Genomic DNA, 56,913 nt, shown 5'->3' on the forward strand with positions numbered 1-56,913 from the left:
CCAGGCGCAGGCGGTGGCATTGCTGGCATTGGTGACCGGCCAGGATGTGGAACCGGCACCAGGTTCTGATGGCACCGACGGACGCTGGCGCATCGCGCCCCGGACCGCCCCGGACCGGGTGATCTCCACCGTCGATACCGACACCCGCCACGCCCACAAAACCCGGGCACGCCAGCAGGACGGGTTCAAGGGCCACATCGTCAATGAACCGGAGACCGGGTTRGTCACCGCGATCGAGATGACCAAAGCCGCTGGTCCGGRCACTTCCGACGGAGCAGTCGGGGCACGGTTGTTGCTGAGCGATCCGACCGTCGCCGACGACGCCGACGATCGTGAGGTGCTGGGTGATTCAGCGTATGCCTCCGGTGACATGCTGGCCACGCTGGCGCGGACACGATGGAACGCGGTGATCAAACCCAAGCCACACATGCCGGCGGTTGCTGGTGGTTTCGTCATCGACGATTTCACCTTCGACGCCGACTCGAACACATTGACCTGCCCCAACAACCTGACCCGACCGGTCAGCGCGAAAGGCCACGTCACCTACGGTGCGGCCTGCCACGACTGCCCACTTCGGGCACAGTGCACCACCGCGGTTCGTGGACGCAAAATCAGTTTCGGCGAACACCACCAACTCCAGCGCGAACACCGACAACACTTCTCTGACAACACTATTGCCGACACCTACCGCCAGCATCGACCCATGGTCGAACGGACGATTGCCTGGCTCACCCGCGGTAACCGGCGGGTKCCCTACCGTGGAATCGAACGCAACAACAACTGGCTGCACCACCGCGCCGCCGCGATCAACCTACGCCGCCTGATCACCCTCGGACTGACTACCACCAACGGCACCTGGACACTGGCCACCGCCTGAACCGCGGCACCGCCGCCCCACCTAGATCGATCACCACGACCACACCCCGGAACCGACACATCCCCGCAGCAGGAACCTCAACCCAGGCTGGACCCTAATTCAGCAGGCTCCTAGGGTGGGAGGATGCCTCCGCCCGGGGCACCAGGGCACCAGCGGCACCGGAGTACGACAGCTAACGAGGAGGACCACCGACCCATGTGCGGAATCTGCGGCGAGATCCGGTTCGACGGGACGGCTCCGGATGTCTCGGCGGTCGACGCCATGACCTGCGAGATGACGCGTCGCGGCCCTGACGGCTCGGGCGTCTTCTCGAAAGGCGCTGTGGCGCTCGGTCATCGGCGCCTGAAGATCATCGACCTGACCGAAAAGGGCAGTCAGCCGATGATCGACCCGGCACTCGGCCTGGCGTTGGTCTTCAACGGGTGCATCTACAACCACCACGAACTGCGCGCCGAACTCGAGGGCAAGGGCTACACGTTCTTCTCCCACGCCGACAGCGAGGTCATCCTCAAGGCGTTCCATGCCTGGGGCCCCGACTGCGTCGACCATTTCATGGGCATGTTCGCGTTCGCCGTCGTCGACACCGACACCGGCGTGGTCACCCTCGGACGGGACCGGCTCGGCATCAAACCGCTCTACCTCGCCGACACCCCCGGTCGACTCCGGTTCGCCTCGTCGGTGCAGGCGCTCCTGCGCGCCGGCGACGTCGACACCTCGATCGACCGGGTGGCGTTGCACCACTACTTCAGCTTCCATGCCGTCGTCCCGGCACCCCACACCATCTACAACGGCATCCGGAAGCTGCCGCCGGCCACCGTCATGACCATCCAGCCCGACGGACGCCGCACCGAACGCCGTTACTGGGAACCGGCTTTCGAACCGCATCCCGACCGCCGGGACTGGGACGAGAAGCGATGGCAGCACGAGCTGCTCGACTCGCTGCGGACGTCCGTGCGCCGGCGCATGGTCGCCGACGTCCCGGTCGGCGTGCTGCTGTCCGGGGGCGTCGACTCCTCGCTGGTGGTCGCGCTGCTCGCCGAGCAGGGTCAGACCGACCTCGCGACCTTCAGCATCGGATTCGATTCCGCGGCCGGGGAATCGGGGGACGAGTACGCCTACTCCGACCTCATCGCCGACACCTTCGGTACCGACCACCACAAGATCCACATCGGGACCGACCGGTTGCTGCCCGCTATCCCGGACACGGTCGCGGCGATGGGCGAACCGATGGTCAGTCACGACTGCGTCGCGTTCTATCTCCTGTCGCAGGAGGTCAGCAAGTCCATCAAGGTGGTCCAGTCCGGTCAGGGCGCCGACGAGATCCTCGGCGGGTACAGCTGGTATCCCCCGCTGCTGGACGTGACCCGGGAGAAGACGACGCGCGCGTACGCCGACGTGTTCTTCGACCGCGACGATGTCGACATCCGCGGCATCCTCGCCGACGACTACCTCACCGAGGCCGGTTACGACCCCAGCTTCGAATTCGCCTGGGCCCACCAGTCCGCACCGGGTGCGGCCACCGCCGTCGACGCCGCCCTCCGCCTGGACACGACCGTCATGCTCGTCGACGACCCGGTCAAACGCGTCGACACCATGACGATGGCCTGGGGCCTGGAGGCCCGCGTCCCGTTCCTCGACCACGAGTTCGTCGAACTGGCCGCCACGTGTCCCCCCGATCTCAAACTCGCGCATGGCGGCAAGGGCGTCCTCAAGGAGGCGAGCCGGGCGCTGCTGCCGTCGGCGGTCATCGATCGCACGAAGGGGTACTTCCCGGTGCCGGGTATCCGCCATCTGACCGGCGGTGTCCTCGATCTCGTGTCGGACACCCTGCGGTCGAAGGCGGCCCGCGATCGCGGCCTGTACCGTCCCGCGGCCCTCGACCGACTGTTCGCCGACCCCAACGGAATCCGCACGAGACTCGACGGCAACGAGCTGTGGCAGGTCGCCCTGCTGGAGATGTGGTTGCAGACGATGGAAGCGAACGCTCGACGGTGACCGCTCTGCGTTTCGACGACCGCGGCTGGAAGACCTACGGCGCCTCGCTCTCCCCCGACGGGAGTGCCTTCGCCTACATCGTCGACGAGGGCACCGGTTATCCGCGGGCCGCGCAGCGATCGCTCTCGCGGGACGGCGTCGGCGAGTTGCGCTGGGTGCAGCTCCGATCCACCGGTCCGGTCCGAAAGGTGGTGCACTCCACGGACGGTCGCTGGCTGGCGGTCGAGATCGCGCCGAGCGGCGGTGAGCACCACCAGGTGTGGGTCGTCACCACCGATCCCGACGACGACACCGCCCATCGCATCGCCGCGACGCGCCCCGACGGGCGATCGTTCGGCACGGTGGGCCTGGTCGGCTGGGACACCGACTGGGTCCTGATCACCGCCATCGATCAGGACGGCACCTCCCACGCGCTCCGCGTGCATCCGGGGACCGGGACGACGCTCACCCTCGATCAGCGCGTCGGCAGCGTGCTGATCGACTCGTGGAAGGGTGCCACCCTCGTCCGGGTGGGCCCGCGCGGGTATCACGACATGTTGCTGCTGCGCCGCCGCCCCGAATCGGGTGACGACGAGATCACGATGACCCCGCTGCTGCCGCAGGATCCGGGCGCGATCACCGATCAGGGTTATCTCCTCGACCAGGGTTTCGATCACTCATCCCTGGTGTTCGTCCCCGCCCCGAACGAACCGGCCCGCGACCTCGACAGTGTCCAGGCGCTGGTGCGCAGCGATTTCGACGCCAAGTTCCCTCGGCTTCTGGGAGTCGAGGTCAGCAAGTTCGGCGTGCGCTTCCGGGTGATGGCCCAGCGCGTCGACATCGGGCTCGACGAGTTCGCGGTCAGCCACGACCAGTCGACCGTCGCCCTGCTGTGGAATGTGCGGGGCTGCAGCGAGTTGCAGATCCTGACTCTGCCCGATCAGACCCTGCACCCGCCCATCGACCTGCCCGGCGAGGTGGCCTCCGACCTGTCCATCAGTGCCGCGGGGTCGGTCGTGACGGTGACGGTGTCGAGCCCGCAGCACTCCCCCCTCGTCCATCTCGTGGATGTCGCCAACCGGCAGGTGTTCCCGGTCCGCGACGACGTCGTCGCCGGCGAGGGTCCCTCGTGTCTGCTCCGGCCCGAACTGACGGAGTTCTCGGCGCGCGACGGTATGCCGTTGTCCGGCTTCCTGTTCCGCGCCAAGCGGGCCGCGGGCACGGCCGTGCCCGGCCCCACGCTGCTCTACTTCCACGGCGGACCGGAGGGACAGTCGCGCCCGGACTACCAGTTCCTGTTCGGTCCCCTCGTCGACGCCGGGATCACGGTCTTCGCCGCGAACGTCCGCGGGTCGTCGGGATACGGCCGGTTGTTCTCGCACGCCGACGACCGATACGGACGGTATGCCGGGATCGACGACGCCGCGGACTGTGCCGAGTTCCTGTGTCGACAGGGCATTGCCGACCCCGACGCGGTCTACTGCTCCGGCCGCTCATACGGCGGATATCTGACCCTGGCATGCCTGACCTTCCATCCCGACCTGTTCGCCGCCGGGATCGCCATCTGCGGCATGAGCGACCTGGAGTCGTTCTTCCGCAACACCGAACCGTGGATCGCGGTGGCGGCCTACACCAAGTACGGACATCCCGAGTTCGACCGTGAACTCCTCGCCGACCTGTCGCCGATCCACCGGATCGACGCGGTGCGCGCGCCGCTGCTCGTCGTCCACGGAGCGCACGACACCAACGTGCCGGTGAGCGAGTCGCAACAGATCGTCGCCGAACTCCAGGCACGCGGCGCCGTGGCCGAGATGCTGATGTTCGACGACGAGGGTCACGAGATCGTCAAGCGGCACAATCAACATCGGCTCACCGAGGCGGTCGCCGACTGGATCGCGCGTCACCCGTCCCGGACCCGGTCATCTCGATGAACAGGCGGATGACCGACCGCCTGCTCGCCCAGCTCGCCGAGACGCGTTCGCCCAACACACGTGCGAATGTGCTCGAGGAACTACGTCGACTGATCCTGTCCGGTGGCGCGCCCCCGGGGACCCAACTCCCGCCGGGCGAGATCGCCGACGCCTTCGACGTGAGTCCGATCCCGGTCCGCGAAGCCCTGAAGACACTGGTCGGCGAAGGCCTGGTGGTGCACCGCCCCGGAGCGGGGTACCGGGTGAGTCAGCTGTCCACCGAGGAGCTACGCGAGATCTACTTCGTCCGAGGCACTCTCGAACAAGCAGCACTCGCCCGGTCGGTCGGCCTGATCGACGAGTCCTCGCTGGAGACCGCACGCGCACGCCACATCGAGCTGCTCACGGCGGTGAAGTACAACGACGGCAAGGCTTTTCACGACATCTCCCGCGAGTTCCATCGCGCTCTCACCGAGCCGTGCGCGATGCCGCGCCTGCTCAACATGTTCGAGGCGACCTGGAATCTCACCGAGCCGTTCCAGGTGATGAGATCGGTGACCGCCGAGACCCAGCAGGCACTCAACAACGACCACGCCGACCTGCTCGCGGCGTTCGGCGACCGAGACACCGCATCGGTCCTCGACGTCGCACACCGTCACCACCAGCGCCTCGAGAGCGCCGTCATCGAGACCGCCGCACTCCTCGACGTCCGCCACGACTGAGCCCCGGCGAAGTATATCTGCCCGTTCATCGCGGGGTAACAATCCGTTCTTACATTTCTCCCATCAGCGTGCGCCCCGTATGACTTCCGACCCCGGCCGCTGACCAGGACCAGGAGAACGCCAATGTCCACACCACCCTCCGGGACGCCCGGACCGCAGGTACCCGCGGCCACGTCCCACACCGGCGCCGCCGGTGAGAGCGTCATCAAGTCCACCTACGACGATCGGCTCACCAACACCGATCTCGCGCCACTGAAGGAACAGAAGTGGACGTGGTACAACATCTTCGCCTTCTGGATGTCCGACGTGCACAGCGTCGGCGGCTACGTGTTCGCGGGCAGCCTCTTCGCGCTGGGCATCGCGGCCTGGCAGGTGCTGGTGGCGCTCGTGGTGGGCATCGTGGCCGTCAACATCCTGTGCAATCTGGTCGCGAAGCCCTCCCAGATGGCGGGCGTCCCCTACCCGGTGACGACCCGGGTCTCCTTCGGCGTCAAGGGCGCCAACATCCCGGCCATCATCCGCGGCGTGATCGCGGTCGTCTGGTACGGCATCCAGACCTACCTCGCCTCAGTCGCTTTCGGCCTCCTGGCGCTGAAGTTCTGGCCCGGACTCGAGCCCTGGGGCGATGTCGAACAGCATGGTTTCCTCGGCTTGTCCGCGCTCGGCTGGGCGGGTTTCATCCTGATGTGGATCCTGCAGGCGTTCGTGTTCTGGAACGGGATGGAGACCATCCGGAAGTTCATCGACTTCTGCGGTCCCGCAGTGTATGTCGTCATGATCGCGCTGGCGGCCTACCTGGTCGTCGAGGCCGGTTGGGACAACGTCAGTCTCGACCTGTCGGTCGGCGACGGACTCTCGGGATGGTCGTCGTTCACGATGATGATCAGCGCGATCGCACTCGTGATCTCCTATTTCTCCGGTCCGATGCTCAACTTCGGTGACTTCTCGCGGTACGGGCGCACTTTCGGCGAGGTCAAGAAGGGCAACTTCTGGGGCCTGCCGGTCAACTTCCTCTTCTTCTCACTCCTCGTGGTGTGCACGGTCTCCGCGGCGGTCACGGTCATCGGCACCGACGAGGACGGCAACATCATCACCGATCCGGTGCACATCGTCGATCGCATCGACAACACGACCGCCGCGGTGCTGGGCGTGCTCACCTTCGCCATCGCCACGATCGGGATCAACATCGTCGCGAACTTCGTCTCGCCGGCGTTCGACTTCTCGAATGTCGCGCCCACCAAGATCAGCTGGCGAACCGGCGGCATGATCGCGGCGGTCGGCTCGGTGCTCATCACGCCGTGGAACCTCTTCAACAATCCGACCGCGATCCACTACACGATGGACACCCTCGGCGCGGTCATCGGTCCGCTGTTCGGCATCCTGATCGCCGATTTCTACCTCGTCAAGAAGCAGAAGATCGAGGTGGACGAGCTCTTCACCATGAGGCCCGAGGGCGCCTACTGGTACCGCAACGGCTGGAACCCGGTTGCCGTCGGCGCCACCGCCATCGCGTCGATCCTCCCGATCGGTGTCGTCATCTTCGGCACCGTGTATCAGGCCAGCTTCACGTGGTTCATCGGCGCGGGCATGGGCATGCTCCTCTACTGGCTCGGGATGAAGTTCGTGCCGACCCGCCTGATCTACGGACCCGCGGCGCTCGCTCGCATGACCGCTGACATCGAAGTGATGTCGGCGGAGCCCGAGACCGCGGGAACGCCGACCACAGAAGCCGCGTCCACCGTGCCCGGGGGCAGCACCCGGAACTGACGGGCGGTGAACCACGGGCCGCGCGAGCATCTCGCGCGGCCCGGTCTGCTGTGTGTGCGGCTCCCGAACCCACCGCCCACCCCTGACGCATCCATTGTGCCATTGACAAATGGCACGGTTGCTGATGGTGTGAGTTGATGCACACCAGCACGACTCCGACCCCGCTGCCGACCCGCGCGTCGGCACGGGCCACCGTGACCGCCCATGCGACGAGGTGGGGGCTCGGCACGTTCACCGGCGCGATTCCACTGAATCCGCTGGGCATCCGACTCTCGCGCGGTCTCATCGCCGCGATCATGCGCACGCTCGGACGTACGCCATCCGGAACAACCGTGTATCCGGTCCGCGAGAACGGCATTCGCGGCGAGTGGGTTCTCGGACCGGATGTCCGACGGGGGCGCCGCGCGATCTACTACGTCCACGGCAGCGCGTACAGCATCTGCTCGGCTCGCACACATCGGTCGCTGGCCGCGCGGCTCTCTTTCGCGACCGGGATACCGGTGTTCGTCGTCGACTACCGTCTGGCGCCCGAGCACCGATTCCCCACCGCCGCCGAGGACGTCGCCGACGGCTTCGACTGGCTGCTTCGCCAGGGCTTCCTTCCTGCCGACATCGTGGTCGCCGGCGACTCCGCCGGCGGTCATCTGGCCTGCGATCTGACCCTCCGGCGCGCGGACGGCGGCGCCGCCCAACCCGCCGCGGTCGTCCTGTTCTCCCCGCTCATCGACCTCACCTTCGAGCTGGCGCGCACCCAGGAACGCATCCGGCGCGACCCGGCGATCACGGCTGCGGCTGCCGCCCGCCTGGTGGCGCTCTACACCCGCGACGTTGCCGCCGACGACCCGCGTCTCGCGCTGGATTTCGCGGCGGCACGGGATCTTCCACCGTTCCTCATCCAGGCGGGCGGCGCCGAGATGCTCAGCGCCGACGCCCGCCACCTGCACGAGCAACTCAGCGCGCACGGCGGTGACAGCCGGCTGGAGATCTGGCCGGGCCTGATGCACGTCTTCCAGGCCCTCCCCCGGCTCGGCCCAGAAGCCGACGCCGCACTGCGCCGGGTGGCCGAGTTCCTGGGCGACCGGGCGGCGGACCGGCCGTCTCCGGCGACGGCCCCGGCCTCACTCACCGAGGCGGACGCGTCATGATCACCGCGGTCGACGGAATACGGCGTCGGTTCCTCCGGAATCCGGTGTCGCAGAACGCTCGCGCGCTCGTCACCGGTGCCGGGAGCGGGATCGGCCGTGCGTTCGCGCTCGAACTCGGCCGGCGCGGCGGCGAGGTGATCTGCGCCGACATCGACGAGACACGCGCCGACGAGACCGCGTCGCTGGTCACCTCCCGGACCGGGCGGGTGGCCCATGCGTTCACCTGCGATGTCGCCGACCGGGCCGCGATGGCCTCGCTCGCGGCGTTCACCCGCGACACCTTCGACGGTCCACCGACCCTCGTCGTCAACAACGCCGGAGTCGGCATCGGGGGCCGCCCGGTCGGCGACATCGGGTTCGACGACTGGGACTGGACGCTCGGGATCAACCTCTGGGGTGTGGTGCACGGGTGCGAACTCTTCGCACCGATGCTGCGCGAAGCGGGCCGCGGCGGGATCATCAACGTCGCGTCGGCCGCGGGTTTCGCCGCGGCGCCGGTGATGGCGCCCTACAACGTGTCGAAGGCCGGCGTGGTCTCGCTGAGCGAGACACTCGCCGCCGAGCTGGCCTCCGCCGGCGTCGGTGTCACGGTTCTGTGCCCCACGTTCGTCAAGACCAACGTGGCTCACGACGGTCGGATCACCTCGGACGCACAGGATCTCGCCGGGACGCTGATGCGCTGGACCGGGGTGTCCCCGGCCGGCGTGGCCGCATCGACACTCGACGCCCACGATCTGGGACGTCTCTACGTCCTGCCGCAACTGGACGCGCGCGTGATCTGGCATCTCAAACGACACTTCCCGGCGTCCTACGTCCGCGGACTCGGACTCCTCAACCGCCTCCTGCCGTCGTCCTGACCCGGCGACCTCAGCCCACCGACCACTCGAAAGGACCACTCTCATGGCCATCGACCTCGACAACATGCTGCAGAAGATCAAGGACCGTCAATGGGCCCTGATCGACATCGATTGGGACGCACCGGGCGCCGAGCTCATCGACCCCGACCTCCACGCCAAGCTCAAACCTTTCATGAGTGACCTGATGTGGATCGAGAACGTCGGCGCACGGGGCTTCGCGGCCATGGCCAAGAAGGCGCCGACCCCGACGCTGAAGAGCATCTACGAACATTTCCACGCCGAGGAACAGAAGCATGCCAATGCCGAACTGGCACTGATGCGCAGGTGGGGCATGCTCGGCGGCGCCGGGAGCGGAGCGAGCGGGCCGAACGCAACAGGCGACGAGATCCCGTCACCGAATGTCAACGTGCAGCTGGTGATCAACTGGCTCGACCGACACTCCGACGACATGTCCCTGTCCTTTCTGGGAACCGTGATCCCGATGCTCGAGGTCGCGCTCGACGGCGCGCTGATCAAGTTCATCACCGACGAGGTCAAGGACCCGGTGGCCCAGGAGGTGTTCAGACGGATCAACTCCGATGAATCGCGGCACCTCGCAGTCGACTTCGAGGTGATGGAAATCCTCGGACATGCGGGGTTGCGAAAACGGACGATCGATTTCGTCGGCGGGTGGGTCAAGCCGACCTTCCTGATCGGGGCTCTCAGTTATGTTCCGCTCCTGAACAAGATGCGCGACAACATCGTCGCTATGGGGGTCGACGAGGAACGGTTGTACAGCGCGATGAAGCGCTACCGGGCGGTGGGAGATCGAAGTGAGTACGTGCGGCGCCTGCCCATGTTCCAGGTGGTCGCGTACCACGGTGCGGCGGTGATCAATCGAGGCAACGTGCCCTACCACCTGTTCGCCGACTCGATGGTGAAGCTCACCGATCGCATCCCGTTCGGCCTCATTCACCGAACACCCACGTGGTCGCAGGAACTCACCTACGAGCCGACGGCCTGAGGGGGTGGTGATGCACACCTCGGTGGCCATCATCGGCGCCGGATTCGCCGGCATCGGTGCGGCGATCCGTCTCCGGGAGCGCGGAATCGACGACCTCGCGATCTTCGAACGCGACGACCGGGTCGGCGGCACGTGGCGCGACAACACCTATCCGGGTGCCGCGTGCGACATCCCGTCGCGCCTGTACTCCTACAGCTTCGCGCCCAACCCGGACTGGTCGCACACCTACTCGCGCAGTGCCGAGATCCTCGACTACATCCGGTCGATGGTCGACGACTCCGGGATCGGACCGCACATCCGGTTCGGCCACACGGTGACCGGGATGGAGTACAACGCCGACGACGGTCTGTGGACCATCACCTTCGACGAAGGGCACGAACCGGTACGGGCGCGCGCCGTCGTCCTGGCCTCGGGTCCGCTCGCGAACGCCTCCTTCCCCGACATCCCCGGCATCGAGGACTACGAGGGGCACAAGATCCACAGCGCACGTTGGGATCACGACTACGACTTCACCGGCAAGAAGGTCGCTGTCGTGGGCACCGGGGCGAGCGCGGTCCAGATCGTGCCGGAGCTGGTCGAGACCGCCGCGTCGGTGAAGGTCTTCCAGCGCACGCCCGGCTGGGTCCTGCCCCGCGCGAACGTGCGGACCCGTGCGACGACCAAGCGGCTCTATCGGGCGGTGCCCGGCACCCAGCGACTGGCGCGTTCACTCTGGTTCTGGGGTCACGAGACGGTGGCGCTGGGCGTCGTCTGGAACACTCCCCTGACCCGCGTCGTCGAGGCGGCCAGCAAAATGCACCTGCGGTCGCAGGTCGACGACCCGTGGCTGCGCCGACAGCTCACCCCCGACTTCGCCGCGGGATGCAAACGACTGCTCATGACCAGTGACTACTACCCCGCGCTCCAGCGACCGAACTGCACACTGGTGACCTGGCCGATCGCCCGCATCGCCGAACGCGGCATCCGCACCGTCGAAGGTGTTGAGCACCAGTTCGATTGCATCGTGTTCGCGACCGGATTCGACGTGTCCAAGACCGGGACGCCGATCCCGATCACCGGCCTCGACGGCCGCGACCTCGCGTCCGAGTGGGGCCGGGGCGCGTTCGCGTACCGCAGCGTCGCCGTGTCCGGCTATCCCAATCTGTTCTTCACGTTCGGACCCAACTCCGGCCCGGGCCACAGCTCCGCGCTGGTCTACATGGAGGCCCAGATCGACTACATCACCGAAGCGGTCACCCAGCTGCTCGAGAACGACTGGAAGGCTCTCGACGTGCGCGCCGAGGCGCAGGAGCGATACAACCAGGACATCCAGCGTCGACTGACCTCGACCACCTGGAACTCCGGATGCCAGAGCTGGTACCTCACCGACGACGGGTTCAACGCGACGATGTACCCCGGCTTCGCGACCCAGTACGTCAATCAGCTGCGCCGCGTCGAACTGCGCGACTACCGGATCCTCGTTCACCAGGACGCTCGGACTCCGGCCACCGCAGCGTTACAGTGAGGGGATGACCGAGTACCGGATCGACGACCTGGCGCGCGTGTCCGGAACCACGACCCGGAACATCCGCGGCTATCAGGAACGCGGGCTGCTCCCCCAGCCGCTGCGGCGCGGACGCGTCGCGATCTACACCGAGAAGCACCTGCGTAACCTCCGGGCCATCAACAAACTGCTCGGGAGCGGGTTCACCCTCAAGCACATCGCCACCTTCATGACGAACCCCGGCGCCCGCATCGGGGATGCGTTGGAGCTCAACGAGATCCTCGACGAGCACTGGTCGAGCACGTCACGCCCGGAGATCACCCGCGACGAGCTCGACGAGAGATTCGGTCCGCTGGACGATGCCCAGGTCGCGGCTCTCGTGCGAGCCGGTGTGATCTCCGAGACCCCGCGCGATGGGGTGTACGAGGCCATCGACCCGCGCATCATCGGAAACCTGGCGAAGCTCGTGCGACGGGGCGTGCAGATCACCGCGCTGGCAGATGTCCACGAACGGTTCACCGCAAAGATCAACGAGGCCGCCGAGATCCTGCTGGCTGCCGCGCATGACGAGGTGGACCGACGCAAGGGCCCGGGCTGGCTGCCGGAGAACGACGACGACGTCGCCTGGGCGGTGAACCTCCTGGGGATGATGCGCCGCGTCGGAACCGAGAACGCCCACGCCGCACTCGACCGCGCCCTCGACACGGCGCTGGACCGGGAACTCTCGGCCCACCAGAGCGCCGTCGACGAGCGTGCGGACGCCGACGCGCCGCAGCCCGGCCGGGAATCCGTCGAGCCCTCAGCCGGACCCGTTGTGCCGCTTCGGCAGAACGACCGATGAGGCGAGGAAGAAGCAGACCGCTCCCACGAACGTACCGGCCGTCGCGGCCACCGCGTCGGCGGTGACGCCACCCTTGGTCACGAACGCTCCGACGGCCGACACCCCGAATGCGACACACCCGATCCAGTTGATCAGCACCGACCACCAGTCGCGATCGCGGACATCCCACCGGCGTCCGGTGGCGCGGGTGTAGCCGGCGAAGGCGACCGCGCCACTGATGAGGAAGGCGATGGACCCGCCCGCGTCCGGGGTCCAGACCAGGTGCCGGTCCCCCCAGATCGTATGCGCGACCAGAGCTCCCGTGGTCGACACGTTGAACAGGATCGTACCCACCGATTGCGTGGCTGCTGTGAGCCATTCGGCACGGATGACCGAACCGGGCGCCGACGACCGCAGTTCGGCCACGGTACCGCTGCGGATCAGCTGGATGAATCCGGCGGCGGTGAAGAACCAGGCGCCGACGAAGTAGCAGCTGTTGGCGAACCCGGCGCCCATCACATGTGCCAGCCCGGGGGCCGACCCCAGCGCGAACAGCGCCGACCCGATCATGAACCCCCAGCACTGCTTGGGCAGCGTCGGCGTCAGGAACGCATGTGTGCGGTCATGCAGTGACATCAAGGCTCGCGATGACCTTGCTCGGCTCGATCCAGATCCCCAGCTCGCCGGTGACCCCGTTGCGGGCTCCGAACTCCTCGGCCCGCTCGGCACCCATGTATCGCGCCCCGCACATCGTCGCGATGCGACGCACCTCGTCGAGGTCGTCGGTGACCCGCGCGATGCCTTGCACCTGCACGAACCCGAACGGCGGTTCGGGCAGGTCGACCGCCATCACGACACGTGGATCACGCAACAGCGCACGGCCTTTGGCAGTCGTGGCCCCGGTGTTGAACGCGATCCGGTCGCCGTCGAGGACGAACCACACCGGGACGACGAGCGGTCGACCGTCGGCGGCGGTGTATCCGAGGTGCCCGGTCTTCGTGCCGCTGGTGAGGAAGTCGCGGATGGCCGGATCGGACAGCGTGGGCTCAGACATGCCTCTCACCCTAGAGAGACCCGGCCGCAACCGCGAGGTGTTCGGACTCGACCGCCTCACCGTTGCGCGAGTACATCACCGATCCGGCACGCCATCATCATGATCGTCGCGTGCGGGCCACTGCGCCCGCTGGTGGGCAGAATGGACCCGTCGACGATCCGGAGTCCGCGAACCCCGTGCACCCCGCCGAGCCAATCGGTCCGGACGCCCATCGGCATCGTCCCCCACGCGTGCTGGGAGAACCCCGCCCGATCGGCGATCCGCACACTCCCCGGGACGACGACGTCGGCGAACTCGGGCGCCCGCAGCATCTCCGCGACTCCCGCGGTCGCCGTCCGCAACGCGATGGCGGTAGCCGGGTCGGGTTCGTCGAACTCAATCCGTACTGCGGCGCCGTCGGCGACGATCCGTACCGCCGAATGCCTCATCGCGGTCACCTCGACGATTGGACCCCACGCGCGCAGACCACGAATGTACGAGGCGAAATCATCTCGATAACAACGTATTTCGAGACCGCTGTCGGTGTGCACCACGGTCGGCAACACCATGCCCCGCCCCGCCGGTGTCCGCCTGGCGTACGACACCGCCAGGCCTCGATGCTCCCCGGCACCCAGCGAACGGGCATCCGTACGACCCCCGATGTCGAGTGCGGGCAACTCCGAACGCAACAGGATCCCCGCGGTGCCGAGGGTGCCCGCGGCGAGGATCACCTCGCCCGCGCCGACCGTGAGCGAGCCCGCGTGCACGCCCGTCACCGTCGTACCCCCGGCCGACGCCACACGGTCCACCGTGCAACCGGTCACGACCCGGAGGTTGGGTCGCGACAGCGCCGGGACGAGGTACGCGTCGGCCGCCGAGCGGCGCGCGAGCCCGCTCCGATTGATCGGCACCCGGTTGAGCCCGACCACCGGCCACCGCAGCGCGAGCGGACGGACCGGTACCCGCGCCGTCCAGTAGCGCTCGAAAGCGGTTCCGGCGTCGCCGAGTTCGTTGTCGGCGACGGGTTCGACACCCATGGTGCCGCCGGGCGCGTCCAGTTCGTCGTACGCATCGGCGATGGCGTCAAGCCCCCACCCGGCCGGCCACGTTCCGAAGTCGTCGCGATGCCACCTGAGGAAGTACCCGCCGTTCACCGCCGACGAACCGCCGAGAGCCGACCCGCGGGCCGCCGACACCCCGAGGTTCGTGTCGTGGCGGACCGCATGCGGGGCGGCGTCGTCGATCGGTAGCCGAGACAGCTCGAGGTCCGCGGGGGCCGGCAGGCCTCCCGGACCGCGTTCCAGCAGCACGACCGCACGGTCGGGGTTCCGCGAGAGCCGCTCGGCGAGCACGCATCCGGCGCTGCCGGCGCCGACGATGACGACGTCAGCGGTGAGCGACCGGTCGGTCGTCGTCATCGAGAGATGACCGGGCGCAACGCTTCCGGGTCTCGGTGGGTGATGACGCCTTGCCACAGGCCCGCACCGTAGGCCAGGTCGTCGAGCCGGTGCATGAGGATGTAGCGCAGCGGGCCGAGCGTGGGCGGACTGGTCGGATCGGCGAGCAGATCCCGGACCCAGGACACCACCCCCTCGACGATCGCCACCTGCACGGCGAGGGTGCGGAAACGCTTGGACACAAGGGCGAGCAACACCGCCACCGGCCAATAGTGACGGCAGATGGCGTCCGCGGCCTGTAGCAGTCCGAACCCGGCCGCTCGTCCGGTCATCTGCGCCGACACCAGCGGGGCCGACGGCAGGTCGCCCAGCCGCCGCCGCATCCGAACCGCCAGATGGGTGAGGATGATCATCGCCAGGGCGGCACCGCACCGCGTCCGCGACAGCAACGCCACCACCGCGGCGGCCATCGGAACCGACATCTTCACCGGCGCTGCTCGGTCACCGTGCCGGGAGGCCAGGTGTGCGGCGCCGGTGCCGTAGAAACAGCGACGCGAGAGCACCGAGCGCAGGTCAGCGCGGTGCTCATGGGCCACACGAGCCACCGGGTCGTAACGGATCCGCCACCCCTCCGCGTGTATCCGCCAGCACGCGTCGACATCCTCGGCCACCCGCAGCGACTCGTCGAAACCGCAGAAAGCGCTGCGCCGCACCACCATCGCGGCGCTGGGCACATACGGGGTCCGGGTCGAGGGCGCCACCGCGGACTCCTCGGGCCCCATGTCCAGGGAGGACCACCCGTTCTCGTAACGTTCGGCCAGCGATGACGCCACCGACGGGTCGGACTGCAATCCGACGATGCGCGGTGCGACGAGCCCGACCGTGGGGTCGGAGAAGTGCGTCAGCAGGATGGTGAGCCAATCCGGGTCCGGCACGACGTCGGAGTCGAGGAATGCGACGAAGTCGGTCGTCGCGGCCTCCGCACCCGCGTTGCGCGCCGCGGACGGACCACGGTTGTCGTCGAAGCGCAGGACCCGCGCCGTGGGCCGGTCCACCACGATCGGGGTGGCGGAGCCGTCGTCCACGACGATGACCGTCAGCCCGTCGAGGGCGTCGAGCAGGCGATCGATGCCAACCTGGTTGTCCCGGACCGGGACGACCACGGTCACGTCCTGCGGCTGCGGTCCGAACATCGGCCGGGGATTGGCGATCCCCGCGTCCAGCAGTGCGCGCGCCAATCGTCGGGTCACGTTGTCGCACACCTCGATCCGACCGTCCTCGGAGGTCATCCCGAGTGCGGTGTCGGACATGCGCAGCAGCCGCGTCGGCGAACCGCCGACCAGATACCGGAAGTCGCCAGCCTTGGCACAGCGCAGGTCGATCTGCACCTGGAAGCCGACGGGCAGATCGGTCCCCGGAGGCGCGTCGGCGTCCGAGTGCGCTCCGGGTTCGACGGACTCCGAGTCGTCCCGGGCGGAGGCGTCGTCCGCGTCCTGGTTCCCGGCCCAGCGTCGTGGGGCCGAGTCGTCGAGGGCCGTCATCCCAGGCGCCCCAGATCGTCGATCTGCCACGACTCCAGGGCGGCCCACAGGCGGTCGGTCACCCCGTCGACCAGACCCGCCCCCGTCTCGGCGCTCGCGCCCTCCGGGTCGCCGAGGACACCGTTGGGACTCACGGCGGCGACACCGCCCGACCGCATCGCCCCCATCAAAGCCCCCACCGGCTCCCGGTTGCCCGCCACGGCACGGTCGGGATCCACGACGGACGGCGAAACATGCAGCAGCACAGATGTTTCGGTGAATCCCGCGTGGGCGTCGGCGCCTTCGAAAGCGCACGGGAACCAGGCGACGTCCCGGCCCTCGTAGCGGAGTCGGGTCACCGCCTCGATCAGCGTCCGGGTGTTCCCGCCATGTCCGTTGACGAACACCACGCGCGCCGCCCATCGGCACGCACTGCGGCCGTACTCGACGAGGAGGCCGCGCAACGCCTCGTGTCCGATCGAGATGGTCCCGGCGAAGCCCTCGTGTTCACCGCTGGCGCCGTAGTTCAGGTCCGGTGCGCACAGGAGCCCGGAGGCCTTCGATCGCCCGCAGACGCGCTCGGCGATCGCCGACGCGATACGCGTGTCGGTGTCGAGCGGGAGGTGGGGCCCGTGCTGCTCGACCGAACCGAGGGGCACCAGCAGAGTGATCACCTGCCCATCGAGGTCTGGCCAGTTGCACTGCCCCAACGCCGATGGCACCGTCATTCGACCAATGCTAGCGACGGTGCCTGCGAGTGTGTCGGTCTCGCCCGAAAAACGGAGCGAAAAACGCGTCCAGATGTCGCGAACCACCACTCTGACGAGCGTTCGATCGGTTGTGGAATGCTGAGAACATCCAGTGACACCTGACACAGTGCGCGAACAACGATCGGGAGGACGACACCCATGAGCAGTGCCACACCACACGACAGCGGCAAGCCCGGCCCGCTGAGTTCGATCCGGGTCATCGAGTTCGCCGGTATCGGCCCCGGTCCGCATGCCGCCATGCTGCTGGCCGATCTCGGCGCCGACGTCGTGCGCGTTCAGCGCCCGGGGTCGCTGCCCAAGCCCGGCCGCAACGCCGATGCTCTGCTCCGCGGCCGACGCGTCGTCGAGGCCAACCTCAAGGACGACAACGACCGGGAGACCATTCTCGGCCTCGTCGCCAAGGCCGATGTGATCCTCGAGGGTTTCCGTCCCGGCGTGATGGAACGGCTCGGACTCGGACCCGACGACCTCGAGAAGGTCAATCCCGGCCTCGTCTACGGGCGCATGACCGGCTGGGGACAGGACGGACCCCGTGCCAACCTCGCCGGCCACGACATCAACTACATCTCGCTCACGGGCATGCTGCACGCCATCGGACGCAAGGACGATCGTCCCGTGCCCCCGCTCAACCTGGCCGGTGACTTCGGCGGCGGTTCGATGTTCCTCGTCGTCGGTGTGCTCGCGGCACTGCTCGAGCGCGGGGTGTCCGGCCGGGGGCAGGTCGTCGACGCGGCCATGGTCGACGGCGCTTCCGTTCTGGGACAGATGATGTGGGCGTTCCGCGGCACCGGACTGTGGAGCGACACCCGGGGTGTGAACATGCTCGACACCGGCGCTCCGTACTACGAGGTCTACGAGACCTCGGACGGCAAGTACATGGCGGTCGGCGCGATCGAGCCGCAGTTCTACGCCGAGCTGCTCAAGGGCCTCGAACTCACCGACGCCGACCTGCCGGACCAGAACGACATCGCCCAGTGGGGGAAGCTGAAGGAGATCTTCACCGAGACCTTCAAGTCGCGTACCCGCGACGAATGGGCCGCGGTCTTCGAGGGCACCGACGCCTGCACCTCGCCGGTCCTCACCTTCGCCGAGGCACCCGCCGACGCCCACATGGCCGCCCGCGCCAACCTCGTCGACATCGACGGCGTGACCCAGGCCCAGGTGGCACCGCGCTTCTCGCGCACCAAGCCGGAGACCCCCACGGGCCCGACCACCGAGGCGACCGATCCGTCGACGCTCTGGGCCGACTGAGGGTCCCGCCACCGCTTCTCCGTGCGGGAGAAGCGGTGGCGACCCGCCCATTGCTCCCCGAGGTTCCAGGAGCGAAAGCCGCCGGGCCGAGCAAGCGACGAAGGAGCGCGTCGAGGTCGACGAGCCACGAAGGGCGACAACTCACGTCGCCCTTCGTGGCTCGCTTCGCTCGCACCTCAGGGAGCAGATGAATCGGCCACTCGCCCTCGAACGCAAGGGTTCTTCCGCGGCCGCGCGGCGTCAGACCTTCGAATGCCCCATGTCGATCTGGAACTCGGCCGCGGTGATCCCCTTGGCACTGTCGGACGCGAGGTAGAGGACGGCGTCGGAGATCTCGTCGAGCGCGGCGACCGGATGGTAGTCGAGGATCGACGTGAAATGCGGGTTGACCCAGGGGATTCCGAAGATCCGGTGCGCCTCGGTGTCAGCCACACCCATCGGGGTGTCGACCGCGTACGGGTGCACGCTGTTCACCCGGATGCGATGGTGACCGAGCTCTTTCGCGGTCGTCTGGGTCAGTCCGACGAGTCCGTACTTCGACGCCGAGTACGACGCCTGCAGCGGCATCGCCTTCAGCCCCGCGACGGAACTGATGACGGTGATCGAGCCCCCGTTGCCCGCCTCGAGCATCGCCGGAATGGTGGCCTTCAGCGTCTTCCACGCGCCGACGAGGTTGATGTCGACGACGTCGGTGAACTGCTCTTCGCTGAGCTCCCAGACCTTGCCCCAGGTCAGCACCCCGGCGTTGGCGACGACGTGGTCGAGCCGACCGAACTGCTCGACGGCGTCGGCCACGAGCTGCTGCTGGAAAGCAAGATCGCGCGTATCTCCCTGCCGTGCAAGGATCTTGCCGCCGACGCCCTCGACGAGACGAATCGTCTCGGCGAGGTCGTCGGCCGTGGCCGCGGGGTAGGTCGCGTGGTCGATGATCGGACCCGCGATGTCCAGGCCGACGATCGCGGCCCCCTCACGGGCGAACCGGATCGCATGATTGCGACCTTGACCTCGGGCGATGCCGGTGATGTAGACGACCTTGCCGTCGAACTGTCCCATGGCAGAACTGTAACACGTTCTAGTTCTGCTCCCCAGTGTTCGCCGGGGCCCGACGAACGGTTCAGGCGTGCCCGAACGCGCGGGTGAAGCCGTCGGGTACGACGAGGTCGGCGGCCGAGAGCTCGTGCACGCTCTTGTGGCCGAGACCCATCAGCACGCCGTCGAGTCCCATGCGCATGAGGTCTAGCACGTTCTCCACACCGGCCTGGCCGTTGGCCGCGAGACCCCAGAGGTACGCACGGCCGATCATGACCGCGCGGGCACCGAGTGCGAGCGCTTTGGCGACGTCACTGCCGCGACGGATACCGCCGTCGAGCAGGACCTCGATGTCGTTGCCGACCGCCGCCGCGATGTCGGGGAGAAGGCGGATCGTGGCAGGCGTGCCGTCGAGATTGTTACCGCCGTGATTGGAGACCGAGAGCGCCGACGCACCGATGTCGACGGCTCGCTTGGCATCGTCGAGACGGGTGATGCCCTTGACCATGAACGGCCCATCCCACTGCTCGCGCAACCACTTCAGGTCCTCCCAGGTGGGCGGCGGGGTGCTCATCCAAGACCCGTAGGCGCCGAAGAAGGTGGGCCCGGGCACACCCTGCGGTGTGAGGTTGGGTGCGGTCAGGTCGGGAATGTTGATCTTGCCGCCCTTGACCCAGTCGAGCGCGTACCGCGGCTTGACCGCGATCTCGGGTCCCAGCCGCAGCAGCGCCTTGAAATCGACCTTCTCCGGGATCTCCGGGCTACCCCAATCGCGACCGACGTTGAAGACCCAATCTGTCGTGACTATCAGGCCTTTCGCGCCTGCCGCCTTCGCGCGCTCGGCTCGCGCGAGGATCTCCTCGCGGCTGCCCAGCCAGTAGATCTGGAAGAACACCTTGTCATTGACCGCGGTGACCTCTTCGACCGCGTGCGAGGCGAAGCTCGACAGTCCCATCGCGGTGCCACGGGCGGCCGCCGCGCGGGCCACGGCCACCTCGCCCTCCGGGTCGACGGCCTGCACACCCGTCGGCGAGATCATCACCGGGAACGAGATCTCCTCTCCCATCACCGTTGTCGTCATCTCGCGGTCGGACTGCGCACCGACGACGTGCGGCGCCCAGCCCAGTTCGGAGAACGCGCGGACGTTGTCGTCGACGGTGACACCGGCCTGCGTACCGGCGACCAGCGACGAGTACACCGATTTGGGCAGCCGCTTCTTGGCCCGGCGCTGCGCCTCGGTGACGGTCTCGAACCAGGGATTTCGGGCCCAGGGGTTGGCAGACATGTTCTTCCTACTCATTGATCCATCCATGGAGACCGGTTGGCTCTCATGGAGACGGGGCGCCGGTTCTGACGACGGCGCGCCCCGTGGTGTACCGCGGGCGATCTACCGCGCGGCGGGGGTGAACCCGGCGAGCGGGTTCTCGTCACAGGACTTGGTGGGACGCGAGGCCACCGGGGTCAGGTCGCCGTCGGGGCGCCGGGTCATCAGGGTCAGCGGCGTACCGCGTGAATGGTCCTTGTTGGCGGTCGGTTTCGTGCGGTCGCCGGCGAGGAGTTCCTCACCGTAACCCTGCACGCACTCCGGGTCGGGGCCGGCGAGCGGGAGGCCGGTGAAGAACTTCGCGGCCATGCAGCCGCCGCGGCAGGCGTCGAAATGCGCGCACTTGGTGCAGGCGCCGGCGTTCTGCGGTTCGCGCAATTCGGTGAACAGGTCCGACCGCTGCCAGATCTCCTGGAAGCCGCCGTCGGAGAGGATGTTCCCGGCGAGGAAGTTCTCGTGGATCGCGAACGGGCATGCATACACGTCGCCGACCGGGTCGATGAGACAGACCACGCGTCCCGCACCACACAGATTGAGGCCGGGGAGGCCGCCGCCGGAATCGGAACCGAACGCCGACAGATGGAAGAACGAGTCACCGGTCAGCACTCGATCACCGTGTGCGACAAGCCAGTCGTAGAGTTCTCGCTGCTGGTGCGGCAACGGATGCAGGTCATCCCACACGTCGGCGCCCCGGCCGGAGGGACGCAACCGGGTGATGCGTAGCGTGGCGTTGTAGCGGTCGGCGAGCGCCTTGAACTCGTCGAGTTGCGCGACGTTCTGTCGTGTCATGACGACGCTGATCTTGGCGTCGGCGAAACCCGCCTCGGCCAGGTTCTCCAGCGCACGGACGGCCATGTCGAACGAACCCGGACCGCGGACCGCGTCGTTGACCTCCGCGGTCGCCCCGTCCAGCGAGATCTGGACGTCGACATAATCCGACGCCGCGAGTCTCGCGGCCACCTTCTTGTCGATGCGCAGGCCGTTGGTGGAGAACTTCACCCCCACCTGATGGCTGGTGGCGTAATCGACGAGCTCCCAGAAGTCCGGGCGAACGGTCGGTTCGCCGCCGCCGATGTTGACGTAGAAGACCTGCATCCGCTGCAGCTCGTCGATGATCGCCTTGCACTGTTCGGTGGACAGCTCACGGGGATCGCGTTTGCCCGACGACGACAGGCAGTGCACGCACGCGAGGTTGCACGCATAGGTCAGTTCCCAGGTGAGGCAGATGGGCGCGTCGAGACCCTTCTCGAACTGGTCGACGAGCCGGCCGACCTTCGGAACCTCGCCGGAGGTCGGTGCGGGCGCCCGGAGTGCACTCGCGAATTCGGTTGCTGTGGGCGGCATCTCGATGGTCGTCATCGTTGAGGTCCTTGCATTCGGGGCTGGCGGTTCGGGACTGGGACGTCCGGGCCGGGACGTCGGGCCTGATCGCTCAGGAGCGGGGCACGATCATGCCGCTGTCGGCGAGCGCGGTGAGCGCCTGCAGGTACAGGGGACGTTGGGCGGGCGAGATCCCGGCGGCGAGGAGGGCGGCCTCCGCCGAGTCGTGGTCGGCGAGCGATTGCACGATGCCGACGACGGTGAGGTTCTTGAGGAACGACAGCTTGCGCGTACCGAAGTGGTACAGCAGCGCTCCGAACGGTTCCGGCCGCAGAGCGACCTTCGGATTGAGCCGCCACGGCTCGAGCGTGTCGAAACCGGGCGCCTCGGCTGGGGTGTCGAACCGGACCCCGGCGACCGCGGAACGGTCGCCGGAGATCGGATTCGATGTCGGGGCCGACATCAGTAGACCCCGCACATCCCGTCGATCGAGACCTCTTCGACGAGTGACTCGGCGATGAGTTCGGTGTCGTTCGAGCTGTGACTGGTCGCAGCGGACTGATCTGCCATGATCCATACCTCCTGGTTGGTGGGTTAGTGATGTGGATCACGACAGACTATAGTGGCACTCGGTGCAGAAATCCAGCGCTCGCGAGCGAACTGTCCGAATGGCCAGGTGGACGGTTCTGTCGATCCGGACGACACCGGTCCCATAGGCTGAGGTCCCGATGACCACGAAGATGCGCGGCGACGAGCCCGCACGTACCCCGCCGGGCCGGCGCCCCATCACGTCGCGTGCGCAGATCAGCGCACTCGCGATCCGCCTCTTCACCACCCAGGGCTTCGAGGACACCAGCGTCGACGACATCGCCGAGGCGGCCGGGATAGCCCGGCGCACACTTTTCCGGTACTACTCGTCGAAGAACGAGATCCCGTGGGGCGAGTTCGACGACCATCTCCGCGAACTACGCACCCTCCTCGCCGGCATCCCGCGCGAGACGCCGATGGCACAGGCCCTCGTCGACGCCCTCGTCTCGTTCAACCGGGTGCCCGCCGAGGAACTCGACAACCATCGCCGACGTATGTCCCTCCTCCTCGGGGTGCCTGCGCTGCAGGCACATTCGATGATCGTCTATGCCGACTGGCGTCAGGTCATCGCCGAGTTCTGCGCGACCCGGCTGGGCGTCGATGTCCGCGATCACCTGCCGCAGACCATCGGCTGGCTGTGTCTCGGTGCCGCCCTCGCCGCGTACGAGAAATGGCTCGACGACCCCGATGCCGACCTGGAGACGCTCATCGAGTCCGGCGCGCGCACCGTGGCCGACGGCGTGGCGGCCCTGGCGTGACTACGCTGGCAACGGCCGCACGGGATCGACCGCAAGCCCCTCGTGGGAACACCGGTCGTTGCGCTAGGCTGAAGTAGAACGTGTTCTAATTTGGGCCGGGGTGCCGGTCCTCGACGGCGGAGACTGCGCACATGTCTGACCTGACCCCTCACGGTTCACGCAGCGTGATCCTCACGGTGTCCGAGGTGATCGACGAGACGGCCGAGGCCAAGTCCATCGCCTTCGAGGTACCCGAGGCCTCGCCGAAGCCGTTCACCGATTACAAACCGGGGCAGTTCCTCACGCTACGGATTCCGAGCGAGCAGACCGGTTCGGTCGCGCGCTGCTACTCCCTCGCGTCGTCGCCGTTCACCGACCCGCGGCCCAAGGTGACCGTGAAGCGCACCGCCGACGGCTACGGATCCAACTGGGTGTGCGACAACCTCTCCCCCGGCACCCAGGTCGAGGTGCTGCCGCCGTCGGGCGTGTTCACCCCGAAGTCCTATGACACCCCCTTGCTGCTCATCGCGGCCGGCAGCGGTGTCACGCCGGTGATGTCGATCCTCAAGGCGGCCCTCGAGAAGGGCGACGCACCGATCGTCTTCTTCTATGCCAACCGGGACGTCGCCGACGTGATCTTCGCCGCCGAACTCCGAGAACTCCTGGCCGCCCACCCGGATCGGCTCACCCTCGTCCACTGGCTCGAATCACTCCAGGGTCTGCCGAGTGCGGCCGCTCTGGCAACGGCTTTCGCGCCCTACGCGACGTCGCACGTCGCCTACATGTGCGGACCGGGCCCGTTCATGGATGCCGTCCACAAGGGTCTGTCAGACGCGAACTTCCCGCACCACAACGTCCATACCGAGGTCTACAACTCGCTGTCCGGCGACCCGTTCGCCGACGTCGAACTCGGCGAGGTGAGTGAGGAGGAGCAGGCGGGTGCCGCCACCGTCGAGGTCGAGCTCGACGGTGAGACCCACACCCTGACCTGGCCTCGCTCACGAACTCTCGTCGACATCATGCTCGACGCCGGACTCGATGCGCCGTATTCCTGCCAGGAGGGTGAGTGCGGTTCGTGCGCCTGCACTCTCACCGAGGGCAGCGTCGACATGGACAACGCCGGCGCGCTCGACCCCGAGGACATCGAGGACGGATACATCCTCGGCTGTCAGGCGCATCCGACATCGGACACGCTGAAGGTCGAATTCTGACAGAGTGGTTCGAGTTCGTGCAGTCACCGGTCCATCGAAGGAGAACGACGACGTGAGCACCATCCGCGGTTCCCGGCTCGACCCCGTCCAGCTCGCCCGTGGCCTCGCCGCGATGCTCATCAGCATCGGAGTGCTCCACTTCGTGGCACCCAAACCGTTCGACGAGATCATCCCGGAGGAGATCCCCGGCGACCCCCGCACGCTGACCTACGCTTCCGGTGTTGCCGAGATCGGTTTGGGCGCTGCACTTCTCGCTCCGAAGACCCGACGCGCCGCCGGCGCGGCGTCCGTGCTGCTGTTCCTCGCCGTCTACCCCGCCAACATCAACATGGTCCGGCTGTGGTGGGACCGGCCGCTGCCCTACAGGATCGTCGCCCTGGCCCGGTTGCCGTTCCAGTTCCCGATGATCTGGGCCGCCGCGAAGGTCGCACGCGAGGGCTGACCCTTCGAGGCTCGTCGCTAACGCTCCTCACACCTCAGGGAGCAGAAAGCGCAGCGGCGCCATCGGATTCGAGAGCACGGAGCCGGTCAACGGAGGGCGCGGTAGTGGGCACGCTCCTCCGGGGTCCGGTGCTCGAGCGCGTATGACAGTGCGGTGCGGCCCATCCGGGCAGCGTTGTCGTCCAGGTAGCCGAGCAGGACGGTCTCGTCGACTCGTTTGCCGACCGCCCGCAGCATCCAGCCGAATGCCTTCTGGATGAGATCCCGTCGGTCGTCGCGGACGAGCGGCGCCACCGCGAGCAGTGCCGCCGGGTCGCCGTGCTTGATGAAGGCGAAGGTCGCGATCACCCCCACCCGGCGCCGCCACAGATCATCGTCCCGCGCGTGTTGCAGAACGAGACCGAGTTCGCCGCTGCGCCGGCAGTATTCGCCGAGGACGGGATCGGCGGACGAGTCGACGAGATCCCAGTTGTTCACCCGGCCGCGGCGCACCGCGTCGAGGTAGAGGTCGACCCAGCCCTTGCCGTCGCCGCCGCGGCGTAGCTCGCGGTCGAACTCCTCACGCAGGAGGAACAATGCGATCAGGCGATGCTCGTGGATCGGTGAGTCGAGCAACTCGACGACCTGATCCGGCGCGATGCCGCGGAACCCCTTCGCGAGCTTCCGTTGTACCGGTACACGGATTCCGAGGAATTCATCGCCCTCCCCGTATCCCCCCGGTCGGGCCTGGAAGAACGCGGCCTGGCCGAGCGCGAGTTCCGGGTCGGCCACCACGGCTGCCGCATCACGCACCCGCGCAGCGGTGGGCGTATCCGTCATTGCGTCACTACAGCAGATCCGCCACGGGCGTGGGGGTCTGCAGCTTCGGCCGGGTCTTCATCACGGCACCCACCTTGCCGGCGCCCACCACCCCGGTGAGCACGCCGTCCCGGCTGTAGTAGGCAACGAACTTCTTCCCGTCGTCGTCGACGACGTGGACCTCGTCATCGGCGCGCGGGGAGCCGAGTACCTGGATCTTGACGTCGAACTGGTCGCTCCAGAAATAGGCGACCGACGCGGTGACCGCGTCGCCACCGGTGATCTGGTGCGCGACGACCGAGGCCTGCTCGACCGTGTGGTTCCAGTGCTCGACGCGTTTCGGCCTCCCGTCCTCGTCGAGCCAGTTCGCCACGTCGCCGAGGGCGTAGACGTTCTCGGCGCTGGTGTGTCCGGTTGCATCACAGGCAATTCCGCCCCCGACCTCGCGTGCGGCAAGCTCGATGCCCGAACCGTCCAGGTACCCGGTCACCGGGGTCGAACCGATACCGACGACGACGATGTCGGCGGGCAGGGTGGTGCCGTCGGTGAGTTCGACCGCGCTGACCCGCCCCTCGGACACGTCGATCTTCGCGACCCCGACCCCGGTCCGCAGATCGATGCCGTTGGCCACGTGCAACCGCGACACCAGGGCGCCGATCCGCTCCCCCAGCGCCACGGCGAGCGGCGTCGGAGCCGGTTCGACGAGGCTGACCGCCAGTCCGCGGGCCGAGAGGCCGGCCGCCACCTCGCATCCGATGAAGCCGGCGCCGATGACGACTGCGGTGCTCGCGGAATCGATCTCGCCACGCAGCGCCACCGCGTCGTCGTAGGTGCGGAGCACGTGCGCGCCTCGGACGTTCTCCGTGAGGCCGGGAAACGGCCGTGGATCGAGCCCGGTCGCCAGTACGAGGGTGTCGTAGGCGACGGTGGCGCCGGAGGCCAGCGTGATCGTCCGGTCCGTCGGTGCCACCGCGGTCACCGCTTCACCGAGTCGCAGCGTGATGTCGGAGTCCTCGTAGAACTCCGCGGGTTTGAGATCGACGCGGTCGTCCTTGCCCAGCAGCACCGACTTCGACAGCGGCGGACGGTCGTACGGCGGATGCGCTTCGGCTCCGACGAGGGTGATCGGATCGGTGAAGCCGTTGTTCCGCAGGTTCTCCGCGACCCGGATCCCGCCGAGTCCGGCCCCGACTATCACCACACCCGCGCTCGATGCACTCATCTCTGGTCCCCTTTTCGTCATCCCACCCGCGAGCACCCGTCTGCGCCGGCGGTCGCGCGGACCGCCCGGGGGCGGGCATCTCGTGTCTCAACGGGTCACGTCGCCGACCGGCTGCAGGTCGGACAGCAGCCAATTCCCGTCGACCTTACGCATAAGTGCCCACCGGGCGATAGAGGTCGTCTCGGCCGGTGGACGGCTCGCGGCACCCGGTGCCGGTGAACCGGACCCGGCTGTCACCCGCTGGTCGGCGAAGACGAGCACCCGGGCGCGTTCCGAGTCGCCCTCCTGCAGTCCGGCACCGACGACCTCGCCGGTCACCGACAACGCTGATGCACGGACGCCGGGAACCACGACATCGGTGCCGCGGTTCCGGTACTCCAGGCGTAGCGGGTCGGTCAGCAACGCGTCGGTCGCCTGCCACCGGTCGGCGGGGTCGTCGGGCGAATAGGTCAGGAGCGCACTCACGGCAGCCGCAGCCGCGCTGAGGATTTCGCTGCGTTGCGCCTCGGTCGGGTCGGGATCGGGGCGCAGGGTCGCGGCGCCCGCGATCGCCGCGACCACCAGGGATACCGCCGATGCGGCGATGAGAAGCCGCATGCGGATGCGTTGGGTTCGGGTCGGCCGTGCCGGTAGCAGGACCCGGTCGTCGGCGGCGGTCATGGACGCCTCGCCTCGGCGATCTTCCAGCCGCCGTCGGTGCGCGTCATGGTGATCAGCGCCGTGATCCGCTCTCCGGTGGTGTCGATCTCCGAACCGTCCCCCGACCCGCCCAGGAGCGCCGGGTTCGTCGCGTCGGCGACGACGAGCACGTCGATGCTTCCACCGATGTCGTCGGACGACGGATCGGTGACGAGCCCGGCCGAGATCACTTGCCCGACACTCGAACCCCGTTGCCCGCCCACCTCTGTCACCAGTGCCTCCCGGGCGGCGTCGATCCGTTTCAGCTGCGGTCCGGTGCTCACCTCCGCCACGCGTGCCACGTAGCCTTCGGGGTCGGCCGGGTCGGCGGTCAGCATGACGGTGACGGCGCCGCGGGCGGATGCGAGCACGTCGTCCTGCAACTCGGTCGCCGCCTGCTGGCCGCGGATCTGCCAGGCAAGAAAGCCGGCGACGGCGACGAGGACGACCACCGCGATCGCTGCTCCGACGAGAGTCCGGCGCACCGTCTGTGTCCGGCGTGCCGCACGCGCCCGGAGCGCCGGCGCGGCGACGATCCGGGCGGTGCGCGCCCGTCGGGTCGCCGCGTCGACCCGGGCGCGGGCGAGTTCGATTCGCGTGGTGATGTTCTCGGTCATCGCCGCACCCGCAGATTCCTTTGGACGCTCATCCGATCACATCCGCCGCCGCGAGGAGCCATGTGTCGTCCGACCGCGCGTAGCGGGCCAGGACCGTGCGTTGGACGGTCGTCGCGGGCCCGGTGGCCGGACGTACTGTCACCGCGACGCGCAGCAGCGCCTCCCCCTCCGCGGCGTCGACCGCGACGATGCTGACGACCTCGGGGCGCCAGGTCACCGACGACGTCCCCTCGGGCGGGGGCCGATCGAGCTGGGCCCCGTAGCTGTCGGTGAACTCGTCGGCGACCCGCTCCCGCGCCCGCGTCCGGTCCTGCTGCCAGCGGTCCGCATCGACCGAGAAGACGTCCGCGACGATCGTTCCCGCCTGTGCTCGCAACTGGTCTCGGCTCTCCGTGACGTCGGAGCCGGTGCGGTGCGAGTTCCACAGGGTGAGCACCACGACGAGCGTCGCGACCAGGACAACCGCCGCGATCGCGAGGCGGATGGCGGCACCTCGCACCCCGATGGGCCGGGTCGTTCCGCGTCCCGGGACCGGCTCGACGCCCGGGGTGTGAATCGGTGGGGTCATGGAAGGTACTGCACCGCACTCAGTTTCAGCGTGTCGTCGGCCGGTGTGATGAGCACCCGCAACCGGAATCTGCGCGCCTGGTCGCCGGTCTCGGCCGGCGCCGCCCCACCGGTGAAGACGACGGTGGCCGCAATGAGGACCGTGGCGGTGTCGCCGGTCCGGACGGAGATCCCCGTGCCGTCGACGGAGGACTGCGCGACGGTGCCGTTGGCCCGGATGAATTCGGTGTAGCTGTCGGCGGATTGGGCGAACTCGTCGTAGAAGGTGCCGGTGGCGCCGGCCAGGATGCGCTGGGCGCGCCGATCGTCTCGGCTGTTCGGGGCGATGAGCACCGCGACCCGGTCGGCCGCCGCGGACTGGAGTTCGGCATCGGAGTACCGCTCACGGTCTCGCTGCCACGCGGTCACCGCCACCCCCGCGAGCACGAGCGCGACGACGAGGACCACGACCGCGACGACCCAGCGGAGCCGCGACAGGCGCCGACGGAGTCCGGCCTCGACCTCGAGGGTGTGCAGATCGTCCAGTGCCTCGCGCAGCTCGCGTCTCGCGGCCCGGTCGGCGGACAGCTCCTGCGCCCCCGACCGAGCACCCATGCCGTCCCTCTTCACGACGACAGGGGCGTGCTCTCCTGGGGCTGCGTCAGATTGTCGCCCGGCGCCCGGGTGTCGATCTTCTCACCGCGGATCCGGCTGGAGTATGCCGCGCGCGCCTGCTGGTCGGGGCTCAGGAAGATCGAGTCCAGCTTGGTCAACCGGCGCGACCACCGCTTCATCGCCTGCGGGAACAACGCGCCCGACTCCGCCCACCGCATCGACCGGGGCGCGTAGACGCGGACCACCGGCCGCGCGATCGTCTGCACGACGATCGACGCCACCTCGCCGGGCTCGACGGTCTGGATGAACTTGTTGGTCTGCAGGCCGGAGATCAGGGCGGTTCGCGTGAACGTGGGGAGTACCGCGCTGACGGCGACGCCCTGCGGCTCCAGCTCGGCGCCCAGCGCCTCGGAGAACTCGATGACGGCTGCCTTGGCGCCGTTGTAGATGGTGAGGCCGGGGGTGGGTATGCGCCCGGCCGTCGATGCGATGTTCACGATGTGGCCGGTCCGGCGGGGCGCCATCCGGCGGGCCGCCTCCTGGCATCCGATGATCACGCCCAGGACGTCGATCTCGTAGGTCCGGCGGATGATCGTGTCGTCGTAGGAGAGGAACGGTCCGACCGGCATGATCCCGGCGTTGTTCACGAGCACGTCGATCGGTCCGAGCCGGTTTTCGACCTCGGTCAGGAACGCATCGAAGGACTCGCGTCTGGTCACGTCCACCTCGATGCCCTCGCAACCGAGGTCGGCGGCGGCCTTGCCCACCGCCTCGGAATCCACATCACCGATCGCGACCCTGGCCCCCGCCTCGGACAGCTGGGTCGCGGTCTCGAATCCGATGCCACGCGCGCCGCCGGTGATGACCACGACCTTGTCCCGTAGCGCGGCGCGGATCGCGTCGTGGTCGGGTGTGCGGGACAGCTTGTCACGCAGACTCATTGGATCTCCTTCGGTGGATGCGGACTTCAGACGAGAGGAACGGGGCCGGCGTGGCCCGTCATCTCCGGTGGGGTTTCACCAGATCATCGGTGCGAGGAACTTGGCGGCGAAATCCCGAACGCGCTGGGGTTCGTTGCGAGCAGGGTCCGACGGCGGCGTCTCCAGCAGTGAGATCACCAGTCGCACATGGATCTCGACGGCTTCCAGCAGATCCTCGACGGGCATCTGCGCACCCTCGTCGCGGAGTGTGGCCGCGACCCGGTCGGTGACCATGTCGATGAACAACGACGTCATCGTCGCCGTGACGCTCTTGATCTCGGAGTCGGTGAGGACGATCCGGCTCAGCAGCGGGTCGGAGTTGACCCACTCGGCGCCGACGGCGAACGCCTCCACCAGCGCGGCCTTGGGTCCGAGCCCCTTCACCGAGGCCTCGAGTTTCTGCATGCCCGTCTCGTAGGCGTCGTTGGCCACCGCGTAGAGCAGCGCATCCTTGTTCGGGAAGCGCCGGTACAAGGTGCTGCGGCTCACTCCAGCCCGCGCGGCGACCTCGTCGATGTTTGCGCGGCGGACACCGACCTCGGCGAACTCCGCCCCGGCAGCCGCGAGGATCGCGGCTTCCTGGTCGGCCGGGCTGGCGGTGTTGCGGACCTTACGCGTCGAGGTCCGATTCCTGCTGTCGGCCTTGGTTCCGGTGCCTGCCACGGTCATCGCCGCCGACGGGTGGCGGGCAGCGAGTCCTCGGGTGCCGACCAGTGGTTTTCGTGCAGCCGGCGATGTCTGATCTCCGTGATCTCCATCTGGTCAAAATACAGCCCGGCGGTCCGGTGTCCGCGGGCACCGCGACCCCGGCCGACGTGCAACGGGGTTCCGTTGCGGTCGGGAGACGGGACGCCGATCGAATCGGCTGCTGCCGGCACTGTCGCCAGAACCGAGGCCATGATCGTCTCCCTCCCGCAACGGCCGCCCCGGGTACGGACGGTCGGCATGTGACCCACATCGCATGATAGACCACGTTGAGACAGATCGGAAAATGCGTTCCTATCCTCGCCCGCGACCCGTGGGCGACCCGTCCATCGTCAGCAGGCGGTGACACCGCCGCAGACGCTCGCGCCACCAATGCTGACGCTCTTCTTCGACCGCGAGTCCGCGCACGTCGACCGAGGCGTCGGTGCCGAACCATCGCGTTCCCACCGAGCCGTCGACCATCTGGAAGGACGCGGCGACATCCGCGGCGAGCAACGACCCGGTGCCCAGCCCGCACGCGAGCTCCAGGCGCGGTAGCGCGGCCGCGGCAGCCACGCCGGCGGCCATCCCGATCGCGCTGTCGAGGGCACTCGAGACCACGATGTCGAGTCCCAGGTTCTCGGCGAGCTGGAGGGTTGCGCGCATGCCGCCGAGCGGCGCGACCTTGACCACCGCCACGTCAGCAGCGTCGGCCGCGACGACACGGTACGGGTCCTCGGCCTTCCTGATGGATTCGTCGGCAGCGATCGGCACCTCGACCGCCCGACGCACGGCCGCCAGTTCTTCGACTGTGCGACAGGGCTGTTCGGCATACTCGACCTCACCGATGGCGCGCAGGGCGGCGATGGCCTCGTCGACGGTCCAGCCGCCGTTCGCATCGATGCGCACCCTGCCGATGAGCTCCCGCGTCGCCGCGACCCGGGCGACGTCGTCGTCGAGGGTCTGCCCCGGTTCGGCGACCTTGACCTTCGCGGTTCCCGCGCCGGGGTATCGCTGCAGCAATGCGTCGACCTCGTCGGCGGGGATGGCGGGCACGGTCGCGTTGACCGGGACGGTGTCGCGGACCGCGGCGGGAGGGCCGACCCAGGCGGCCTCGATGCCGGCCCGCAGCCACGAGGCCGCCTCCGGGTCGTCGTACTCGACGAACGGACCGAACTCCCCCCAACCCGCCGGCCCCGCGAAGACCATCGTCTCGCGCGTGGTCAGGCCGCGGAATCTCGTACGCATCGGCAGGCGCACCGCGACAGCGGAAGCGAGGACCTCCTCGACGTCGGGAAGCGCCCAGTCCGGTTGCCTGCCCCGCATCATCCGTCCTCCCTCTCCGCATACAGATCACCCCGCGTCGTTGGAACAACCTTCCAAGTTTGTTCCAAGTGCGATATTCTCGCCGCCATGTCAGTCAACCAGGGATTCGACGCCGGTATCCGCGAGGCAGAGCCGATGATCGTCGACGACACTCCGGACACCGCGGGCGAGATCGCCTCGCCGCGTCTGGGCGCCGACTCGCTCGTGTGGAAGTTCTACGGCGACAACCGCGGACTGCTGGGCTTCCAGCGTCTGGCCGGCACCGAGAACTGCATCGAACAACTCGGCCAGGCCGTGCTCGATCACTCGATCATCTTCAGCGACTTCCTCGGCCGGGCCAAGCGGACCGGCCCCCCGGTCATGCGGACCGTGTACAGCACCGAGCCGGAGAAGTGGGGGCGCACGGTGCGCGACTTCCACCGCGACATCAAGGGCACCATCAGCGACGGATCGCGGTACCACGCACTCAATCCGGAGTTGTTCTACTGGGCGCACGCGACGTTCGTCGACCAGGTCCTCTACATCACCGACACCTTCATCCGACGCCTGAGTTACGCCGAGAAGGTCCAGATTTTCGAGGAGAGCAAGGTCTGGTATCAGCTCTACGGGGTGAGCGATCGCGGGCAGCCGCAGACCTACGAGGAGTTCGTCCAGTATTGGGAAGACATGCTCGACCGGTTCGTGCCGCACAAGACGATCGTCTACGCCACCGGTTACATCCGGCAGGGACTCCCCTGCCCCAAGAAGATCCCCGCGCCCGTGTGGAAGATCCTGTCGCTTCCGTTGAACGCCTTCATCCGCACCGTTGTCGTCGGAACGCTGCCCCAGCAGATGCGGGACGTGTGCGACCTCGAGTGGAACGACAGGCGCGAGAAGAACTTCCAACGGTTCGCCGCCCTCATGCGGGGCGCCAACCCGTTGATCAACCGCCTGCCGCTCAAGTACCTCTACGTCCCCTGGGCCTACGACGCCTGGCGCAAGGTCGGGATCGACCCGCGACCGCTGCACAACAAGCCCGCCTGATAGCGCTTCGCTTCTTTAGGAGCGCCCGAAGCTTGCGGAGGGCGGCGGCCGCTTCCGCTCCCTGAGGAGGCCCGGAGCCTGCGGAGGGCCGTCACGAAGGGTCAGTGCCCGAGGAACCCGTCGACGTGGGTGACGAACTCCTCGGCGCGGTCGCGGTGAACGCTGTGCCCCGCCTCGATGGTGACGAACCGCGAGTTCGGCAGGGCGTCGCTGAGGGTCTGCAGGTGGCGCGGGGGCAGGAAGCTCTTCTCGCCACCCGAGATGACCATGGCGGTGGCCTGCACATCCGGCAGCTCCGACCACCAGCGCGGCGCGCAGACGTCGAATTCGGCGACGATCTGGTCGCCCATCCGGCCGTCGTAGCGGATGACCGGAAAGGGGTTGCGCGCGAGCGCGATCAGCCCACGAATCTGCTCGCCCAGGGTGGCGCGCATGGCGATGCCCTCGGACAGATCGGCCTCGTCGCGGGGCATCGGCGGCACCTCTTCGAGCACCAGGCGTCGGATTCTCGTGGGCTCACGCATGGCCAGTCGCAGCGCGGTGTGGGCACCGAGCGAATGGCCGACCACGTCGGCGACCGCGATCCCGAGGGTGTCGAGGACATAGGCCAGGTCGTCGCGGAAGTCGTCGAGCCGGTAGACCTCACGGGCCCGGCCGCTGCGCCCGTGTCCACGGAGGTCCACGCTGATCACCGCACGCCCGCGGGCGCGGAGTGCCGTCGCGAGCCGGCGCCAGGTCGAATGGTCCGATGCCATCCCGTGCACGAGGACGACCGGTACGCCCCGGTCGGCCTCCCCCGCGATCCGGACCGCGAGGTCGGGGTCGCCGCTTCGACGCAGAACACGCATGACCGTCAGCTTACGAACGTCGGCCGTGCGGGAGCCGTCACACTCCACCCAGCCGTCCGCGCAGACCGCACCTCACCGGTCGTCGTCACCGGTCGCGGAACCAGCCGCTGTTCTTGGCGCGCCACACCATGTCCTCCCAGTACCCCCAAGCGTGTGTCCCGACGGACGGGAAGTCCGTCGTGACCGGGATGCCCTGCAACGCGGCCGCGACTTCGAACGACCGGGTCTGCGCGAGCGACACCACCTCCAGCGGTGTGCCCTTGACCGAGGCCACGGCGTCGGCGTTGTGCGGACCCCATGTCGCCGAACCGGACCCGATGCGGATCTTCATCCCGCGCATCCGCGGCAGTTGGACGAGTGCATCGTTGCGCGTCCACCGGTCACTCCAGGGCGGTCCCCACATGGCGTCCGCGCTGAACGGACCGACCCCCGCCCCGACCCCGGCGTCGATCAACGCGAGCCGAACAGCCTCTCGCATCGTGGGCGCGGACAGGTTCAGGTAGCCGGACATCGAGAAGACGTGCGAGATGCGCTTGCGGTGGTACGCCCCGTAGACCATCGCCGCGTTACCGCCCATGGAGATGCCCATGATCGCGTATTTGCCCAGCGGGCCGACGGCGAGTCCGCGCGCGTCGAGTTCGCGCACGATGGTGTCGAGTCGGCACGTCCACCGATAGCGGTATCCGACCTTGTTGGCCGGGCTCGCCGCTTCCCAATCGGTGTAGAAGCTCGCGAGACCTCCGACCGGTTGGATCACGTTGACGCCGGAGTCGGCGATGCGGTGGACACGCGTGTCGCGACGCCAGCCACTGATGTCACCGGTCGCGCGAAGACCGTCGAGAGCGATGACGGTTTTGCTGTTGCTCCACCGGGTCCAGGTGTCGACCGGGGTGCTCGGCATGCCGCAGCCGGACACGTGGAACCTGCCGAACGCGGCCGACGCGGACGCGTTACCCGACCCGATGGTGACCACGCCGACCACCGCGAGGAGCGCGAGGGCGAACGCGAGGGCTCGACGTCGGCGGGCAAGCCGACGCGGCCGTAGTGAAAGCTGCACCGACGAACTGTAATTCGACGACGATCAGCAATGCCACGGTTGTGACCCTAGGGCATCGACATCGATATCGAGTGGTGACCAGAGTGACTACAGTGAATCGAGTGGCGTATGTGGCAGTGGATTCACCTTGTTACAGACCATCCACGCATCCTCAGAGATCGTCGACGATGCGCTGACGCGCCCGCGCGTACTCCTCCTCGGTGACCGCGCCGGTGCGGCGCAGTTCGTCCAGCGACGCGAGCCGTTCGGCCGGCGAACGGCCCGGGTCACCACCCCGGCCCGACCCGCCACCGGCCTTGGTGAACGACGGGGGGTCCATCCGAGACGAGCTCGCCGAATCCGCCCGGACTCCCGCCCAGCCGCGCACGACCTCCATGACTTCCGCTCGGGCCGCGGGATTGGACCGCAGATCGATCACGCCACTGCCCGCCACCCCGTGACGTCCGAGGATCTGCAGGATCTCCCCCAACGGTTCCGCCTGGCCGGTGAGATCGTAGGTCCGGCCGTCTTCTTCGGAGGTGAACCTGGCCGGCACCGAACCGGCGAGCAAAGCGGTTGCCTGCCAGTCGATCTCGAAGTCCTGGGACTCGGGATCGACCATCACGGCCAACCGACGGGCGTGCAGCAGCGGCTGCTGGTAATGCGGCACGACCTTCCTCGTCGACACCTCGAACGGAGCGAGTCCCTCGGCGTGGATCCGGAGCCCGAGCTTCATCAGCGGCTGGTCGTTGATCTCGACATTCGTCTGACCGATCGAGGTGATCTCGGCGATGCCGAACACTCCGGCGGCGCGCAGGCGTTCCAGCTTGGCGCCACCCCGATAGTTGAACCACGCGATGGCAACGCCGAGAACGATATCCAGCACGGTGATGCCGATCCCGGTCCACAGCATCCACTCCGTGTCGGGTGCATCGATCACGAAGTAGGCGACGAGGAAGATCGGACCGACGATCCCGCACAGCATGACAAACGCGAAAGTGCCCACGGCACTCCACACATGGGCGGGAACACGTGGCCCGGTCCCCGACTCTCCGAACATGGTCATGCGCGAACTCTATGCGCGGACCTGCGGCGGCGGAAGCCCTTACGGAACTGAGTCCAGCCATGGAACGACAGGCGCGTCGTGCGTGAATCTGTCGCGAGAACCAGGGAGCGCGCCTCGCCTCACTGGCCGTACCACGCGAGGCGCTCGGTCACACATGTGACCGAGCGCCTGACGTGACCGCGCCTGGTGCGCGCTACTTGAGCCAGAGCTTTTCGAACTGGTCCTGATAGTCGGCCACGCCGACGTAGAACCCCGTCTGCGGATCGAGAACCGCAGTCCCGATGTTGTCACTGTTGAGCAACTGCGTCGGCAAGAACGCATCATCGGCTGGTTTCAGATCGTCGCCGTTGAACTGCCTGGCAAGCATGTCGATCACACGCCAGCCGAGGATCTGCACCGGAAAGCCGACCCACACACTGTCGTCTCCGTCTTTCAGTGATGCGAGGTTGGCCGGCGTCGGCGTCTGACCGGCGAATCGCACCTGATCTTGGAGCCCCGCGGCCCGAAGCGCCGCGTCCACGCCCAGCACCAGGTCCCCGAACGAGAAGAGCGCATAGTTGATCTCGGGATCACGTTGCAGCGTGCTGACCACACTCTGAGGCGTCTTGGTACCCAGGTCGGTCACCTGTTGATTGATCATCTCGACACGACAGCCGGGGCAGAGTGTCTTCATCTGTGCGGTGAAGGCATCGGTGAAGACATTGAGGATCGGGTAGTCGGTGATGGTGAAGACGGCGATGTTGGCCTCACCATCGCTGTCGGCGACGACCTGACTCGCGACCATCTTGCCCCATTCCTGGACCTGCTTGGTGCCGTCGAGCGAGGTCGAGATCACCCCGGGCACCGGATCGTCGCCCACACTGTCGGCGATGACCGGAATCCCGGCGTCCGAGGCGCGTTCGATCTGCGTCGACAACATCGACAGCGGCGTGCCCGAGATGTGGATCGCGTCCGGCCCGAGAGCGATCGCCTGGTCCATCGCCTTCGGACCGGCATCGGCGTCAGTACCCTGCAGGATTCGCTGGTAGCGCCACCCCAGGAGATCCGCGGCCTGTTGGATCGCGTCGTCCTTTGCACTCGAGATCGGTTGTGGCGTCTCGATGCTGATCACGTACTTACCCGCTTGCGGAGCGCGACTCAGCGGAGTTGTGAGCACCAATCCATCAGGGGGACTTTCGTATTGATCCGCGACGCTACGCGCCGCCGAGACATCTGCGGGCTCACCCGAACCCCCACCGTCGGCACTCGAGCAGGCGGTGGCGACGGCACCGACGGCGGCCACCGCGATCATCGTCTGCACCCAGGACTTGGTTCTCACTCGGTTTCCTTTCACGATGGCCTCTCGGCCGATGGGGATCCGCCGCAGCGGCAGAAGGAGGCAGCGAGCGTTCGTCACGAACGTCGTGCCGTACGGGCGGCCAGCGCGACCGCGATGATGAGGGCGAGGCCGTTGAAGAGGTCGTTGACGAAGCTCGGCGCGCCCGCGAGCTGGAGTCCCTTGACCCCGGTGGCCAGCAGGTAGATGGCGACGAGGGTGCCCAGCACGTTGACTCGTCCCGCCCGTATCTGTGTCGAGCCCAGGAAGACCGCCGAGAACGCCGGCAACAAGTACGACGGCCCGATGTCGGGCGCAGCCGTGCCGAGCTTGGCGGCCAGCACGACGCCGGCCAGCGCCGCCACGGTCGCGGACGTGACCAGGGAGCCGAACATGATCCGCTCGACGCGCAGACCTGCCAGGCGTGCGGCCTGGCGATTGCCGCCGGTCGCGTACAGGTACCGGCCCAGGGGCGTCTTCTCGAGGAGGACGTACATGACGGCTGCCACGACGACCATGTAGTAGAACGGCAACGGAAGACCCAGGAACATACCGCTTCCGAGCCCGAGGAAACCGTCGGTGAACCCCTCGGTGATCTGTTTGCCGTCGGTGACCCAGTACGTCCCCGCCAGCATGATGCTCGACATTCCCAGCGTCGCGATGAAGGAGTCCACCTTCAGCCGGACGACCACGAAGCCGTTGACGGCACCGATGAGGGCTCCGCACAGCAGCGTGGTGAGTATCGCGACCGTCGCGCTGATCCCCAGGGACAGTTGATACGAGACCATGGCGACCGAGAAGCCCATCACGCCTGCGATGGAGAGGTCGAAGACCCCGGCCGCCAGCGGCACGATCAGACCGATCGCCAGGATCGCGGTGATGGCCTGATCACCGGCGATGATCCTGAGGTTGCCCTCGGTGAGGAAAGTGTCCGGGATCCACAGCGCAAACAACACGATGATGGCCACCCACACGTAGATGCCGCTGAACCGATCAAGGCCCAGGGACACCACGCGCCGACGTCGGGCCGATTCGGGGCCGAGCCCGCCCGGGCCCGCGGGCGTACCGCCGTCGGCACCACCGCCACGGGACGCGGTCGGCACTTCTTCGGATGACTGTGTGGTCATCGCGGGTCCTTTCGGTTCTGAGGTCTTACGCATGTACGTGAGCGGAGGTCTTGAGCGTCGAGGCGGTCAGCTCGTCGGGATCGATGTTCGGCCGCCCAAGTTCATCGACGATCCGTCCCGCCGCGAGGACGACGACCCGGTCGCACAGACGAGTCAGCTCGGCGTGGTCGGTGGAGACGACGAGCACCGCAGCTCCGGCCGATGCGGCGTCATCGATGAGCGCATGGATGTCGGCTTGCGCGCCGACATCGACACCCTGTGTCGGTTCGTCGAGCAGGAGAACCCGGGGATGGCGGCGAAGCCAACGCGCGAGCATCACCTTCTGCTGGTTGCCACCGCTGAGGGTGCCGAGCTGACGTTCGGTGTCGCCGGCCGGGCGTACCCCGAGCCGGTCGAGCCACGTTGCCACATCGGACTTTTCGCGCTTCAGGCGAAGAAATCCCGCCGTGGCGTGGGCCCAGGGGTCAGCCACGGAAACGTTCTCCCGGAGCGACGCCGTCGCGAACGCGGCGTTCGCCAACCGTTCCGCCGGCACACATCCCATCCCGGCCGCCATCGAGACGTCCGGCCGGTCGGCGCGCACGATCACACCGTCGACTGTCACGGTGCCGACCCGGCCGATCCCGCCGAACAGTGCCGGAACGACCGATTCGCGTCCGGAACCGGTGATCCCGGCGATCCCGACGACCTCACCCGCCCCGACAGAGAGATCGAATCCGGTGAGGTTCCCGCACGACATCTGCGTCACATCGAGCATTGCCGACCGCTCGACACCGCCGGCAGGCGGCGCGGTCGGCGGTCTGACCGGCGCCGCGGATGGGGTTGCGGGCGTTCGGCTCCCGATCATGAGCGCAACCAGCGCGTCCTCGTCGAGGCCCGTCAGCGGACGCGTGGTCACCACGTTGCCGTCCCGCAGGACGGTGACCGTGTCACAGAGGTCGAAGACCTCCGGCAAGTGATGGGAGACGAACAGCACCGCCACGCCGGAGTCGCGGATTCTGCGCACCAGGTCGAACAGCCGAATGGCCTCTGCTGCCGGGAGATTGGCGGTGGGCTCGTCGAGCACCAGCACCTTGGCCGAACCGCTGCCGCCCTGGACCGCGCGCGCCATCGCGAGCATCGTCCGCTCACTCATACTCAGGTCGGACGCGCGCTTCCTGAGGTCGAGGTCGATGCCCAGCTCGTCCAACGCTGATCGTGCGTGCCGACGCTCAGCGCGAAAATCGATGGTGCCCACACGCGTTCGCCGGTAGCCGTGGCCGAGGGCCATGTTGTCGACCACGTCCAGGGAGCCGACGAGACCCAGTTCCTGATGGACGAACCGAAGGCCGGCGGTCTCACCGCTGCCGGGCACACCGAGGTGCAGCTCGTTCCCGCAGACGAGGATCGTTGCACCCGGATCCGGCTCGTGGTAACCCGCGAGGACCTTGATCAGAGTCGACTTGCCACACCCGTTCTGACCGACCAGCGCGCGTATCTCGCCGGGGCCGAGGGAGAGCGAGACGTCGGCCAGCGCCCGCTGGCCACCGAAAGATTTGGAGAGGTTCGCAACCTCGAGCGCCTCGACCATCAGCACCTCACGTGATCATAGTTACTTTATCCCGACCTGTGTTATCTGGATCATAGTGAACTATGTACATAGATCTGTCCAGCAGTCTGCGAAACTCTAAAAAGTTGGGGCGCAGCGGCCCTCGAGACGCTAGAGTCCAGCGGGGTCGTCAGACCCTTCGCTGAGGCGTGAATCTTAGTGATCGGCGCGTCAAGAAACGCGGCAGGCCGTGCGCGGTGGTGTCGACGCACGAAAAGTGCCCGGCCACATGGTGACCGGGCATGACAAAGGCGCCCGGCCACTTTCGTGACCGGGCGCCTTCGACTCAGTGAGTCAGTGAGTCAGAACGAGATCACTTGGTGATCTTGGTGACTCGACCCGCACCGACGGTGCGGCCACCCTCGCGGATGGCGAAACGCAGGCCCTCGTCCATGGCGACCGGCTGGATGAGCTTGACGCTCATCTCGGTGTTGTCGCCCGGCATGACCATCTCGGTGCCCTCGGGGAGGGTCACGACGCCGGTCACGTCCGTGGTACGGAAGTAGAACTGCGGACGGTAGTTGTTGAAGAACGGGGTGTGACGGCCGCCCTCGTCCTTGGACAGGATGTACGCCTGGCCCTCGAACTCGGTGTGCGGGGTCGTGGTGCCCGGCTTCACGATGACCTGACCGCGCTCGACGTCCTCACGCTTGAGGCCGCGGAGCAGCAGACCGGCGTTGTCGCCTGCCTGTGCCGAATCGAGGAGCTTGTGGAACATCTCGATACCGGTGACGGTGGTCTTGGTGCTCTTCTCGCGGATGCCGACGATCTCGACTTCCTCGTTCACGTTGACCTCGCCGCGCTCCACACGACCGGTGACCACGGTGCCGCGGCCGGTGATGGTGAAGACGTCCTCGACGGGCATGAGGAACGGCTTCTCGGTCTCGCGGACCGGGTCCGGGATCGACTCGTCGACGGCAGCCATGAGCTCTTCGACCGACTTGGTCCACTCGGGGTCACCCTCGAGGGCCTTGAGAGCCGAGACCTTGACGACCGGGGCTTCCTCGTCGAACTCCTGGGCGGCCAGCAGTTCGCGGACCTCCATCTCGACGAGCTCGATGATCTCGTCGTCGTCGACCATGTCGGCCTTGTTCAGGGCGACCAGGATGTAGGGCACACCGACCTGGCGGGCCAGCAGCACGTGCTCGCGGGTCTGCGGCATCGGGCCGTCGGTGGCGGCGACCACGAGGATCGCGCCGTCCATCTGGGCAGCACCGGTGATCATGTTCTTGATGTAGTCGGCGTGACCGGGGGCGTCGACGTGGGCGTAGTGACGCTTCTCGGTCTCGTACTCGACGTGCGAGATGTTGATCGTGATACCGCGAGCTTTTTCCTCGGGAGCCTTGTCGATCTGATCGAACGCGAAGCTCTTGTTGAGGTCCGGGTACTTGTCGTGCAGCACCTTGGTGATGGCCGCGGTCAGCGTGGTCTTGCCGTGGTCGACGTGACCGATGGTGCCGATGTTCACGTGCGGCTTGGTCCGCTCGAACTTCGCCTTCGCCACTTGATTGTCCTCCTGGACTTGTTGCTCTACTGGGCGGATCCCAGCAGGGTTTTTCTTCTTACGTTGGTGCGCAGAACTGGTCGGCGCATGTCGCTAGGACCGGATTTACTCGCCGGTGGCCTTCGCGATGATTTCCTTCGACACGTTCGCGGGAACCTCCGCGTACGAATCGAACACCATGGAGTAGTTTGCCCGGCCCTGGGTCTTCGACCGGAGGTCTCCGATGTAGCCGAACATCTCCGACAGCGGCACCTGTGCCTTCACGACACGCGCACCACTGCGCTCCTCCATGGCCTGGATCTGGCCACGGCGGGAGTTCAGGTCGCCGATCACGTCACCCATGTAGTCCTCGGGAGTCGTGACCTCGACGGCCATCAGGGGCTCGAGGATGACCGGACCGGCCATCCGCGCAGCTTCCTTCAGGGCCTGCGAGCCGGCGATCTTGAACGCCATCTCCGAGGAGTCGACGTCGTGATACTGACCGTCGAGCAGGGTGACCTTCAGGTTCACCAGCGGGTATCCGGCGAGGACACCGTACTGCATGGCGTCCTGGGCACCGGCGTCCACCGACGGGATGTACTCGCGCGGGACGCGGCCACCGGTGACGGCGTTGGCGAACTCGTAGGTCGCACCGTCCTCGGCGTCCACCAGGGGCTCGAGCTTGATGATGACCTTCGCGAACTGGCCCGATCCACCGGTCTGCTTCTTGTGGGTGAACTCGTGCTTCTCGACCGTCTTGCGGATGGTCTCGCGGTAGGCCACCTGCGGCTTGCCGACGTTGGCCTCGACCTTGAACTCGCGCTTCATGCGGTCGACGAGGATGTCGAGGTGGAGCTCGCCCATACCGCCGATGACGGTCTGGCCGGTCTCCTCGTCGAGCTGGACCGAGAAGGTCGGGTCCTCTTCGGCGAGCTTCTGGATCGCGGTGCCCAGCTTCTCCTGGTCGGACTTGGTCTTCGGCTCGATCGAGACGTTGATGACCGGGTCCGGGAAGCTCATGGACTCGAGCACGATCGGCGACGCCGAATCGCACAGGGTGTCACCGGTGGTGGTGTCCTTGAGACCGATCATCGCGTAGATGTGGCCCGCGGTGGCGTCCTCGACCGGGTTCTCCTTGTTGGCATGCATCTGGAAGAGCTTGCCGACGCGCTCCTTCTTGCCCTTGGTCGCGTTGAGCACCTGGGTGCCGGCGTTGATCTTGCCGGAGTACACGCGCACGAAGGTGAGCTTGCCGAAGAACGGGTGAGCCGCGATCTTGAACGCGAGAGCCGAGAACGGCTCGTCCGCGGACGGCTTGCGCGAGAGGATCTCCTCCTCGTCGCCCACGGCGTGACCCTCGACCGACGGCACGTCCAGCGGGGACGGCAGGTAGTCGATGATCGCGTCGAGCATGGGCTGCACGCCCTTGTTCTTGAACGCCGAGCCACAGATCACCGGGTAGAACTCACGGGCGATCGTGAGCTTGCGGATCGCGCCCTTGATCTCCTCGGTGGTCAGCTCTTCGCCGCCGAAGTACTTCTCGAGCAGTGCCTCGTCGGTCTCGGCGACCGTCTCGAGGAGCTTCTCGCGGTACTCCGCAGCCTGGTCGACCAGATCGGCGGGGATCTCCTCGATGGTCGGCGCAGCGCCGATCTCGACGGTTCCGCGCCAGGTGATCGCCTTCTGCTCGATGAGGTCGACGACGCCGTCGAAGTTGTCCTCGGCGCCGATCGGCAGCTGCAGGACCAGCGGCTTGGCGCCGAGGCGCTCCTCGATGGTGCGCACGGTGAAGAAGAAGTCCGCACCGAGCTTGTCCATCTTGTTGACGAAGCAGATACGCGGGACGTCGTACTTCTCCGCCTGACGCCAGACCTGCTCGGACTGCGGCTCGACGCCTTCCTTGCCGTCGAACACGGCGACCGCGCCGTCGAGCACGCGGAGGCTGCGCTCCACCTCGACGGTGAAGTCGACGTGGCCGGGGGTGTCGATGATGTTGATCTGGTTCTTGTTCCAGAAACACGTCACCGCCGCGGAGGTGATGGTGATCCCCCGCTCCTTCTCCTGCTCCATCCAGTCGGTGGTCGAGGCACCGTCGTGGGTTTCACCGATCTTGTAGTTCACACCGGTGTAGAAGAGGATTCGCTCGGTGGCGGTGGTCTTGCCGGCATCGATGTGGGCCATGATGCCGATGTTGCGAACCTTGTTCAGGTCGCTGAGCACTTCCTGTGCCACTTAATCGCCTCGCATTTTCGCTAGAGGTGTTGGGTCTGAGGTGGAACCGTCCGCGGCGTCGTGTTCCCCGACGCCGCGGACGGTTGGTGTCACCAGCGGTAGTGCGCGAACGCCCGGTTGGCCTCGGCCATCTTGTGGGTGTCCTCGCGGCGCTTCACCGAAGCACCGAGACCGTTGGACGCGTCCAGCAACTCGTTGGCGAGACGCTCGACCATGGTCTTCTCACGACGCTGACGGCTGAAGCTGACGAGCCAGCGGAGCGCGAGGGTGTTGGCGCGGTTCGGCTTGACCTCGATCGGCACCTGGTAGGTGGCACCACCGACGCGGCGGCTCTTCACCTCGAGGGTGGGCTTCACGTTGTCGAGAGCGCGCTTGAGGGTGACGACCGGATCGGTGCCGGTCTTGTCGCGAGCCTGCTCGAGGGCGCCGTAGACGATGCGCTCGGCGGTCGACTTCTTGCCGTCCAGCAGGATCTTGTTGACCAGCTGGGTGACCAGCGGCGAACCGTAGACGGGATCGTTGATGAGGGGGCGCTTGGGAGCGGGTCCTTTACGTGGCATGACTTATCAGTTCCCCTTCTTGGCGCCGTAGCGGCTGCGAGCCTGCTTGCGGTCCTTGACACCCTGGGTGTCGAGCGAGCCGCGGATGATCTTGTAGCGCACACCCGGGAGGTCCTTCACACGACCGCCGCGGACGAGCACCATCGAGTGCTCCTGCAGGTTGTGGCCTTCGCCGGGGATGTAGGCGGTGACCTCGACCGAGCTGGTCAGGCGCACACGGGCGACCTTGCGCAGTGCCGAGTTCGGCTTCTTGGGGGTGGTGGTGTAGACGCGGGTGCACACGCCACGACGCTGCGGGCTTCCCTTGAGGGCCGCGGTCTTGGTCTTGGCAGCCTTGTCGTGACGGCCCTTGCGGACCAGCTGATTGATGGTTGGCACTAGGTGTTCGTTCCTCTTCGTCATCGGTTGTGGTTGGTGCTCCGGGCAAGCACGAAGTGGCTCGCAGGCCTGTTTTCGCGGCTTCCACAACTCGCCCCACCAGCACGTATGTGCTGGTCAGTACATTTTCGCTACCCCGAGGTCGGGCGTGTCATACACTCGACAGCGGATTCGCCTGTCAGCCCCTCTGCCGGCCGTACCCCGAGATGCTCGGCGGCTCGAGAGCCGTAGGGCAGGCATGCGGACTGGCCCAGCATGGGCCGGGCACCGACGATCCACTCTACCGATCGGATTTACACAGGTCAAAAAACGGATCCTGCACGCAACCGGCAGGTGAATGGGTCGTGCGCGATCGGCTCCGGGCCACGCTCGTGCTCGGCGTGACCCTCCCACTTCTACACCGTCAAACCGCATGCGTCGAGGGCGCGAGTCGCCGGTGCGACCATTCCGTCATCCGCGCTGCACGGGTCGCCTGAGCTGCTCGATCACGGGTGCGGACGGGCTCTCGGGGTCGCACGGTCGACGCGTCGGCGAGGACTGACCGCCGAACCACCGGTCGACGATCGTCGCCTGCCGTTCCACCTCGCCCCGGCGCGGCATGTGGTGGTTCTCACCGGCATCGCGCACGCCGTACACGTCCTCGCCCAGTTCGTACCGGGCCTGGTCGGCCATCGCATCGGCGAGGAACCCGGCAGGGGAACGGGCAGCGGCGATCTGCCAGGCGTGGACCAGTTCGTGGATGAGCAGCTGACCCGGCACCGGATATGCCCTGGTCCCCTGCCCCAGGGTCGCGTCGAGGTGCGACCCGAGATTGCAGAGGATGCGGCCGTCGACCGCGGGCACCGTGAAGGCGCGCCCGCCCCGACCGGCGAGATCGGTGAGGACGACGTCATCGAGCCACCCCGCGTCCCCGAAGACCGCCACGGCCACGCTTCGCTCGGCCGGGGTCAACCCGCGATGACGCACGCGACGGCGGATGACGCTCGACGTGACGAGGCCCGCACCCAGCACGACGACGAACCCGAGCGGGCCGAGCCAGATCGTCACCGGCACCAGGTGCACCGCGAGGAGCACACCCGCCGTGGCCGCCGGGGCGTCGCCGAATCGTCCCGCCCCGAGCCGGCGGGCGACGGAGAGCACCGTGCCGAGCAGGCGCCCATAGGCCCGGGCGGCCGCGATGACCGAACGGCGCAGGCGCGTCGCGGACGCCGGGCGGGGCATCATTCCGGCGTCTGCGGCAGTTTCACCTTCGTCGCACCGGGTTTCGCCGGATTCGACGGCGGCGGGACCACCGGTCCGATGTCGCCATCGGGAGCCTCGTCGAGGTCGACGATGACCGGCGCGTGGTCACTCGGCTTGCTGCCCTTGCGTGCTTTCCGGTCGATCCAGGCGGCCGCGAGGCGATCGGCAGCGGACGCTCCGGCGAGGATCAGGTCGATGCGCATCCCGAGGTCTTTGTGGAACATGCCGGCGCGGTAGTCCCAGTAGCTGAACACACGCTCGCCCGGCCACCGGTCCCGGACGACGTCGCGCAGGCCCATCGATTCGAAGGTGGCCAGCGCGGCCCGTTCCGCCGGGGTGACGTGGGTGTGTCCCACATACGCGGCGGGGTCGAACAGGTCGGCGTCGGCCGGTGCGATGTTCATGTCGCCGCACAGGAGTGTCGTGGTCGGGTCCTCCACGGCGCGGGCCAGCGCCGCGAGCCACTCGAGTTTGTAGGTGTAGTGGTCCGAGTCCGGGGTTCGGCCGTTCGGCACGTACAGCGAGTGGATCCGGAGTCCGCCGCACACCGCCGACACCGCCCGCGCCTCGAGAGTCGACGGGTCGGGGTATCCGGGCATGCCGTCGAATCCGATCCGGACGTCGTCGAGTCCGACCCGCGACAACAGCGCCACCCCGTTCCACTGTCCTTGTCCGGCGTGCGCGACCTCGTATCCGCGGTCGGCGAGATCGGTGCCGAGTGACTCGTCGAACGCCGCGTCGGAGAGTTTGGTCTCCTGCAGGCACACCACGTCGGGTCGGCGCTCGTCGAGCCAGGGCAACAGGCGCGGGATGCGCTGCTTCACGGAGTTCACGTTCCAGGTCGCCACGCGCATGCGACCACGGTAGTACCCCGCCATCAGGGCCCGGCCACCGCCGATCGCGGACCCGGCCTTTCGTTGCACGGTGACATGTGTCACGTTGGTGGGCATCGACACGTTGCACCGCACCTCCGATTCGTCGCCCCGACGGCCCGTCATCGAGTCGTCGTGGCGTCGTTCGGAGCTGTCCGGGGTCCGCCCCGAGGACCGGACGCCGACGCAGGTCCAGGACATCGCTGCCGCCGACCCGCTGCTCGACGCCGCCCGCCCGGTCCTCGACGACGCCGCCGCCCGACTCGCCGACACCGATGTCTCGCTGCTGCTCGTCGACCACGAGTGCCGGATGGTGACGCGGGTGGCGTTCGGCACGACCGTGGAGCGCCGTCTCGACGCGATCGGCGCCTCGCCGGGCGTGCCGTTCGGCGAGGACGTCGTCGGGACGACGGCCCTCGGTACCCCGGCGGAGACCCGGGGCGGGATCGTCGTGAACAGCTCCGAGCACTACCTGGACCAGTTCAAGTCGATCAGTTGCTTCGGACAGCCGATCATCCATCCCGCGACCCGCAGGCTGGCCGGGATCATCTGCATGTCCGAGATCGCCGATCGCATCAACCCCTTGGCGATCCCGGTCGTCAACGCAATCGTCGCCGACATCGCCGACCGCCTGCTGGACCGGTCGCGAGCGCACCAGCGACGCGTCCTCGACGCGTTCCAGCGCGCCGCACCGCGTCGCGACCTCGCCGTCGCGGCCATCGGCGACGACCTCCAGCTCACGAATGCCCTTGCTGCCGAACTGCTCTCCCCCACCGACATCGGCGCGATGCGGATCGTCGCGACCGATCCCGCACTGCGCGCGACGGTACTGCCGCTGACCCTGGTGTCGGGCGCCGAGGTCGAGGTCGCCGTCGAACCCGTGCCGGGCGCCTGCGGCGCGGCCCTGTTCCGCTTCCGGCCGGTCAGCGAGCCGCCGCCGAGGCGGTCCGCGCCACCGACCGCCCCGTCCCGCACCAGCGTCGCGATCACCGGCGAACCGGGGACCGGACGCAGCACCCACGCCGCTGCGCTCGCCGCCGAAGCCGATTCGCCACCGGTGATCGTCGATGTCGCCGACGAGATCATCAGCGGTCGTCGCCCCGACATCCCCGCGTTCGTCGGACGCGCCCGATCGATGAGCACGACCCTGGTGATCGACGGCGTCGACCTACTCGACGCGCAGGCGGTCGCCCTACTCGGGCGCGTGGCGGTGTCGAGCTCGCCGGAGTCGCCGCTGATCGTCGTCGGCGGGCCGCGCGACCAGGCGAGTCCGGGAGTCGCCGCACTCCTCGCCCGGTGCGCCACACGGGTCGATCTCGCTCCACTACGTCATCGGACCTCGGAGCTGGCGTCGATCGCGAGCAGCGCACTGACAGACATCGACCCGGAGCTCACGCTGTCCGGACTGGCGACGGACGCCTTGCTGTGCGACGACTGGCCCGGGAACCTCACCGAGCTCAACTCGGTACTCCGGCAGGCCGCTCTGACGTGCCGAGCGCGCGCCGCGCGGGTCGTCGAACCCGCCGACCTGCCACCCGCCTATCGGACGACCAGCCGGGCCGCGCACCTGTCCGGCCGGGAACAGGCCGAGCGCACCGCGATCGTCGAGGCGCTGGACCGCGCCGGCGGCAACAAGGTGCATGCCGCAAGGGATCTCGGCATCAGCCGGACGACGCTGTACTCGCGGATGCGCGCACTGGACATCTGAGCGCGCGGCTACTCCGGCACCGCGGTGCGGGGCACCGGGTCCCGCAGCATCTGCCGTGCGAGCGCCGCGATGAGGTCGGTCCGGGTCACGATGCCGACCAGGGTGTGCCCCTCCAACACCGGGACCGCGTCGCATCCGCTCTCGGCGAGCAGCGGCAACAGCGCCCCGACCGGCGTGCCCGGGGTCGCGACGGCCGGTTCCGCCGACATCACGTCCGCGGCGCACAACTCGACGTCGTTCGAGCGCATCAACCGCCGCACGAGATGGATCTGGAACACCACACCGACGAACATGCCGTCGTCCGACGTCACCGGCAGCGAGGTGAAGCCGTACTCGTCGAAGAGGACGGCGACGTCTCGCAGCGGCGTCTCGGGGTTCACGGTCACCAGGTCTCGGGACATCACGTCCGTCGCGGCGAGCGGGCCCGCGCGGTGACCGGCAGCCTGCAGTTCGGCGGCCCCGATCAGTCGCGCGAGGTCGGCGACACCGAGGTTGAGCGACTGCTCGTACCGGTCGAGGATGCCGGTCAGTTCGTCCTCGTCCAGACCCAGCCGCGCCGCCGGCGGGGGCGCCGCGTCGAACCGGCGATACGGATAACGCCGTCCGGTCAACCGGGCGTACCCGGCGGCGAGGACCACCAGCAGGAGCGTGCCCACGAGGACGGGTGCGAGGACGAACCGGAACCCCAGCGACTGGATCGTCTCCGGACTGAGCGCGGCTGTCATCGCCACCGCGCCGGCAGGCGGATGGACCGAGTGGCACCCGATCATCAAGGCCACGGACAGACCGACCGCGAGCGCCGCCCGAAGCGCGGGCTGGCCGATGGTGAGGGTGGTCGCCACCCCCACGACCGCCGACACCGCGTTGCCGACGGTCGCGGGCCACGGCTGCGCCAACGGACTGTTCGGCGCGGCGAAGACGAGCACAGCGGTCGCCCCGAACGGCGCGATCAGGAAGAGTCCGAGCCGCAGGTCGACCCCCGACGCGGCGAGCACCAGACCGACGAGTCCGAGCGCCACCCCGGCCCCTGCTCCCGCCCGGAGGGCCTCACGGATCGAGATACCCCCGGTCACCGGGCCGAGGCCACGCAGGGCGGCGCCGACCCTGCCCGCTGGGCGCACGTTCACTCTGCTCCTCCGAAGGTCCCTGACTTGTCCGGCGTCTCACGGTAGCCACGCGGTGACGGCCGGTCGCCGCGACCCCTGTACAGCCCAGGTGTTCAGTTTCTGGACACGGCGACACGTCGGAACGGTGAGAGAAATAAGTCAGGTCGAATATGACCGAGATCACTCCACCGACCACATCACCGCCGGCACCACGCCGACCAGGAGGCCACATGACCGCCGTCGTTCCCGACACCGCCCTGCATGAGCGCGTTCGCGATTTCATCTCCGCCGACCGTCCGATGCTGATCGGCGGCGAGTGGGTGTGGTCGGCCTCGGGCCGCACCTTCGAGACCATCGATCCCGCGACGGCGCGTCCGCTCACCTCGGTCGCGCACGGCGACGCGGCCGACATCGACCGCGCGGTCCGCGCCGCGCGCCAGGCCTTCGACGACGGCCCGTGGACCCGGATGAAGCCGAATGAACGCGAACGCCTGCTCTGGCGGGTCGGCGACATCCTCACCGAACGCGCCGAGGAGTTCGGCCAGCTGGAGGCGCTCGACAACGGCAAGGCGGCCACCATCGCCGCCGCGGTCGACACCAACTGGTCGGCCGACATCTTCCGCTACAACGCGGGCCTCGCCACCAAGATCACCGGGTCGACGGTCGACGTCTCGATGCCGTTCGTGCCCGGCGGCGAGTTCCACGCGTACACCCTGCGCGAGCCGGTCGGAGTCTGCGGCCTGATCGTGCCGTGGAACTTCCCGCTCCTGATGGCCGCGTTCAAGCTGGCCCCCGCATTGGCGGCCGGCAATACCGTCATCCTCAAGCCGGCCGAACAGACCCCGCTGACGGCCCTGCTCCTCGGCGAGGTGTTCCAAGAGGCCGGCTTCCCACCGGGCGTGGTCAACATCGTCACCGGTTACGGCGAGGCCGGCGCGGCGCTCGCCGCGCACGACGACGTCGACAAGATCGCGTTCACCGGCTCGACGGAGGTCGGCAAGAAGATCGTCGACGCCGCGAAGGGCAACCTCAAGAAGGTGTCGCTGGAACTCGGCGGCAAGAGCCCCAACATCGTTTTCGCCGACGCCGACTTCGAGAAGGCGGTCGCCGGGTCGGTCGCGGCCTGGATGTTCAACCACGGACAGTGCTGTGTCGCCGGAACACGTCTCTTCGTCGAACGGCCGATCTTCGACGACTTCACCGCGGCCGTCGCCGAGGCGGCCTCGCAGGCCAAGATCGGACCCGGCCTCGACCCGTCGACCGAACTCGGACCGCTGGTCAGCCAAGAGCAGTTCGATCGCGTCTCGGGATACCTGGCGGCGGGCCTCGCCGACGGCGCACGGGCGCTGACGGGTGGAAAGCGTTGGGGCGACGAGGGATTCTTCATCGAACCGACCGTCTTCGTCGACGTCGACCCGAGTTTCTCGATCGTGCAGGAGGAGATCTTCGGTCCCGTCGTCGCCGCCATGCCCTTCGATGCCGACACCGGGGTCGCGGCCGCGGCCAACGACTCCATCTACGGTCTCGCAGCAGGCATCTGGACCACGGATCTGTCCAAGGCGCACCGGACAGCTCGACAGATCAAGGCCGGCTCGGTCTGGGTGAACCAGTACAACGGCTTCGACACCGCCATGCCGTTCGGTGGTTACAAGCAGTCGGGATGGGGGCGCGAACTCGGCTCGTCGGCCATCGAGCTCTACACCCAGACCAAGGCCGTCAACATCTCGCTCTGACCCCCATCCGCCCTCGAGTACACCCAAGGAGCACGATTTCATGTCTCTCACCACCAAGGCAGCCGTCCTCACCGGACCCGGAAAGCCGTTCGAGATCGTCGAACTCGACCTCGACGAGCCCCGCGAAGGCGAGGTGCTGATCAAGTACACCGCGGCCGGCCTGTGCCACTCCGACCTTCACCTGACCGACGGCGACCTCCCGCCCCGCTATCCGATCGTGGGCGGCCACGAGGGTTCGGGGATCATCGAGGCGGTCGGCCCGGGCGTCACCAAGGTCAAGCCCGGCGACCACGTGGTCTGCAGCTTCATCCCCAACTGCGGCACCTGCCGCTACTGCTCCACCGGCCGGCAGAACCTCTGCGACATGGGCGCCACCATCCTCGAGGGATCGATGCCCGATGGCACATTCCGATTCCACGGTGGCGGTGACGATTTCGGAGCCATGTGCATGCTCGGCACCTTCGCCGAACGCGCGACGATCTCGCAGCACTCGGTCGTCAAGGTCGACGAGTGGTTGCCGCTCGACAAGGCAGTGCTCGTAGGTTGCGGCGTGCCCTCGGGCTGGGGCACCTCGGTGTACGCGGGCGGCGTGCGTGCCGGCGACACCGTGGTGATCTACGGCATCGGCGGCCTGGGCATCAACGCGGTGCAGGGCGCGGTGTCGGCCGGGGCCAAATACGTCGTGGTCGTCGACCCGGTCGCGCTCAAGCGCGACACGGCGCTCAAATTCGGTGCAACACATGCCTTCGCCGACGCCGCCGAGGCCGCGGAGAAGGTCAACGAACTGACCTGGGGGCAGGGTGCCGACCAGGCCCTCATCCTCGTCGGCACGGTCGACGCGGAGGTCGTGGCCAACGCGACCGCCGTCGTGGGCAAGGGCGGGACGGTCGTCATCACCGGTCTTGCCGATCCGACGAAGCTGACCGTGCAGGTCTCCGGAACCGATCTGACCCTGAACCAGAAAACCATCAAGGGCAGTCTGTTCGGCTCGGCCAATCCGCAGTACGACATCGTCAAACTGCTGCGCCTGTACGACGCGGGGCAGCTCAAACTCGACGAACTGGTCACGCAGACCTACACCCTCGACCAGGTCAACGAGGGCTACCAGGATCTGCGGGACGGCAAGAACATCCGCGGGGTCATCATCCACGCGGAGTGAATACCCGGTCGGTTCGCCCGAGGTGCCGTCTCCCTCGGGCGAACCGGCCACCCACGTCGCCGGGCGGACTTTCCGGTCCGCGCCCGCACGAGGTGCTTGAATCACACATGTGACCGTGACCTGGTGGATACGTCTGCTCCGCATCGCCTTTGCCGCCCTGGGCGTCACCGCGCTCGTGTATCAGGCGGTGCTGCGCTACGGCGACGCCGGCTTCACGCTCGCGAACTTCTTCGGCTACTTCACGGTGCTGAGCAATATCTTCGCCGCGCTCATCCTGCTCGTCGGCGGACTGCTGGCCCCGGCAAGCCCGGCCTGGGAGTGGTGCCGCGGGGCGGCGACCACCTGCATGGTCATCACCGGGATCGTCTATGCGCTTCTGCTGCAGGGCATCGATGTCGATGTCACCTACGCCTGGGTGAACGACGTGCTGCATCGCGTCATCCCGCTCGTCATGCTCCTGGACTGGATCGTGGTGCGCGCCCGGCGACTACCCGAACGGGCGTGGCTGTCCTGGCTCACGATCCCGCTCGTGTACGGCGTCTACACGTTGATCCGCGGGCCGATCGCGGACTGGTATCCCTACCCGTTCATCGATCCGCGCGGGCAGGGTTATCTGTCGATGACGATCTCGCTCGTCGTCGTGTTCGTCGGCATGGCCTTCATGTCGTTCGGCGTCTACTGGGTCGGCACCCGCGGTCGGCGACCCGATGCGCCGGAGCCCGGACAGCCCGCCGCCGAACGCGGTTAGTCCGCGCCCGGCCGGTCCGCGGGCGCGCTCCCGAACGCCGCGACGAGCTGCGCCGACCAGGTGTCTACGACCAGCGCACGCCGGGCGGAGTCATCGGACAGCGTGTCCGCCAGGCCGAGTCCGCGCGCCATGTCCAGAGTCGCCTGCACCAGCCGGTAACCGGTCTCGTCGTCCGGGGCCACCCCCATCGCGGCCATCGTCCGCTGATGGGCCGCGCGGGCGAACTTCGCTTCGAGTGGCAGGATGAGCCGCCGCAGCGCCGGGTCGGACGCGGCGGCGGCCCAGACCTGGAGTGCTGCCTTGAATTCGGTGCCGGTGTAGACGTCGACGGCCCGCTGGACGGCGCGGATGACCCGGTCCGGGGTCACTTCGTCCGCCGCCTCCGGCGATGCGTGCGGATCCCCGACGGCAGCGCGGGTCATGTCCTCGAAGACCTGCTCGAGTGCCGCGGTGATGAGGGCTTCGCGCGTCGGGAAGTGATGTTGCGCCGCACCGCGGGACACGCCGGCACGTTCGGCGACCGCGGCCACGGTCGCGGCGGCCCAGCCGTCCGCGGCCAGCGCGTCGACCGTGGACCGCAACAGGCGCTCGCGGGTCAACCGCGAGCGTTCCTGTTGCGGGGAGCGGGTGTTCGCCGACGACGTGGTCACCGCGAGCCTCAGTAGGACTTCGGCAGCCCGAGGCTGGTCTGCGCGACGAAGTTGAGGATCATCTCCCGGCTCACCGGGGCGATGCGGGCGATCCGGGCGAGGCTCAGCATCGGCGCCAGTCCGTACTCGGTGGTCAGACCGTTGCCGCCCAGGGAGTGCACGGCCTGGTCCACGACCTTCACACAGGCCTCGGCGGCCGCGTACTTCGCCATGTTGGCCGGCTCGGCGGCGCCCCAGTCGTCGCCGGCGTCGTAGAGGGTCGCTGCCTTCTGCATCATCAGCTTGGCCATCTCGAGCTCGACCTTGCCCTGGGCGAGCGGGTGCGCGATCGCCTGGTGCGCACCGATCGGCGTCTTCCACACCGTGCGCTCCTTCACGTACGACACCGCCTTGTCGAGCGCGAACCGGCCCATCCCGACGGCCGACGCCGCGGCCATGATGCGTTCCGGATTGAGCCCGGCGAACAGTTGACTCAGGGCAGCGTCCTCGGAGCCGACGAGCGCGTCGGCGGGCAATCGCACATCGTCGAGGAAGAGCTGAAACTGCTTCTCTGGGTTCTGCAGTTCCATGTCGATCATCGTGTACGAGAAGTTCTCGGAGTCGGTGGGGACGATGAAGAGCGCGGGCTTGAGGTTGCCGGTCTTCGCGTCTTCGGTGCGGGCGACGATCAACACGGCCTGCGCCTGGTCGACGCCGGAGATGTAGACCTTCTGGCCGGTGAGCAACCAGTCCGAGCCGTCCCGACGGGCCGTGGTGGTGATCTGGTGGGAATTGGAGCCGGCATCGGGTTCGGTGATACCGAACGCCATCGTGATCGACCCGTCGGCGAGACCCGGCAGCCACCGCTGCTTCTGCTCGTCGGTGCCGAAACGGGCGATGACGTTGCCGCAGATGGCCGGTGAGACGACGAGCATCAGCAGTCCGGTGCCCGACGCGGCGATCTCCTCCATCACGATGGCGAGCTCGTACATCCCGGCACCGCCGCCGCCGTACTCCTCGGGGAGATTGACCCCGATGAAGCCGAGCTTGCCCGCCTCGGCCCACAACTCGTCGGTCTTGCGGCCGGTGCGCGCGCACTCGCGGAAGTACTCCTGTCCGTACTTCGCGGCGAGTCCGGCGACCGCCGCGCGCAGCTCGGCGCGTTCGGTGGTCTCCACGAACGGATTGGTGTCCACGGTCATGTCGATGCTCCCTGTCTCGGTCTTCGATGTGGTTCGGCGGCGGACGGTTTCGGCGGCCGGTCAGGCCTGGTAACCGAGCCGTTTGGCGGCCAGTCCGTTGAGGATCTCGGTGGTGCCGCCACCGATCCCGATGATGCGCATGTCGCGGTATTGCCGTTCGACCTCGGTGCCGGTCATGTAACCGAGGCCGCCGTGCAGCTGAACGGCTTTGTTGGCCACCCACTCCCCCGCCTCGACCGCGGTGTTCTTGGCGAAGCACACCTCGGCGATGAGGTCGTCGGTGGAGCTGACCTTCCGTTCGACGAGGGCCCGCGTGTAGGTGCGGGCGATGTCGATGCGGCGTGCCATCTCGATCAGGGTGTCCTGCACCGACTGCCGGGCGATGATGGGTTTGCCGAAGGTCTCACGGTCGCGCGCCCACTGCAGGGTGAGGTCGAGGCAGCGTTGCGCACTGGCGTACGCCTGCACCGCCAGACCGGACCGTTCGGTGACGAAAGCGGTTGCTATCTGCGAGAATCCGGAGTTCTCCGGTCCGACCAGGTTGGTGACCGGCACCCGCGCATCGACGAAGGACAGTTCCGCGGTGTCGGAACTGCGCCACCCCATCTTGTCCAGCTTCCGCGTGACCTCGAAGCCGGGTGTGCCCTTCTCGACGACGAGCAGTGAGACGCCCGCGGCTCCCGGTCCTCCGGTGCGGACGGCGACGACGACGAAGTCGGCGCGGACCGCGGAGGTGATGTAGGTCTTGGAACCGTTGACGACGTAGTGGTCCCCGTCGCGCTCGGCCTTCGTCGTCAGGTGGCCGACGTCGCTTCCGCCGCCGGGTTCGGTGATCGCCAGGCTCCCGATCTTCTCGCCCGCGAGCGTGGGCCGCACCCACCGGTCGATCTGGTCGGGGTCGCCGGCGGCGATCAGGTGCGGCAGGGCGATGCCGTGGGTGAACAGCGACGCGAAGACGCCACCGGCCGCGCCGGCGTAGTGGAGTTCCTCGCCGAGGATCGTGCTGTCGATCAGATCACCGCCGGAGCCACCCACCTCCTCGGGGACCCCGAGCCCGAACAGACCCAGTTTGGCCGCCTCGATGTGCAGTTCACGGGGGATGGCACCCTCGCGCTCCCAGTCGTCCTGGAACGGGAGGATGTGTTTGTCGACGAATCGGCGCACGGTGGAACGCAATTCGAGGCGTTCGGGCGTCTCCCAGATCGGACTGGCG

The 56,913-nt window shown here is 67.8% G+C and carries 55 protein-coding genes (1 of these 55 only partly in view); 19 read left to right on the forward strand and 36 right to left on the reverse strand.

Annotation, left to right across the window (positions count from 1 at the left end; translation table 11 throughout):
• The 10 genes from A9310_RS04925 to A9310_RS04970 all read left to right on the forward strand — a co-directional run.
• The coding region (locus A9310_RS04925; RefSeq protein WP_139104542.1) for a transposase at positions 1–877 on the forward strand (877 nt) is incomplete at its 5' end.
• A 195-nt stretch (positions 878–1,072) separates the two neighbouring features.
• Positions 1,073–2,872, forward strand: coding sequence for an N-acetylglutaminylglutamine amidotransferase (locus A9310_RS04930; RefSeq protein WP_065629644.1), 1,800 nt, complete (start codon positions 1,073–1,075; stop codon positions 2,870–2,872).
• On the forward strand, positions 2,869–4,782 hold the full coding sequence (locus A9310_RS04935) for a S9 family peptidase (protein WP_065629645.1): 1,914 nt from the start codon (positions 2,869–2,871) through the stop codon (positions 4,780–4,782). The genes A9310_RS04930 and A9310_RS04935 overlap by 4 nt, the downstream gene beginning before the upstream one ends.
• A gap of 8 nt (positions 4,783–4,790) precedes the next feature.
• Entirely contained in the window at positions 4,791–5,483 is a 693-nt protein-coding gene (locus A9310_RS04940) for a GntR family transcriptional regulator (RefSeq protein ID WP_065629646.1), read from the forward strand.
• Between the two features lie 123 nt (positions 5,484–5,606).
• A complete protein-coding gene (locus A9310_RS04945; protein ID WP_065629647.1) occupies positions 5,607–7,250 on the forward strand; it encodes an NCS1 family nucleobase:cation symporter-1 in 1,644 nt (547 codons plus the stop codon).
• Positions 7,251–7,387: 137 nt separating this feature from the next.
• Positions 7,388–8,395, forward strand: a complete 1,008-nt coding sequence (locus tag A9310_RS04950; protein ID WP_065629648.1) for an alpha/beta hydrolase — start codon at positions 7,388–7,390, stop codon at positions 8,393–8,395.
• The gene (locus A9310_RS04955) at positions 8,392–9,252 is read left to right on the forward strand and encodes an SDR family NAD(P)-dependent oxidoreductase (protein ID WP_065629649.1); all 861 of its coding nucleotides are present in this window, start codon (positions 8,392–8,394) and stop codon (positions 9,250–9,252) included. The genes A9310_RS04950 and A9310_RS04955 overlap by 4 nt, the downstream gene beginning before the upstream one ends.
• 43 nt (positions 9,253–9,295) lie before the next feature.
• Positions 9,296–10,255 (forward strand): reductase, encoded by a 960-nt coding sequence (locus A9310_RS04960; protein ID WP_065629650.1) that lies wholly within the window; start codon positions 9,296–9,298, stop codon positions 10,253–10,255.
• Positions 10,256–10,265: 10 nt separating this feature from the next.
• Entirely contained in the window at positions 10,266–11,759 is a 1,494-nt protein-coding gene (locus A9310_RS04965) for an NAD(P)/FAD-dependent oxidoreductase (protein WP_065629773.1), read from the forward strand.
• A 4-nt stretch (positions 11,760–11,763) separates the two neighbouring features.
• Complete coding sequence (locus A9310_RS04970; protein ID WP_240199099.1) at positions 11,764–12,579, forward strand: MerR family transcriptional regulator; 816 nt, start codon at positions 11,764–11,766, stop codon at positions 12,577–12,579.
• Here the strand turns inward: A9310_RS04970 and A9310_RS04975 are convergent.
• From A9310_RS04975 to mftE, 5 genes are read right to left on the reverse strand one after another with little or no spacing between them, the layout of a single operon-like run.
• Positions 12,538–13,194 carry a hypothetical protein gene (locus A9310_RS04975; protein ID WP_175401079.1) on the reverse strand — a complete coding sequence of 219 codons (657 nt, stop codon included), beginning with the start codon at positions 13,192–13,194 and terminating at the stop codon, positions 12,538–12,540. The genes A9310_RS04970 and A9310_RS04975 overlap by 42 nt on opposite strands.
• On the reverse strand, positions 13,181–13,612 hold the full coding sequence (locus A9310_RS04980; RefSeq protein WP_065629651.1) for a PPOX class F420-dependent oxidoreductase: 432 nt from the start codon (positions 13,610–13,612) through the stop codon (positions 13,181–13,183). Before A9310_RS04980 ends, A9310_RS04975 begins: the two co-directional genes overlap by 14 nt.
• Before the next feature lie 56 nt (positions 13,613–13,668).
• Positions 13,669–15,009 carry a mycofactocin system GMC family oxidoreductase MftG gene (gene mftG / locus A9310_RS04985; RefSeq protein WP_065629652.1) on the reverse strand — a complete coding sequence of 447 codons (1,341 nt, stop codon included), beginning with the start codon at positions 15,007–15,009 and terminating at the stop codon, positions 13,669–13,671.
• Positions 15,006–16,529 carry a mycofactocin biosynthesis glycosyltransferase MftF gene (mftF, locus tag A9310_RS04990; protein ID WP_065629653.1) on the reverse strand — a complete coding sequence of 508 codons (1,524 nt, stop codon included), beginning with the start codon at positions 16,527–16,529 and terminating at the stop codon, positions 15,006–15,008. The genes mftG and mftF overlap by 4 nt, the downstream gene beginning before the upstream one ends.
• Positions 16,526–17,236: a mycofactocin biosynthesis peptidyl-dipeptidase MftE gene (gene mftE / locus A9310_RS04995; RefSeq protein ID WP_058252356.1), complete on the reverse strand. Its 711-nt coding sequence runs from the start codon at positions 17,234–17,236 to the stop codon at positions 16,526–16,528. Before mftE ends, mftF begins: the two co-directional genes overlap by 4 nt.
• A gap of 180 nt (positions 17,237–17,416) precedes the next feature.
• On the opposite strand from mftE, the gene A9310_RS05000 reads away from it, so the two are divergent.
• A complete protein-coding gene (locus tag A9310_RS05000; protein WP_058252357.1) occupies positions 17,417–18,529 on the forward strand; it encodes a CaiB/BaiF CoA-transferase family protein in 1,113 nt (370 codons plus the stop codon).
• Positions 18,530–18,769: 240 nt separating this feature from the next.
• Here the strand turns inward: A9310_RS05000 and A9310_RS05005 are convergent, their stop codons facing one another.
• From A9310_RS05005 to mftA, 5 genes are all read right to left on the reverse strand, one after another.
• A complete protein-coding gene (locus tag A9310_RS05005) occupies positions 18,770–19,582 on the reverse strand; it encodes a mycofactocin-coupled SDR family oxidoreductase (RefSeq protein ID WP_058252358.1) in 813 nt (270 codons plus the stop codon).
• Positions 19,583–19,643: 61 nt separating this feature from the next.
• Positions 19,644–20,843, reverse strand: coding sequence for a pre-mycofactocin synthase MftD (gene mftD, locus A9310_RS05010; RefSeq protein ID WP_065629654.1), 1,200 nt, complete (start codon positions 20,841–20,843; stop codon positions 19,644–19,646).
• A 102-nt stretch (positions 20,844–20,945) separates the two neighbouring features.
• Positions 20,946–22,241 (reverse strand): mycofactocin radical SAM maturase, encoded by a 1,296-nt coding sequence (gene mftC / locus A9310_RS05015; protein ID WP_065629655.1) that lies wholly within the window; start codon positions 22,239–22,241, stop codon positions 20,946–20,948.
• 73 nt (positions 22,242–22,314) lie between these two features.
• Positions 22,315–22,665, reverse strand: a complete 351-nt coding sequence (gene mftB / locus A9310_RS05020) for a mycofactocin biosynthesis chaperone MftB (RefSeq protein ID WP_058252361.1) — start codon at positions 22,663–22,665, stop codon at positions 22,315–22,317.
• Entirely contained in the window at positions 22,665–22,772 is a 108-nt protein-coding gene (mftA, locus tag A9310_RS05025; protein WP_065629656.1) for a mycofactocin precursor MftA, read from the reverse strand. Before mftA ends, mftB begins: the two co-directional genes overlap by 1 nt.
• Before the next feature lie 158 nt (positions 22,773–22,930).
• Here mftA and mftR point away from each other — a divergent pair, with 158 nt between their 5' ends.
• The 3 genes from mftR to A9310_RS05040 all read left to right on the forward strand — a co-directional run bounded on the left by mftR (position 22,931) and on the right by A9310_RS05040 (position 25,180).
• Complete coding sequence (gene mftR / locus A9310_RS05030; RefSeq protein WP_065629657.1) at positions 22,931–23,548, forward strand: mycofactocin system transcriptional regulator; 618 nt, start codon at positions 22,931–22,933, stop codon at positions 23,546–23,548.
• A 131-nt stretch (positions 23,549–23,679) separates the two neighbouring features.
• Positions 23,680–24,738, forward strand: a complete 1,059-nt coding sequence (locus A9310_RS05035; protein ID WP_065629658.1) for a ferredoxin--NADP reductase — start codon at positions 23,680–23,682, stop codon at positions 24,736–24,738.
• Positions 24,739–24,790: 52 nt separating this feature from the next.
• Complete coding sequence (locus A9310_RS05040; RefSeq protein WP_065629775.1) at positions 24,791–25,180, forward strand: hypothetical protein; 390 nt, start codon at positions 24,791–24,793, stop codon at positions 25,178–25,180.
• An 86-nt stretch (positions 25,181–25,266) separates the two neighbouring features.
• Here the strand turns inward: A9310_RS05040 and A9310_RS05045 are convergent, their stop codons facing one another.
• The 10 genes from A9310_RS05045 to A9310_RS05090 form a co-directional block, all read right to left on the reverse strand.
• Entirely contained in the window at positions 25,267–25,998 is a 732-nt protein-coding gene (locus A9310_RS05045; RefSeq protein WP_065629659.1) for a DNA alkylation repair protein, read from the reverse strand.
• A 7-nt stretch (positions 25,999–26,005) separates the two neighbouring features.
• The gene (locus A9310_RS05050) at positions 26,006–27,199 is read right to left on the reverse strand and encodes an NAD(P)/FAD-dependent oxidoreductase (protein WP_065629660.1); all 1,194 of its coding nucleotides are present in this window, start codon (positions 27,197–27,199) and stop codon (positions 26,006–26,008) included.
• An 87-nt stretch (positions 27,200–27,286) separates the two neighbouring features.
• The gene (locus A9310_RS05055) at positions 27,287–27,859 is read right to left on the reverse strand and encodes a hypothetical protein (protein WP_065629661.1); all 573 of its coding nucleotides are present in this window, start codon (positions 27,857–27,859) and stop codon (positions 27,287–27,289) included.
• Entirely contained in the window at positions 27,856–28,494 is a 639-nt protein-coding gene (locus tag A9310_RS05060) for a hypothetical protein (protein ID WP_065629662.1), read from the reverse strand. The genes A9310_RS05055 and A9310_RS05060 overlap by 4 nt, the downstream gene beginning before the upstream one ends.
• Positions 28,495–28,522: 28 nt before the next feature.
• Complete coding sequence (locus A9310_RS05065) at positions 28,523–29,062, reverse strand: hypothetical protein (protein ID WP_083207262.1); 540 nt, start codon at positions 29,060–29,062, stop codon at positions 28,523–28,525.
• Entirely contained in the window at positions 29,059–29,655 is a 597-nt protein-coding gene (locus A9310_RS05070) for a hypothetical protein (protein ID WP_065629663.1), read from the reverse strand. The genes A9310_RS05065 and A9310_RS05070 overlap by 4 nt, the downstream gene beginning before the upstream one ends.
• 11 nt (positions 29,656–29,666) lie before the next feature.
• The gene (locus A9310_RS05075; RefSeq protein ID WP_065629664.1) at positions 29,667–30,596 is read right to left on the reverse strand and encodes an SDR family oxidoreductase; all 930 of its coding nucleotides are present in this window, start codon (positions 30,594–30,596) and stop codon (positions 29,667–29,669) included.
• Between the two features lie 75 nt (positions 30,597–30,671).
• Positions 30,672–31,304, reverse strand: coding sequence for a TetR/AcrR family transcriptional regulator (locus A9310_RS05080; RefSeq protein ID WP_065629665.1), 633 nt, complete (start codon positions 31,302–31,304; stop codon positions 30,672–30,674).
• Positions 31,301–31,534, reverse strand: a complete 234-nt coding sequence (locus A9310_RS05085; protein ID WP_065629666.1) for a hypothetical protein — start codon at positions 31,532–31,534, stop codon at positions 31,301–31,303. The genes A9310_RS05080 and A9310_RS05085 overlap by 4 nt, the downstream gene beginning before the upstream one ends.
• A 100-nt stretch (positions 31,535–31,634) precedes the next feature.
• Positions 31,635–32,648, reverse strand: coding sequence for an o-succinylbenzoate synthase (locus A9310_RS05090; RefSeq protein WP_065629667.1), 1,014 nt, complete (start codon positions 32,646–32,648; stop codon positions 31,635–31,637).
• A gap of 84 nt (positions 32,649–32,732) precedes the next feature.
• Here A9310_RS05090 and A9310_RS05095 point away from each other — a divergent pair, with 84 nt between their 5' ends.
• Positions 32,733–33,668 carry an oxygenase MpaB family protein gene (locus A9310_RS05095; RefSeq protein ID WP_065629668.1) on the forward strand — a complete coding sequence of 312 codons (936 nt, stop codon included), beginning with the start codon at positions 32,733–32,735 and terminating at the stop codon, positions 33,666–33,668.
• A gap of 101 nt (positions 33,669–33,769) precedes the next feature.
• On the opposite strand, the gene A9310_RS05100 is transcribed toward A9310_RS05095, so the two are convergent.
• The 12 genes from A9310_RS05100 to A9310_RS05155 form a co-directional block, all read right to left on the reverse strand.
• The gene (locus A9310_RS05100; protein WP_065629777.1) at positions 33,770–34,516 is read right to left on the reverse strand and encodes an alpha/beta fold hydrolase; all 747 of its coding nucleotides are present in this window, start codon (positions 34,514–34,516) and stop codon (positions 33,770–33,772) included.
• Between the two features lie 85 nt (positions 34,517–34,601).
• On the reverse strand, positions 34,602–35,573 hold the full coding sequence (locus A9310_RS05105; RefSeq protein WP_065629669.1) for an alpha/beta hydrolase family protein: 972 nt from the start codon (positions 35,571–35,573) through the stop codon (positions 34,602–34,604).
• Positions 35,574–35,724: 151 nt separating this feature from the next.
• Complete coding sequence (locus A9310_RS05110) at positions 35,725–36,618, reverse strand: SHOCT domain-containing protein (RefSeq protein ID WP_231742459.1); 894 nt, start codon at positions 36,616–36,618, stop codon at positions 35,725–35,727.
• A 193-nt stretch (positions 36,619–36,811) separates the two neighbouring features.
• Complete coding sequence (locus A9310_RS05115) at positions 36,812–37,936, reverse strand: substrate-binding domain-containing protein (protein ID WP_139104543.1); 1,125 nt, start codon at positions 37,934–37,936, stop codon at positions 36,812–36,814.
• 74 nt (positions 37,937–38,010) lie between these two features.
• Entirely contained in the window at positions 38,011–39,060 is a 1,050-nt protein-coding gene (locus A9310_RS05120) for an ABC transporter permease (protein WP_083207263.1), read from the reverse strand.
• 25 nt (positions 39,061–39,085) lie between these two features.
• Positions 39,086–40,630: a sugar ABC transporter ATP-binding protein gene (locus A9310_RS05125; RefSeq protein WP_065629779.1), complete on the reverse strand. Its 1,545-nt coding sequence runs from the start codon at positions 40,628–40,630 to the stop codon at positions 39,086–39,088.
• 331 nt (positions 40,631–40,961) lie between these two features.
• The gene (tuf, locus tag A9310_RS05130) at positions 40,962–42,152 is read right to left on the reverse strand and encodes an elongation factor Tu (RefSeq protein WP_004020593.1); all 1,191 of its coding nucleotides are present in this window, start codon (positions 42,150–42,152) and stop codon (positions 40,962–40,964) included.
• Between the two features lie 105 nt (positions 42,153–42,257).
• Entirely contained in the window at positions 42,258–44,363 is a 2,106-nt protein-coding gene (gene fusA, locus A9310_RS05135) for an elongation factor G (RefSeq protein WP_065629671.1), read from the reverse strand.
• Between the two features lie 89 nt (positions 44,364–44,452).
• Positions 44,453–44,923, reverse strand: coding sequence for a 30S ribosomal protein S7 (rpsG, locus tag A9310_RS05140; protein WP_004020595.1), 471 nt, complete (start codon positions 44,921–44,923; stop codon positions 44,453–44,455).
• A 6-nt stretch (positions 44,924–44,929) separates the two neighbouring features.
• Entirely contained in the window at positions 44,930–45,301 is a 372-nt protein-coding gene (gene rpsL, locus A9310_RS05145; RefSeq protein ID WP_004020596.1) for a 30S ribosomal protein S12, read from the reverse strand.
• Positions 45,302–45,751: 450 nt separating this feature from the next.
• Positions 45,752–46,525: a hypothetical protein gene (locus A9310_RS05150; RefSeq protein ID WP_254661178.1), complete on the reverse strand. Its 774-nt coding sequence runs from the start codon at positions 46,523–46,525 to the stop codon at positions 45,752–45,754.
• Positions 46,522–47,397, reverse strand: coding sequence for an exodeoxyribonuclease III (locus A9310_RS05155; protein WP_065629782.1), 876 nt, complete (start codon positions 47,395–47,397; stop codon positions 46,522–46,524). The genes A9310_RS05150 and A9310_RS05155 overlap by 4 nt, the downstream gene beginning before the upstream one ends.
• 88 nt (positions 47,398–47,485) lie before the next feature.
• Here A9310_RS05155 and A9310_RS05160 point away from each other — a divergent pair, with 88 nt between their 5' ends.
• Entirely contained in the window at positions 47,486–49,123 is a 1,638-nt protein-coding gene (locus A9310_RS05160) for a sigma-54-dependent Fis family transcriptional regulator (protein WP_139104544.1), read from the forward strand.
• Between the two features lie 8 nt (positions 49,124–49,131).
• Here the strand turns inward: A9310_RS05160 and A9310_RS05165 are convergent, their stop codons facing one another.
• Positions 49,132–50,250: an HPP family protein gene (locus tag A9310_RS05165; protein WP_065629672.1), complete on the reverse strand. Its 1,119-nt coding sequence runs from the start codon at positions 50,248–50,250 to the stop codon at positions 49,132–49,134.
• 209 nt (positions 50,251–50,459) lie between these two features.
• On the opposite strand from A9310_RS05165, the gene A9310_RS05170 reads away from it, so the two are divergent.
• The 3 genes from A9310_RS05170 (at position 50,460) to A9310_RS05180 (ending at position 53,869) form a co-directional block, all read left to right on the forward strand.
• Positions 50,460–51,962, forward strand: a complete 1,503-nt coding sequence (locus A9310_RS05170; protein WP_065629673.1) for an aldehyde dehydrogenase family protein — start codon at positions 50,460–50,462, stop codon at positions 51,960–51,962.
• Between the two features lie 40 nt (positions 51,963–52,002).
• The gene (locus tag A9310_RS05175) at positions 52,003–53,121 is read left to right on the forward strand and encodes an NDMA-dependent alcohol dehydrogenase (RefSeq protein ID WP_058252381.1); all 1,119 of its coding nucleotides are present in this window, start codon (positions 52,003–52,005) and stop codon (positions 53,119–53,121) included.
• 109 nt (positions 53,122–53,230) lie between these two features.
• Positions 53,231–53,869 (forward strand): Pr6Pr family membrane protein, encoded by a 639-nt coding sequence (locus tag A9310_RS05180; protein ID WP_065629674.1) that lies wholly within the window; start codon positions 53,231–53,233, stop codon positions 53,867–53,869.
• Here A9310_RS05180 and A9310_RS05185 read toward each other — a convergent pair.
• The 3 genes in view from A9310_RS05185 to A9310_RS05195 are tightly spaced (at most 60 nt apart) and all read right to left on the reverse strand, a layout consistent with a single transcriptional unit that may run on beyond the window.
• Positions 53,866–54,519 carry a TetR/AcrR family transcriptional regulator gene (locus A9310_RS05185; protein ID WP_065629675.1) on the reverse strand — a complete coding sequence of 218 codons (654 nt, stop codon included), beginning with the start codon at positions 54,517–54,519 and terminating at the stop codon, positions 53,866–53,868. The two genes, A9310_RS05180 and A9310_RS05185, sit on opposite strands and share 4 nt — an antisense overlap.
• A gap of 8 nt (positions 54,520–54,527) precedes the next feature.
• Positions 54,528–55,700, reverse strand: coding sequence for an acyl-CoA dehydrogenase family protein (locus tag A9310_RS05190; protein WP_010840516.1), 1,173 nt, complete (start codon positions 55,698–55,700; stop codon positions 54,528–54,530).
• 60 nt (positions 55,701–55,760) lie between these two features.
• Positions 55,761–56,913 carry the 3' portion of an acyl-CoA dehydrogenase family protein gene (locus A9310_RS05195; RefSeq protein WP_065629676.1) on the reverse strand. It continues 8 nt past the right edge of the window, so 1,153 of the gene's 1,161 nt are visible here — the last part of the coding sequence; its start codon lies beyond the right edge, outside the window; its stop codon occupies positions 55,761–55,763.

The sequence above is a fragment of the Gordonia sp. UCD-TK1 genome (assembly GCF_001691435.1).
Classification (GTDB): domain Bacteria; phylum Actinomycetota; class Actinomycetes; order Mycobacteriales; family Mycobacteriaceae; genus Gordonia; species Gordonia hongkongensis.

Excerpts from the sequence above, each read along its gene's own strand:
- A9310_RS05035 (WP_065629658.1), top strand. The coding sequence starts at position 23,680 with ATGTCTGACCTGACCCCTCACGGTTCACGCAGCGTGATCCTCACGGTG.
- mftG (WP_065629652.1), bottom strand. The coding sequence starts at position 15,009 with ATGACGACGACCGACCGGTCGCTCACCGCTGACGTCGTCATCGTCGGC.
- mftE (WP_058252356.1), bottom strand. The coding sequence starts at position 17,236 with ATGACGGTGCCATCGGCGTTGGGGCAGTGCAACTGGCCAGACCTCGAT.
- A9310_RS04945 (WP_065629647.1), top strand. The coding sequence starts at position 5,607 with ATGTCCACACCACCCTCCGGGACGCCCGGACCGCAGGTACCCGCGGCC.
- A9310_RS05150 (WP_254661178.1), bottom strand. The coding sequence starts at position 46,525 with ATGATGCCCCGCCCGGCGTCCGCGACGCGCCTGCGCCGTTCGGTCATC.
- A9310_RS05075 (WP_065629664.1), bottom strand. The coding sequence starts at position 30,596 with ATGAGTCTGCGTGACAAGCTGTCCCGCACACCCGACCACGACGCGATC.
- A9310_RS04950 (WP_065629648.1), top strand. The coding sequence starts at position 7,388 with ATGCACACCAGCACGACTCCGACCCCGCTGCCGACCCGCGCGTCGGCA.
- A9310_RS05120 (WP_083207263.1), bottom strand. The coding sequence starts at position 39,060 with ATGACCACACAGTCATCCGAAGAAGTGCCGACCGCGTCCCGTGGCGGT.
- A9310_RS05100 (WP_065629777.1), bottom strand. The coding sequence starts at position 34,516 with ATGCGTGTTCTGCGTCGAAGCGGCGACCCCGACCTCGCGGTCCGGATC.
- A9310_RS04960 (WP_065629650.1), top strand. The coding sequence starts at position 9,296 with ATGGCCATCGACCTCGACAACATGCTGCAGAAGATCAAGGACCGTCAA.
- A9310_RS05060 (WP_065629662.1), bottom strand. The coding sequence starts at position 28,494 with ATGACCGAGAACATCACCACGCGAATCGAACTCGCCCGCGCCCGGGTC.
- A9310_RS05095 (WP_065629668.1), top strand. The coding sequence starts at position 32,733 with ATGTCAGTCAACCAGGGATTCGACGCCGGTATCCGCGAGGCAGAGCCG.
- A9310_RS04965 (WP_065629773.1), top strand. The coding sequence starts at position 10,266 with ATGCACACCTCGGTGGCCATCATCGGCGCCGGATTCGCCGGCATCGGT.
- A9310_RS05050 (WP_065629660.1), bottom strand. The coding sequence starts at position 27,199 with ATGAGTGCATCGAGCGCGGGTGTGGTGATAGTCGGGGCCGGACTCGGC.
- mftR (WP_065629657.1), top strand. The coding sequence starts at position 22,931 with ATGACCACGAAGATGCGCGGCGACGAGCCCGCACGTACCCCGCCGGGC.
- A9310_RS04940 (WP_065629646.1), top strand. The coding sequence starts at position 4,791 with ATGACCGACCGCCTGCTCGCCCAGCTCGCCGAGACGCGTTCGCCCAAC.
- A9310_RS05080 (WP_065629665.1), bottom strand. The coding sequence starts at position 31,304 with ATGACCGTGGCAGGCACCGGAACCAAGGCCGACAGCAGGAATCGGACC.
- A9310_RS05070 (WP_065629663.1), bottom strand. The coding sequence starts at position 29,655 with ATGGGTGCTCGGTCGGGGGCGCAGGAGCTGTCCGCCGACCGGGCCGCG.
- A9310_RS05170 (WP_065629673.1), top strand. The coding sequence starts at position 50,460 with ATGACCGCCGTCGTTCCCGACACCGCCCTGCATGAGCGCGTTCGCGAT.
- mftF (WP_065629653.1), bottom strand. The coding sequence starts at position 16,529 with ATGACGGCCCTCGACGACTCGGCCCCACGACGCTGGGCCGGGAACCAG.
- A9310_RS05190 (WP_010840516.1), bottom strand. The coding sequence starts at position 55,700 with ATGACCGTGGACACCAATCCGTTCGTGGAGACCACCGAACGCGCCGAG.
- A9310_RS05085 (WP_065629666.1), bottom strand. The coding sequence starts at position 31,534 with ATGGCCTCGGTTCTGGCGACAGTGCCGGCAGCAGCCGATTCGATCGGC.
- A9310_RS05000 (WP_058252357.1), top strand. The coding sequence starts at position 17,417 with ATGAGCAGTGCCACACCACACGACAGCGGCAAGCCCGGCCCGCTGAGT.
- A9310_RS05005 (WP_058252358.1), bottom strand. The coding sequence starts at position 19,582 with ATGGGACAGTTCGACGGCAAGGTCGTCTACATCACCGGCATCGCCCGA.
- mftB (WP_058252361.1), bottom strand. The coding sequence starts at position 22,665 with ATGTCGGCCCCGACATCGAATCCGATCTCCGGCGACCGTTCCGCGGTC.
- mftD (WP_065629654.1), bottom strand. The coding sequence starts at position 20,843 with ATGTCTGCCAACCCCTGGGCCCGAAATCCCTGGTTCGAGACCGTCACC.
- A9310_RS05155 (WP_065629782.1), bottom strand. The coding sequence starts at position 47,397 with ATGCGCGTGGCGACCTGGAACGTGAACTCCGTGAAGCAGCGCATCCCG.
- A9310_RS04955 (WP_065629649.1), top strand. The coding sequence starts at position 8,392 with ATGATCACCGCGGTCGACGGAATACGGCGTCGGTTCCTCCGGAATCCG.
- A9310_RS04975 (WP_175401079.1), bottom strand. The coding sequence starts at position 13,194 with ATGTCACTGCATGACCGCACACATGCGTTCCTGACGCCGACGCTGCCC.
- A9310_RS05065 (WP_083207262.1), bottom strand. The coding sequence starts at position 29,062 with ATGACCCCACCGATTCACACCCCGGGCGTCGAGCCGGTCCCGGGACGC.
- A9310_RS04930 (WP_065629644.1), top strand. The coding sequence starts at position 1,073 with ATGTGCGGAATCTGCGGCGAGATCCGGTTCGACGGGACGGCTCCGGAT.
- A9310_RS04970 (WP_240199099.1), top strand. The coding sequence starts at position 11,764 with ATGACCGAGTACCGGATCGACGACCTGGCGCGCGTGTCCGGAACCACG.
- mftC (WP_065629655.1), bottom strand. The coding sequence starts at position 22,241 with ATGACGACCATCGAGATGCCGCCCACAGCAACCGAATTCGCGAGTGCA.
- A9310_RS05175 (WP_058252381.1), top strand. The coding sequence starts at position 52,003 with ATGTCTCTCACCACCAAGGCAGCCGTCCTCACCGGACCCGGAAAGCCG.
- A9310_RS05090 (WP_065629667.1), bottom strand. The coding sequence starts at position 32,648 with ATGATGCGGGGCAGGCAACCGGACTGGGCGCTTCCCGACGTCGAGGAG.
- A9310_RS05125 (WP_065629779.1), bottom strand. The coding sequence starts at position 40,630 with ATGGTCGAGGCGCTCGAGGTTGCGAACCTCTCCAAATCTTTCGGTGGC.
- A9310_RS04980 (WP_065629651.1), bottom strand. The coding sequence starts at position 13,612 with ATGTCTGAGCCCACGCTGTCCGATCCGGCCATCCGCGACTTCCTCACC.
- rpsG (WP_004020595.1), bottom strand. The coding sequence starts at position 44,923 with ATGCCACGTAAAGGACCCGCTCCCAAGCGCCCCCTCATCAACGATCCC.
- A9310_RS05055 (WP_065629661.1), bottom strand. The coding sequence starts at position 27,859 with ATGACCGCCGCCGACGACCGGGTCCTGCTACCGGCACGGCCGACCCGA.
- A9310_RS05110 (WP_231742459.1), bottom strand. The coding sequence starts at position 36,618 with ATGACCATGTTCGGAGAGTCGGGGACCGGGCCACGTGTTCCCGCCCAT.
- mftA (WP_065629656.1), bottom strand. The coding sequence starts at position 22,772 with ATGGCAGATCAGTCCGCTGCGACCAGTCACAGCTCGAACGACACCGAA.
- A9310_RS05045 (WP_065629659.1), bottom strand. The coding sequence starts at position 25,998 with ATGACGGATACGCCCACCGCTGCGCGGGTGCGTGATGCGGCAGCCGTG.